The 55,286-nt window shown below is 63.6% G+C and carries 61 protein-coding genes and 3 pseudogenes (2 of these 64 only partly in view); 43 read left to right on the top strand and 21 right to left on the bottom strand.

Annotation, left to right across the window (positions count from 1 at the left end; genetic code table 11):
- The 4 genes from NO360_RS09750 to NO360_RS09765 form a co-directional block, all read left to right on the top strand.
- On the top strand, positions 1-172 hold the 3' portion of the coding sequence (locus NO360_RS09750; RefSeq protein WP_256307615.1) for a universal stress protein. Its footprint begins 344 nt before the window's first position; only the last 172 of its 516 coding nucleotides appear in the window; its start codon lies off the left edge, out of view; it ends in the stop codon at positions 170-172.
- Between the two features lie 36 nt (positions 173-208).
- On the top strand, positions 209-1,021 hold the full coding sequence (locus NO360_RS09755; protein ID WP_256307616.1) for an IclR family transcriptional regulator: 813 nt from the start codon (positions 209-211) through the stop codon (positions 1,019-1,021).
- 267 nt (positions 1,022-1,288) lie between these two features.
- Positions 1,289-2,104: an ABC transporter ATP-binding protein gene (locus NO360_RS09760; RefSeq protein ID WP_256307617.1), complete on the top strand. Its 816-nt coding sequence runs from the start codon at positions 1,289-1,291 to the stop codon at positions 2,102-2,104.
- Positions 2,101-2,946 (top strand): ABC transporter permease, encoded by an 846-nt coding sequence (locus tag NO360_RS09765; protein WP_256307618.1) that lies wholly within the window; start codon positions 2,101-2,103, stop codon positions 2,944-2,946. Before NO360_RS09760 ends, NO360_RS09765 begins: the two co-directional genes overlap by 4 nt.
- A 113-nt stretch (positions 2,947-3,059) precedes the next feature.
- Here NO360_RS09765 and gcvH read toward each other — a convergent pair whose 3' ends face one another.
- Positions 3,060-3,443 (bottom strand): glycine cleavage system protein GcvH, encoded by a 384-nt coding sequence (gene gcvH / locus NO360_RS09770; RefSeq protein WP_256307619.1) that lies wholly within the window; start codon positions 3,441-3,443, stop codon positions 3,060-3,062.
- 137 nt (positions 3,444-3,580) lie between these two features.
- Positions 3,581-4,777, bottom strand: coding sequence for an OsmC family protein (locus tag NO360_RS09775; protein WP_256307620.1), 1,197 nt, complete (start codon positions 4,775-4,777; stop codon positions 3,581-3,583).
- Between the two features lie 607 nt (positions 4,778-5,384).
- Between NO360_RS09775 and NO360_RS09780 the strand changes: the two genes are divergently transcribed.
- The 9 genes from NO360_RS09780 to NO360_RS09820 all read left to right on the top strand — a co-directional run bounded on the left by NO360_RS09780 (position 5,385) and on the right by NO360_RS09820 (position 13,949).
- Positions 5,385-6,503 carry an ABC transporter substrate-binding protein gene (locus tag NO360_RS09780; protein WP_256307621.1) on the top strand — a complete coding sequence of 373 codons (1,119 nt, stop codon included), beginning with the start codon at positions 5,385-5,387 and terminating at the stop codon, positions 6,501-6,503.
- Between the two features lie 269 nt (positions 6,504-6,772).
- Complete coding sequence (gene trxA / locus NO360_RS09785; RefSeq protein WP_256307622.1) at positions 6,773-7,117, top strand: thioredoxin; 345 nt, start codon at positions 6,773-6,775, stop codon at positions 7,115-7,117.
- 178 nt (positions 7,118-7,295) lie between these two features.
- Positions 7,296-8,180 carry a hypothetical protein gene (locus NO360_RS09790; RefSeq protein ID WP_256307623.1) on the top strand — a complete coding sequence of 295 codons (885 nt, stop codon included), beginning with the start codon at positions 7,296-7,298 and terminating at the stop codon, positions 8,178-8,180.
- A gap of 109 nt (positions 8,181-8,289) precedes the next feature.
- On the top strand, positions 8,290-8,664 hold the full coding sequence (locus NO360_RS09795) for a cupin domain-containing protein (protein WP_256307624.1): 375 nt from the start codon (positions 8,290-8,292) through the stop codon (positions 8,662-8,664).
- A gap of 247 nt (positions 8,665-8,911) precedes the next feature.
- Positions 8,912-9,217, top strand: coding sequence for a putative quinol monooxygenase (locus tag NO360_RS09800; RefSeq protein WP_256307625.1), 306 nt, complete (start codon positions 8,912-8,914; stop codon positions 9,215-9,217).
- 63 nt (positions 9,218-9,280) lie between these two features.
- The gene (locus NO360_RS09805; protein WP_256307626.1) at positions 9,281-10,492 is read left to right on the top strand and encodes an MFS transporter; all 1,212 of its coding nucleotides are present in this window, start codon (positions 9,281-9,283) and stop codon (positions 10,490-10,492) included.
- A gap of 330 nt (positions 10,493-10,822) precedes the next feature.
- Positions 10,823-12,886 carry a glycoside hydrolase family 15 protein gene (locus tag NO360_RS09810; RefSeq protein ID WP_256307627.1) on the top strand — a complete coding sequence of 688 codons (2,064 nt, stop codon included), beginning with the start codon at positions 10,823-10,825 and terminating at the stop codon, positions 12,884-12,886.
- Positions 12,887-12,969: 83 nt separating this feature from the next.
- Complete coding sequence (locus tag NO360_RS09815; RefSeq protein WP_103991847.1) at positions 12,970-13,209, top strand: glutathione S-transferase N-terminal domain-containing protein; 240 nt, start codon at positions 12,970-12,972, stop codon at positions 13,207-13,209.
- A complete protein-coding gene (locus tag NO360_RS09820; RefSeq protein WP_256307628.1) occupies positions 13,206-13,949 on the top strand; it encodes a DUF63 family protein in 744 nt (247 codons plus the stop codon). Before NO360_RS09815 ends, NO360_RS09820 begins: the two co-directional genes overlap by 4 nt.
- Positions 13,950-14,068: 119 nt before the next feature.
- Here NO360_RS09820 and NO360_RS09825 read toward each other — a convergent pair whose 3' ends face one another.
- Positions 14,069-15,148, bottom strand: a complete 1,080-nt coding sequence (locus NO360_RS09825) for a two-component system sensor histidine kinase NtrB (protein ID WP_256307629.1) — start codon at positions 15,146-15,148, stop codon at positions 14,069-14,071.
- Positions 15,149-15,476: 328 nt separating this feature from the next.
- Between NO360_RS09825 and NO360_RS09830 the strand changes: the two genes are divergently transcribed.
- The 10 genes from NO360_RS09830 (at position 15,477) to NO360_RS09875 (ending at position 25,978) form a co-directional block, all read left to right on the top strand.
- A complete protein-coding gene (locus tag NO360_RS09830; protein WP_256307630.1) occupies positions 15,477-17,465 on the top strand; it encodes a thiamine pyrophosphate-binding protein in 1,989 nt (662 codons plus the stop codon).
- Between the two features lie 279 nt (positions 17,466-17,744).
- Entirely contained in the window at positions 17,745-19,394 is a 1,650-nt protein-coding gene (locus NO360_RS09835) for a glutamate synthase-related protein (RefSeq protein ID WP_256307631.1), read from the top strand.
- A 94-nt stretch (positions 19,395-19,488) separates the two neighbouring features.
- Positions 19,489-19,761 carry a hypothetical protein gene (locus NO360_RS09840; RefSeq protein WP_256307632.1) on the top strand — a complete coding sequence of 91 codons (273 nt, stop codon included), beginning with the start codon at positions 19,489-19,491 and terminating at the stop codon, positions 19,759-19,761.
- A 119-nt stretch (positions 19,762-19,880) separates the two neighbouring features.
- Complete coding sequence (locus NO360_RS09845) at positions 19,881-20,309, top strand: hypothetical protein (RefSeq protein WP_256307633.1); 429 nt, start codon at positions 19,881-19,883, stop codon at positions 20,307-20,309.
- 19 nt (positions 20,310-20,328) lie between these two features.
- A complete protein-coding gene (locus NO360_RS09850; RefSeq protein ID WP_256307634.1) occupies positions 20,329-21,282 on the top strand; it encodes a DUF3179 domain-containing protein in 954 nt (317 codons plus the stop codon).
- A gap of 125 nt (positions 21,283-21,407) precedes the next feature.
- Positions 21,408-21,902, top strand: a complete 495-nt coding sequence (locus tag NO360_RS09855; RefSeq protein WP_256307635.1) for a hypothetical protein — start codon at positions 21,408-21,410, stop codon at positions 21,900-21,902.
- A gap of 111 nt (positions 21,903-22,013) precedes the next feature.
- Entirely contained in the window at positions 22,014-23,033 is a 1,020-nt protein-coding gene (locus NO360_RS09860; protein ID WP_256307637.1) for an NAD(P)/FAD-dependent oxidoreductase, read from the top strand.
- Positions 23,034-23,143: 110 nt separating this feature from the next.
- The gene (locus NO360_RS09865) at positions 23,144-24,580 is read left to right on the top strand and encodes a dihydrolipoyl dehydrogenase (protein ID WP_256307638.1); all 1,437 of its coding nucleotides are present in this window, start codon (positions 23,144-23,146) and stop codon (positions 24,578-24,580) included.
- A 79-nt stretch (positions 24,581-24,659) separates the two neighbouring features.
- Positions 24,660-25,016: a hypothetical protein gene (locus NO360_RS09870; protein WP_256307639.1), complete on the top strand. Its 357-nt coding sequence runs from the start codon at positions 24,660-24,662 to the stop codon at positions 25,014-25,016.
- Between the two features lie 179 nt (positions 25,017-25,195).
- Positions 25,196-25,978: a sulfite exporter TauE/SafE family protein gene (locus NO360_RS09875; protein WP_256307640.1), complete on the top strand. Its 783-nt coding sequence runs from the start codon at positions 25,196-25,198 to the stop codon at positions 25,976-25,978.
- A 69-nt stretch (positions 25,979-26,047) separates the two neighbouring features.
- Here the strand turns inward: NO360_RS09875 and NO360_RS09880 are convergent, their stop codons facing one another.
- A complete protein-coding gene (locus NO360_RS09880; protein WP_256307641.1) occupies positions 26,048-26,371 on the bottom strand; it encodes an ASCH domain-containing protein in 324 nt (107 codons plus the stop codon).
- Between the two features lie 102 nt (positions 26,372-26,473).
- Between NO360_RS09880 and NO360_RS09885 the strand changes: the two genes are divergently transcribed.
- Positions 26,474-27,277, top strand: coding sequence for a DUF7847 domain-containing protein (locus tag NO360_RS09885; protein ID WP_256307642.1), 804 nt, complete (start codon positions 26,474-26,476; stop codon positions 27,275-27,277).
- Between the two features lie 90 nt (positions 27,278-27,367).
- Here NO360_RS09885 and NO360_RS09890 read toward each other — a convergent pair whose 3' ends face one another.
- From NO360_RS09890 to NO360_RS09900, 3 genes are all read right to left on the bottom strand, one after another.
- Entirely contained in the window at positions 27,368-28,012 is a 645-nt protein-coding gene (locus tag NO360_RS09890; protein ID WP_256308515.1) for a helix-turn-helix domain-containing protein, read from the bottom strand.
- A gap of 147 nt (positions 28,013-28,159) precedes the next feature.
- Positions 28,160-29,053: an alpha/beta fold hydrolase gene (locus NO360_RS09895; RefSeq protein WP_256307643.1), complete on the bottom strand. Its 894-nt coding sequence runs from the start codon at positions 29,051-29,053 to the stop codon at positions 28,160-28,162.
- Positions 29,054-29,162: 109 nt separating this feature from the next.
- Complete coding sequence (locus NO360_RS09900; protein ID WP_256307644.1) at positions 29,163-29,837, bottom strand: AIM24 family protein; 675 nt, start codon at positions 29,835-29,837, stop codon at positions 29,163-29,165.
- Between the two features lie 315 nt (positions 29,838-30,152).
- Here NO360_RS09900 and NO360_RS09905 point away from each other — a divergent pair, with 315 nt between their 5' ends.
- Positions 30,153-30,863, top strand: coding sequence for a hypothetical protein (locus NO360_RS09905; protein ID WP_256307645.1), 711 nt, complete (start codon positions 30,153-30,155; stop codon positions 30,861-30,863).
- Positions 30,864-30,929: 66 nt separating this feature from the next.
- On the opposite strand, the gene NO360_RS09910 is transcribed toward NO360_RS09905, so the two are convergent.
- The 4 genes from NO360_RS09910 to NO360_RS09925 form a co-directional block, all read right to left on the bottom strand.
- Positions 30,930-31,766, bottom strand: a complete 837-nt coding sequence (locus NO360_RS09910; protein WP_256307646.1) for a DUF7847 domain-containing protein — start codon at positions 31,764-31,766, stop codon at positions 30,930-30,932.
- A gap of 68 nt (positions 31,767-31,834) precedes the next feature.
- Positions 31,835-32,287 carry an ArsR/SmtB family transcription factor gene (locus NO360_RS09915; protein ID WP_256307647.1) on the bottom strand — a complete coding sequence of 151 codons (453 nt, stop codon included), beginning with the start codon at positions 32,285-32,287 and terminating at the stop codon, positions 31,835-31,837.
- A gap of 76 nt (positions 32,288-32,363) precedes the next feature.
- On the bottom strand, positions 32,364-33,179 hold the full coding sequence (locus NO360_RS09920) for a DUF7847 domain-containing protein (protein WP_256307648.1): 816 nt from the start codon (positions 33,177-33,179) through the stop codon (positions 32,364-32,366).
- 133 nt (positions 33,180-33,312) lie between these two features.
- On the bottom strand, positions 33,313-34,269 hold the full coding sequence (locus NO360_RS09925; RefSeq protein WP_305149198.1) for a M48 family metalloprotease: 957 nt from the start codon (positions 34,267-34,269) through the stop codon (positions 33,313-33,315).
- 233 nt (positions 34,270-34,502) lie between these two features.
- Here NO360_RS09925 and NO360_RS09930 point away from each other — a divergent pair, with 233 nt between their 5' ends.
- Positions 34,503-35,000, top strand: a complete 498-nt coding sequence (locus NO360_RS09930; protein WP_256307651.1) for a CopD family protein — start codon at positions 34,503-34,505, stop codon at positions 34,998-35,000.
- Positions 34,993-35,475 (top strand): DUF7965 family protein, encoded by a 483-nt coding sequence (locus NO360_RS09935; protein ID WP_256307652.1) that lies wholly within the window; start codon positions 34,993-34,995, stop codon positions 35,473-35,475. Before NO360_RS09930 ends, NO360_RS09935 begins: the two co-directional genes overlap by 8 nt.
- Before the next feature lie 349 nt (positions 35,476-35,824).
- On the opposite strand, the gene NO360_RS09940 is transcribed toward NO360_RS09935, so the two are convergent.
- The 4 genes from NO360_RS09940 to NO360_RS09955 all read right to left on the bottom strand — a co-directional run bounded on the left by NO360_RS09940 (position 35,825) and on the right by NO360_RS09955 (position 37,575).
- Positions 35,825-36,421: an LURP-one-related/scramblase family protein gene (locus NO360_RS09940; protein ID WP_256307653.1), complete on the bottom strand. Its 597-nt coding sequence runs from the start codon at positions 36,419-36,421 to the stop codon at positions 35,825-35,827.
- Between the two features lie 179 nt (positions 36,422-36,600).
- A complete protein-coding gene (locus NO360_RS09945; protein WP_256307654.1) occupies positions 36,601-36,903 on the bottom strand; it encodes a DUF7521 family protein in 303 nt (100 codons plus the stop codon).
- Positions 36,900-37,229, bottom strand: coding sequence for a hypothetical protein (locus NO360_RS09950; RefSeq protein WP_256307655.1), 330 nt, complete (start codon positions 37,227-37,229; stop codon positions 36,900-36,902). The genes NO360_RS09945 and NO360_RS09950 overlap by 4 nt, the downstream gene beginning before the upstream one ends.
- 1 nt (position 37,230) lies before the next feature.
- Positions 37,231-37,575: an ArsR/SmtB family transcription factor gene (locus NO360_RS09955; protein WP_256307656.1), complete on the bottom strand. Its 345-nt coding sequence runs from the start codon at positions 37,573-37,575 to the stop codon at positions 37,231-37,233.
- Positions 37,576-37,737: 162 nt separating this feature from the next.
- Between NO360_RS09955 and NO360_RS09960 the strand changes: the two genes are divergently transcribed.
- The gene (locus NO360_RS09960) at positions 37,738-38,664 is read left to right on the top strand and encodes a CPBP family intramembrane glutamic endopeptidase (protein ID WP_256307657.1); all 927 of its coding nucleotides are present in this window, start codon (positions 37,738-37,740) and stop codon (positions 38,662-38,664) included.
- A gap of 335 nt (positions 38,665-38,999) precedes the next feature.
- Here the strand turns inward: NO360_RS09960 and NO360_RS09965 are convergent, their stop codons facing one another.
- The 3 genes from NO360_RS09965 to NO360_RS09975 form a co-directional block, all read right to left on the bottom strand.
- Complete coding sequence (locus NO360_RS09965) at positions 39,000-39,620, bottom strand: class I SAM-dependent methyltransferase (RefSeq protein WP_256307658.1); 621 nt, start codon at positions 39,618-39,620, stop codon at positions 39,000-39,002.
- A gap of 115 nt (positions 39,621-39,735) precedes the next feature.
- Positions 39,736-40,047, bottom strand: coding sequence for a DUF7562 family protein (locus tag NO360_RS09970; RefSeq protein ID WP_256307659.1), 312 nt, complete (start codon positions 40,045-40,047; stop codon positions 39,736-39,738).
- The gene (locus tag NO360_RS09975) at positions 40,044-41,687 is read right to left on the bottom strand and encodes an NADH-quinone oxidoreductase subunit D (protein WP_256307660.1); all 1,644 of its coding nucleotides are present in this window, start codon (positions 41,685-41,687) and stop codon (positions 40,044-40,046) included. Before NO360_RS09975 ends, NO360_RS09970 begins: the two co-directional genes overlap by 4 nt.
- A 163-nt stretch (positions 41,688-41,850) precedes the next feature.
- Here NO360_RS09975 and NO360_RS09980 point away from each other — a divergent pair, with 163 nt between their 5' ends.
- The 11 genes from NO360_RS09980 (at position 41,851) to NO360_RS10030 (ending at position 51,916) form a co-directional block, all read left to right on the top strand.
- Complete coding sequence (locus NO360_RS09980) at positions 41,851-42,507, top strand: helix-turn-helix domain-containing protein (RefSeq protein ID WP_256307661.1); 657 nt, start codon at positions 41,851-41,853, stop codon at positions 42,505-42,507.
- A 243-nt stretch (positions 42,508-42,750) separates the two neighbouring features.
- A complete protein-coding gene (locus tag NO360_RS09985) occupies positions 42,751-43,644 on the top strand; it encodes an alpha/beta fold hydrolase (RefSeq protein ID WP_256307662.1) in 894 nt (297 codons plus the stop codon).
- Positions 43,645-43,803: 159 nt separating this feature from the next.
- Positions 43,804-44,001 (top strand): PRC-barrel domain-containing protein, encoded by a 198-nt coding sequence (locus tag NO360_RS09990; RefSeq protein ID WP_256307663.1) that lies wholly within the window; start codon positions 43,804-43,806, stop codon positions 43,999-44,001.
- A 102-nt stretch (positions 44,002-44,103) separates the two neighbouring features.
- Complete coding sequence (locus NO360_RS09995) at positions 44,104-45,012, top strand: winged helix-turn-helix domain-containing protein (RefSeq protein ID WP_256307665.1); 909 nt, start codon at positions 44,104-44,106, stop codon at positions 45,010-45,012.
- 213 nt (positions 45,013-45,225) lie between these two features.
- Entirely contained in the window at positions 45,226-45,927 is a 702-nt protein-coding gene (locus tag NO360_RS10000; protein ID WP_256307666.1) for a class I SAM-dependent methyltransferase, read from the top strand.
- Between the two features lie 111 nt (positions 45,928-46,038).
- Positions 46,039-47,703, top strand: coding sequence for a serine hydrolase domain-containing protein (locus NO360_RS10005; RefSeq protein WP_256307667.1), 1,665 nt, complete (start codon positions 46,039-46,041; stop codon positions 47,701-47,703).
- On the top strand, positions 47,700-48,107 hold the full coding sequence (locus tag NO360_RS10010) for a hypothetical protein (RefSeq protein WP_256307668.1): 408 nt from the start codon (positions 47,700-47,702) through the stop codon (positions 48,105-48,107). Before NO360_RS10005 ends, NO360_RS10010 begins: the two co-directional genes overlap by 4 nt.
- Before the next feature lie 96 nt (positions 48,108-48,203).
- On the top strand, positions 48,204-48,890 hold the full coding sequence (locus NO360_RS10015) for a helix-turn-helix domain-containing protein (protein ID WP_256307669.1): 687 nt from the start codon (positions 48,204-48,206) through the stop codon (positions 48,888-48,890).
- 98 nt (positions 48,891-48,988) lie between these two features.
- Positions 48,989-50,047, top strand: coding sequence for an ABC transporter ATP-binding protein (locus NO360_RS10020; RefSeq protein WP_305149165.1), 1,059 nt, complete (start codon positions 48,989-48,991; stop codon positions 50,045-50,047).
- On the top strand, positions 50,044-50,961 hold the full coding sequence (locus tag NO360_RS10025) for an ABC transporter permease (RefSeq protein ID WP_256307671.1): 918 nt from the start codon (positions 50,044-50,046) through the stop codon (positions 50,959-50,961). The genes NO360_RS10020 and NO360_RS10025 overlap by 4 nt, the downstream gene beginning before the upstream one ends.
- Positions 50,962-51,109: 148 nt before the next feature.
- The gene (locus NO360_RS10030) at positions 51,110-51,916 is read left to right on the top strand and encodes an alpha/beta fold hydrolase (protein WP_256307672.1); all 807 of its coding nucleotides are present in this window, start codon (positions 51,110-51,112) and stop codon (positions 51,914-51,916) included.
- 35 nt (positions 51,917-51,951) lie between these two features.
- Here NO360_RS10030 and NO360_RS19080 read toward each other — a convergent pair whose 3' ends face one another.
- The gene (locus NO360_RS19080) at positions 51,952-52,107 is read right to left on the bottom strand and encodes a helix-turn-helix domain-containing protein (RefSeq protein ID WP_425601428.1); all 156 of its coding nucleotides are present in this window, start codon (positions 52,105-52,107) and stop codon (positions 51,952-51,954) included.
- On the opposite strand from NO360_RS19080, the pseudogene NO360_RS10040 reads away from it, so the two are divergent.
- A pseudogene (locus NO360_RS10040) lies at positions 52,094-52,228 on the top strand (ADP-ribosylglycohydrolase family protein); the annotation flags it as partial. The gene NO360_RS19080 and the pseudogene NO360_RS10040 overlap by 14 nt on opposite strands.
- The gene (locus NO360_RS10045; RefSeq protein WP_256307674.1) at positions 52,228-52,653 is read left to right on the top strand and encodes a hypothetical protein; all 426 of its coding nucleotides are present in this window, start codon (positions 52,228-52,230) and stop codon (positions 52,651-52,653) included. The pseudogene NO360_RS10040 and the gene NO360_RS10045, both read left to right, overlap by 1 nt.
- A gap of 63 nt (positions 52,654-52,716) precedes the next feature.
- Here the strand turns inward: NO360_RS10045 and NO360_RS10050 are convergent, their stop codons facing one another.
- Both NO360_RS10050 and NO360_RS10055 read right to left on the bottom strand, forming a co-directional pair.
- Complete coding sequence (locus NO360_RS10050; RefSeq protein ID WP_256307675.1) at positions 52,717-53,514, bottom strand: hypothetical protein; 798 nt, start codon at positions 53,512-53,514, stop codon at positions 52,717-52,719.
- Between the two features lie 129 nt (positions 53,515-53,643).
- Positions 53,644-53,958: pseudogene (locus tag NO360_RS10055) on the bottom strand (BlaI/MecI/CopY family transcriptional regulator); the annotation flags it as partial.
- Here NO360_RS10055 and NO360_RS18955 point away from each other — a divergent pair.
- Together NO360_RS18955 and NO360_RS10065 are read left to right on the top strand one after the other, a co-directional pair.
- Positions 53,957-54,598, top strand: a pseudogene (locus NO360_RS18955) (3'-5' exonuclease); the annotation flags it as partial. The pseudogenes NO360_RS10055 and NO360_RS18955 overlap by 2 nt on opposite strands.
- A 344-nt stretch (positions 54,599-54,942) precedes the next feature.
- Positions 54,943-55,286, top strand: partial view of a CBS domain-containing protein gene (locus NO360_RS10065; RefSeq protein ID WP_256307677.1) — the start only. 862 nt of this gene lie beyond the right edge of the window; only the first 344 of its 1,206 coding nucleotides appear in the window; it begins with the start codon at positions 54,943-54,945; its stop codon lies beyond the right edge, outside the window.

Below are 55,286 nucleotides of genomic sequence, written 5' to 3' on the forward strand. Positions count from 1 at the left end.
CGATCTGGCCGAAGAGCACCAACCGCGGTATCTCGTGATCGGCGGGCGGCGACGCACGCCCGTCGGAAAGGCGGTGTTCGGAAGTAGCACGCAGTCGTTCCTGCTCAACGCTTCGCTGCCGGTCGTGACGGTACTCCCGGAAGAGGATCGAAATCCGAACCGGGATGCCTGACAAACGCTTTTTAGGACGTGAGTGCTCTGTCGACCTATGACGGAGCAAACCGGTCCCCGACAGGTTCAGTCGGTTTCCCGGGCCTGCGAGATTCTGGCCTATCTCAAGGAGAACGGGGCGTGTCACCTGACTCGTATCGCCGAGGACCTCGATCAGACGCCGGGGACGGTGCACACGTATCTCTCGACACTCCGCACCGCCGGGTTCGTTCAGAAGGAGCAACAAAAGTACAACCTCGGCCTCGCGTTCGTCCCGTACAGCAAACGGATCAAAGGCCAAACTCCTCTCTACAAAGCCGGGAAAAACGAAACCGATCGGCTCGCCCACAAGTACGACGCCGTCTCGCATCTGACGAAGGAGTTCGACGGGCAGATCGTCACGCTCCACGAGATCTCCGGGGAGGAGGCAGTCGGAAAGAAGCTTCACACGGAAAAACAGGAACGGCCTTGGTTCCGTATTCACTGCACGGCGGCCGGGAAAGCGATCCTCGCTCATCTGCCTGAAGAGCGGGTCAACTCCATCCTGACGCAACGAGACCTCCCCGCGTACACGTCCCACACGATCACGGACCCCGAGGAACTTCTCGAAGATCTTCAAGCGATCAGAGACCGCGGGTACTCTGTCAACGACCAGGAGTCGATGTACGGGAACCGAGGTTTTGCGGCCCCGATACTGCTCGATTCCGGAACCCTCGTCGGAGCGATCAGTATCTCAGGACCCGCCAACAGCTGGAAGGACGAACTGTTCACAGACGAACTCCCCGAGGCCGTTATGCGCTCGGCTAACAACATCGAGATCAACCTCTCGACCGAGTCCAGAAACCGTACCGGCGGGCAGTTCACCGGCTGAAATCCGGAGCATATCCGACGTCCTCACACGACTGACGACCTTGTGATCTCGGCGAATCCAGACGAAGCGTGGTAAACCATCCGTAACCCCGTATTTTATTTATTATACTGTTGTGGGACTCAGTATGTCGTGCGTCAACAGCTATCTATCGGCGGTGGTCCCGTCAGGCGACCCCTCGCCTCGATACAGGTGCCACCACCGGTGTCGGGTCCCAGACGGTATCGAAGAGGTACGACCGCGGTTCCCGCGTAGGGCGTCCATCCGAGTATGAGCACGAGACAAGCCCCAGACACCGAAACGGCGATTTCGGCGAAGAGTCTCGGAAAGGTGTACCGAGGCGAGCATCAGAGCGTCACAGCGCTCAAAGAGCTATCATTTTCGGTGTCAAGGGGAGAGTTTTTTAGCGTCGTCGGACCGTCCGGGTGCGGGAAATCGACGCTGCTCAGGATCATCGCCCGTCTCATCGACGCGACGACCGGGGACTTCGAGGTCAACAGTCGAGAGGGGAGCCGTCCGGAGAACTCGGTCGTGTTCCAAGAACACGCGCTTTTTCCGTGGCGGACCGTCCAGAAGAACGTCGAGTTCGGTCTGGAAATGCGGGGGGTCCCGAAGCAGGAACGGAGTTCCACCGCGCGGGACTACCTCAGGAAAGTCGGCCTCGAGGGGTTCGAGGACCTGTATCCACACCAGCTATCCGGTGGAATGCAACAGCGCGTCAACATCTCTCGTGCCTTCGCGAACGACCCGGAGGTACTGCTTATGGACGAACCGCTCGGTGCCCTCGACGCCCAGACGCGACACGTCCTCCAGGAGGAGCTGCTTCGAATCTGGAACGAAGAGGACAAGACGATCATTTACATCACGCACAGCCTGGAGGAGGCGATTCTGATGAGCGACCGGATCGGGCTTATGACGTCGCGGCCGGGGACGTTGAAGGACGTCTACGAAGTGGATATCCCCCGCCCCCGGACCAACAAGACCCGGAACCGGAGCGATTTCAACGAACTGTATTCGGAACTCTGGGACAGCCTCGAAGACGAAGTACAGGCCAGTATGGAACTCAGGCGGGCAGAATCACAATGAGCGTCGAACACGAAACCGACGACGAGCAGCTCGACAGCAGCGTAGACGCTCGGGGGTCGTCGATCCTCTCGCGACTCCCCCTCACCGAAGAACAGTTGATTTCACTGGGTTCGCCAGTGATGTTCGTGATCCTCTGGGAAGCGACCGTCCAATTCGGATTCCTGCCCGAGGCGTGGTTTCCGGCACCGTCTTCGATCTTCGGCACGCTAATCGAACTGATTCGGAACGGCACACTCGTGGAGAATACGGCCATTACGCTTCGACGACTCCTCGGCGCGTTCCTGCTCGCGGCGGTTCCCGGAATCGTCCTGGGTCTCATAATGGGATTGAACGCGACCTTCAGAGCGATTATGGACCCGCTCGTGTCGATGCTGTATCCGATTCCGAAAATCGCGCTACTACCGCTTATCATCATCATCTTCGGATTCGGCGACCGGAGTATCATCGTCACGGCCAGCATCACCTCGTTCTTCATCATTCTACTCAACACGATGGCGGGCGTGCTCGAAATCGACGACGTGTTGCTCGAAGCGGCGGAGAATTTCCACGCGAGGGGGTTCCAGAAGTTCTACAAAGTGGTCCTCCCGGGCGCGATGCCGCTGATATTCACCGGGCTTCGGCTGGGGTTGGGCCTGGCACTCATCGTGACGATCGCAGCCGAGTTCATCGCCAGCGAATCGGGGCTGGGATACTTCATCCTCAACTCCTGGCAGATCCTCCGCGTCGAGTATATGTTCGCCGGGTTCATCGTCATCGGGGTGATCGGCTCCCTTCTGACGTTGGGGGTCGAGAAACTGGGCGACCACCTGATGCCGTGGCGTGAGACGGATACGATCAGATAACCCTACCGCCGTTCCCAGTAGTCGGGCGATACTGAAAACACCCGGCTCTCGCGCTGCCGTTTCGGGCTGGGACAAACGACAGTCGTCGCCGCAGCGGCAGCTCTCGTACCGCGTCAGTACGTCCGGTCGGCGTACTCTTCGGCGGAGAGCACCCGCTCGTCGGTCGACGCTTCCCCGACATCGAGTTCGATCATCCACCCGTCACCGTACGGGTCGGTGTTGACGAGTTCGGGCTTCGATTCGAGAGTGTCGTTGACGGCCGTGACCGTTCCGGCCACCGGGACGTACAGTTCCGAGAGCGCCTTGATACTCTCTATCACGCCGAACTGCTCGTTCTGCTCGAACGTCGATCCGATCTCGGGAAGTTCGACGAAGACGACGTCACCGAGTTCGTCCTGCGCGAAATCGGTAATCCCGATACGGGCCGTTCCCTCGTCTATTCGCGCCCACTCGTGGGTCTCCAAGTACTGGAGGCTCTCTGGAGTCTCGAACGACATTGCGTTTCCCCGTATGCGTAACTGTATTATAAATCCGTAGGGACACGCTCGTTGCGCCGCTTCAGACTGATTACCCTCACTTTTTACTGCCGAGCGCCACTCGCCGATCGCCGTCCGCTTCAGTCAAGAGGCGAAGCTCAGAGCTGTTCGATGCCGTACTCCTGCGTCAGGTCCGTCCGACAGACCGAGTGTAAAAAACACGTCTGTTCCGACATATCCAGCGTTTCTCGGACGACGTCCTCGTGTTCGTCGGCGTCGATGAAGACCTGGGTCTCGATCGGCTTCGCCGCACCCGATTCCGTAGTCTCCGGATCGCTGGAGCTGAGGTGGCTGTCCTGACAGATCCGGTAGTCGGAGAGGTCTGCGTTCATCGCTTCGGCGTACCGACCGATCTGCGTCATAAAGCAGAAGCCGAGTCCCGCAGCGAGGTAGGTAGTCGCGGGAGGTGCTCGCGTTGGGCCCCCGTGTTCGTCCGGTTCGTCCGACGCGAATTCGAAGACGGTTCCCCGGGGACTGAACAGTTCCTGGCGGACCTCTTTGATCCCGTCACTACGCTTAGTGCAGGTGACACGGACGTGTATGATCCGGTCCTGCTCGTCGGCGAAGCCGGCCGCGTCCTTCTCCGTGTACCGCTCGCTCCCCTCCGGGAGGGGTTCCGTCATCCGACCCGTGTGGCGGATGATCGGTGCCTCCTGTTCGTGATGTGGCCGCTCCAACTTCGCGAACGTCGCTTTGGGGTCGTCATCCGGAGAGCCGTCCAGTTCGGCGACGCCGTCCGGTTCGATCTCTCGCCCGTTGTGCGACAGCGAGAACACACTGTCCCTCTCGCCCGTCAGGAGGCCGTGCGCCGGCGTCGACGTGATCGCCGCCTCGACCAGTTCGCGGACCGTCCCCTCGTCCGCGTCGGCCTGGAGCGAGACATCCAGCGACGGTTTGAGAGCGTTTCCGGTCATCGTCCCGCGGAGCAACGAGCCTTGGAGTCCATAGCGGTTGTCCAACACCAGTTCGACGTCGTCGATGTCGATCCCCCGCTCATCGGCGAGAGCGTGGAGTCGGTGCATATACGAACTAACCATCCCGGTGGCAAAGTGAGCCAACGGGGGCGGTGCCACGTCCGCCCCTCCGAGATACGGGCCCTCGTCGCTGGCGAGACGCCAGACGGTACTCGTTCGACTGTTGGAGACGATCGCCTCCTTTTGCATCTCGGAGAGACTCTGTACGTACGTCCGTTGGGATTCTGCGAGTTCGAGGGGCGGTGGAGAAAGTTCGACCGCGTCGGAGGATTCGACCTCGAAACAGGGGGGCGTGTCCATCGCTGCGAGTGGTGACGTCATAGCTGGTGAGCCTCTGCGTGTCGGCAACACGTTCCCTTCAAAAATACTTTTTCCTTGGTCTTATATACCTGAACTGCCGCGACCGCCGCGGTCCGGAACGACGGACATCGAGGTCGACGGTTCCGCGTGGAACCGCGCGACTGAGGGCGTTCCCGGCGATTTTCAGGCGGAGACACTCCGGCGAGCAGTTCAGCACTGCAGGGTGGTCGTCGGGAATCGTCTCTTCGACGAGACGGCGTACGTCGCTAGTTTGTATTTAACAAAAAATTGGGTAGAGACGCGAACGTACTAACAGACGTACAAATGTGAGGACTGAGCGTTGCCGTGCGTACGCGCCGATTGCGAACGATGGCCTCTGCTCTATTCCACGTGAAAACGCGGCGCTCCTACCCGAGTGGCGGGCCCAGAGAGACGACAGACGGTTGTCGTGCGGCCGCGACACTCGTCCACTAGTTCGACAGCGATCAAAAACGTCTGGTTTGTAAATAACAAAATGTGATCCAGCGGTCGGAGGCTTCGAGAGCAGGACTCGAGGAACGAGACCGCCGACTTCGCCCACGGGCACACAAGTTTTATATATCATAGATTAACATTAGGATACAGTACTATGAGCAGCGATAGTCACAGTGAAACCATCCGGCGGCGTCGCTTTCTCAAACTCGGGGTCGCCGTCTCGACCCCACTGTTGGCGGGATGTGCAGGGGGGGCCGACGATTCCGGGACCGAGACTGCGACCGACACCGAATCGAGCGGAGACGAGGGCGGCGGTGGGACGACGAGCGGCGGAACGACGACGATGCAACAGGCCACGGAGGTGACGATCGGATACATCCCGTCGATGGCCCACGCGCCGTTGCAGAAACCGAGCTACGCCGGTGGATTCGAGGAAGCCGGGATCGAACCGACATACCAAGCGGTCGCGGGGAGTTCGAGACTGTTCAGTTTCCTCGCTGCGGGGGACCTGGACGTCGCCGGTGCGGCTGTCGGGGCCGCCGCGCACAATTCCCTCAACCGAGATCTTCCGGTCGAGGTCGTCGCACCGCTACACTCGTATCCACCCGACCCCGAGGCCGCCGGACCGGATCCGCTGCTGGTGAGCGCGGCGTCGGGTATCACGGAGATCAGCGAACTCAAGGGCGAAACGATTGGCGTGAACACGCAGGGCTCGGCGATCCAGTGGGCCAACCATGCGGCACTCCAGACGGCGGGGCTCTCGATAGAGGACGTCAATCAGCGGACGATGCCGTTCCCCGATATGATCCCGGCGATGCAGAACGGATCGATCGTCGGCGGCGTGATCCCCGAACCGCTCGCGACCGTCGCGAGCCAACGTATCGAAGTGAATCGACTCGCGGGGAACATCTTGCCGGGGGCGCTCCTCACCGCGACAAGTTACAACACGGACTGGGCGGAATCGAACCCAGAGGCCGCCGACGCGTTTATGACTGAATACCTGCGGGGCGCTCGCGCCATTCAGGGACGCTGGACCGCCGAAGAGAACCTCCAAATGATCGCCGATTACATGGACGTTCCGACAGACCTGATCGAGTCCGCCGGGAAGCCGTACATCGATCCGAATCTGGAAATCGATCGGGAGTCACTCGCAGACATCGAATCGTTCCTGATGGACCGAGGCCAACTCGACTACGACGCTCCGCTGGAGTACGAGCAGAAGGTCAACGATAGCTATCGGCAGCACGCGCTGGAAACACTCGGCGAAGTCTGAGTACGATGCCCGATCCGGAAAAACTATATAGATTTTGTATCCTCAGAACCGATCGTATAATCGTGTTTTAGCGGCTAAAAAGGATAAATCAGGGTCCTTGGTGCTCTCAATCTCGTTTTAGAACCTAACTATATATTATCTGGTCCGTAAGAACAGTACGCGAAATCGACGACGGATCCGCCGACCTTACGGACCGAAGTGACGCGAACGTTACCCGGTTACCGAGCGGTTCGCTAACGATTAACAGGGTAGAACCGCTACTATCGATGATGGAGACGAATTCTACGCGGTCGGCGGAGCAGTCGGCGGCAGCGGCCGAGGAGATCACAGAGGAAGAGGCCTTCGACCGACTGATCCGCGAAGAACGGCAGGTCCTCGTGGACTTCTACGCGGACTGGTGCGGTCCCTGTCAGTTGATGGCCGAAACGGTGGAGGAACTCGCAGCGGAGTGCGACGCGGCGGTCGTCAAAATCGACACCGAGACGCTTCCGCAGGTGGCCCATCAGTACGGCGTGCAGTCGATACCGACGTTTCTCGTTCTCGACGACGGCGACGTCGTAGACCGACTGGTGGGGGTGCAGAACAAGGAGGCCTTGGCGCGACTCGTCGAATGACTGTCGAGAGGTGCACCCACGTCGAGGGCGGCGCTCGGACGAGAGTGGCTGGGCCTTCGGACAGAACCCACTGAGGAGGTGACCGCTCGCTCACTTGAGGATTTTAGCGGTTGCAGCGACATCGTACGAACACGATGTCGAAAGTCCCAGCCGCTAGATCGGGTGACCCGCCAGAGAGATGAGCCCGGAGACGCCCTCTGGCCGGCTCCATAGCGTCCTCGAACTCGGAGCGAACCTTCGGGGCGCGTTCGCCGACCTGCTCTCACAGGAGTTTTCCTACTCGACGGGGCACGCCGCCGCGATCCTGAGCGGGTGCCTGTTCGCGCCGTCGCTTCTGACCTTCTGGTTCGTCAACGGGCTCCTCGATTTCTCGACCGCCGTCGCTATCGGTGCAGTGGCCACCCCGGCCGGACTGCAGGTGCGATTGCTCGCGTACGTTCTCCTCGTACCGACGTTCCTGATCGCGAGGGCCGTCGTCCACCTGCTTCACCCGGTTCACCGGGCGCAAGTCCTGGACGGGTCGTGCCCGAACACGCAACTTCTCAGCCTCGACTGGGTCAGTATGGGCATCCTCGCGACGGGGCTTCCCCTGGCGCTACAGAACTTCGGACCCTGGATCGGGATGAACGCGGTGTTCGTGTTCGGCGTGTTCGTCCTTCCGCGTGCGCTTCCCGACCGTAGAGCGGAAGGCGTCAAGCTCGTCGCCCTCGTCCTCGGTGGACTCGTCTTCCTGTACGCGAACTACGGTGCGACACTGACCGGGGTGCCGCACCCGTCGACGATCCTCGGCCCGGTCGCGACGTTTTCGCTCGGGGACGCCACGACGGAGCGGCTGTTCCGGTTCGCCAACAGCGTCGTCTTCGGTCCCTTGGTGATCGGACTGTTCGGGATCGCGATGAACCACCTCCTGACGAGACCGGAACTCGCCGAGATCCCGGTCGTTCGGCACACCCTGCCACGGCGTGATCCCGACGCGGTCGTCCTGACGAGTGCGGTGTTCGGGACCGCGTTCTACCTCGTCGTCGTCGCGGTCGTGACCGGGACTCTGGTGGTGGTTCCGTAGCTGTCGCGATCGGTCGACTCCGAGTACTCGCCGATCCGCCGCCCTGTCGTCGGTCGGTCACACGGACCCGCCTCCGGGTTTTATTGCGTTCCCAGTAGACGAGGCACCGATGGCTGACCAGTACGAGATGATCGAGGTCGAGGCGGCTGAACTGGAGCTCTCGGAGAAGTCCGGGACGCGGAATATCGACCTGGGTGAGGCCCTAGGGTGCGAGAAGATGCGACCCAGAATGTGGTTCGTCGAGCCGGGACACGACCGCAAGCGGTATCATTCCCACGAGGAGCAAGAGGAGTTCTACTACGTGCTCTCGGGACCGGGCCGAATGCGGATCGCCGGCGAGACGCACACGATACCGGAGGGGACTGCGGTTAGGATCTCGCCGGAAACGCCTCGAAAGACGTTCAACGACACCGACCGCGAACACGTCTGGTTGGTCGTCGGGGCCCCCGCCGTCGAGGACCCGGGAATCGTCCACGAGGAGTGAGCCTCTCGTCGATCGACGGTCGGCGGGTCTTGCTGCGCGGTGTGGGGTCGACGGGGAACCGCGACCCTTCTCCGAGTCGTGCGCTCGGCGCCGACGTCCGCGAACGGCGACTCGATGCTCGAATCGGATCCGGACGGTCTCGAGTGCGGAGAGTCGTGAGATACGATACCATAGTACTATCGCACTCGGGCGTTCGTCACGCATCGCTGGGGCGCGTATATACCAATCGCGACCGTATCGCGTAGGTATGATCGTTCTTGATGCGGTCTTTCCGATCGATCCCCAGAAACGCGAGGAAGCGATAGAGCTGTTCGGAGCGGTCGCCGAAGCGTCACGGGCCGAAGACGGGGTACTCGAGTACCGCGTCGCGGCGGGCATCGACGACGAGAACCGGTTCCAGTTCTTCGAGCGCTACGAGGACGACGCGGCCTTCGCCGCTCACGGAGAGTCCGAACACGTCGAGCGGCTCGGAGCGGAGCTTCCGGACCTGCTGGCGGGCGAACCCGAGGTCACTCGATTCGACGTCGACTCGGCGTCGGCTGTCGAACTGTAACTCGGCTACCCGGCGGTTACCGACAGTTTTTGTCACTCCTCGCCATCGGGGAGGACACCCAGAATGGAGTCGCGGAAACGTCGGGTGCTGGCGGTGATCGCAGCGGCCGAACTACTGGCGATGTCGCTCTGGTTCAGCGCGACGGCCGCCGCTCCCGAGTTGGCCGGCGAGTGGGGGCTGACGGCCGCCGAGACGGCCTGGCTCACGATCGCCGTGCAGTTGGGATTCGTCGCGGGTGCGCTCGTCTCGTCGGTTCTGACGTTGTCTGACGTGGTGCCGCCTCGGTACCTCTTCGCGGGTTCGGCCGTCGGCGGTGCGGCCTGCACGGCGGCGATCGCGGGATTCGTCGACACGGCGATGCCGGCCATCGTACTGCGGTTCCTGACGGGGGTGACGCTCGCCGGCGTCTACCCCCCGGGAATGAAGATACTGACCGGCTGGTTCAGAGACGGACGTGGGTTCGCGATCGGCGTGTTAGTGGGGGCACTGACCGTCGGATCGGCGCTCCCGCACCTCCTCCGGGCGCTCGGCGGCGTCGGCAGTCCGAGAGTCGTCCTGTACGGCGCTGCCCTGTTGGCGACAGTGGGTGGATTGTTGGCGCTGTTGGTGGAACCGGGACCGTATCAGGCACCGACCGCACCGTTCGATCCCGGTGCGATCGGCCGGATGCTGCGGGACCGCGGAACGATGCTCGCGAACGGGGGGTACTTCGGGCATATGTGGGAGCTCTATGCGGTCTGGACGTGGATCCCCGCGTATCTCGTCGCGAGCATCGCCGCCAACGGCGGGAGCGGTGCGTCCTCCGGAGTGGCGTCACTGTTGGCGTTCAGTGCCATCGCAGTCGGCGGCGTCGGTGCCGTGTCCGCGGGGGTGGCCGCCGATCGGTTCGGACGAACGACCGTGACCATCGTGAGTATGGGTATCAGCGGCGTCGCCTGCGTCGCCGCGGGGCTGCTGTTCGGCTCCTCGCTGTATCTCCTTGCCCCGTTCGTGCTGATCTGGGGGGTCGCCATCGTCGCCGACTCGGCGCAGTTCTCCGCGGCGGTGTCGGAACTGGCGGAGGAGTCCTACGTCGGGACGGCGCTCACGCTGCAGACCGCGATCGGGTTTCTGCTCACCACGATATCCATCCAACTGATCCCGGTAGTCGTCGACGCCGTCGGCTGGCGGTGGGCGTTCGCTCCCCTGGCGATCGGCCCCGCGATCGGGACGCTCTCGATGCTCCGCCTCAGGGGCCTTCCCGACGCCTCGAAGTTAGCAGGCGGCCGCAAGTGACTGCTGTCCCAACGAGCTTCGGACTGACGGGTCGCTCGTCGGGACCGACGGTCCGGTCAGTCGGGCGTCATCGGTACGGGATTCGAGAGGCGGGGCGCGGCTTGTCGCCCGTCTCGGGAGGTCCGATGCGACGGAGGTTGGACTCAGGTGCTGGGCGACCCGTCCGGCACACGGAACCCCGACCGGAACCCTGACGCCACGGCGCGGCCCGGTCGCCGATCGGAGGTGAGGTGTTCGACGGGCCCATTGGGGTGCCGCTATCGCCCCGAAGGTGCGAGACGGTCACACGCACCCGGCACCTTCATTATGTCACTGAATGATAATTCTTGGATGGTCGAACCCGAAGCCGATTTCACCGTCCCCAGCGACAAAGACGCGATCACGAGCACGCCGGCGGGACAGAGCCAGCACGTTCTCGTGACGGCGAACCGCTACGCGGACAACCCCCGGTACCCGTATCGCGGCGCTATCGTCGAGGAGACCTCGGCGTTTCGGTCCGACGTCGAGCTGTTCTACGACCTTCATTCGATGGTCTGGGACGCCGACCTCCGGGAGACGCACGACATCCGCAACGACGCGGTCGAAAGCAGCCTCGAATGGGCGTCGGCGGCCGTCCCCGAACTGCGGCTCCGCAACGAGTTCGAGTTCGGCGACGGGACGAGCGGGAGCCTCGAACAGCACATCGTCGCGAGTTCGAACCAGTGTTCGCTGCTCGTTCGCAACCGCGCGAGCTTCGACTCCGCCCACGAACGCACGCTCTTCACCGTGTTCAATCTCGGTATCAAGGGCCACAGTCACGAGGACCCGAACGCGGTACAGGCCGCCCACGTCGTCCACGCCGAGGACTGCGACGTTCTGACCGCGACCGACGGTAACCGCCACGTGGCGTTCGCACAGGCGTACGACGGGTCGCGGCGGTTCGACGGGCACCGAGTCGGACACAGCGGCCGTCAGTCCGGCCCCGAGCGCAGCGCCTGGGCGGACATCTACGGGGAGAACGACGGTTGGATCGACGAGACGGAGAGCGGAAGCGGAAACCTCGACGCCGGGTTCGGCCTGTTCGTCGACGACGAGGAGTCCGTCGAGTGGCTGACGGCGGTCGGCTTCGCGACCGAAAGCGAGGAGAAGGCGATAGAACACGCCCGCAACGCGTTGGATGCGGGGTACGAGTCCGAACGCGAGGCGTTCGATCGCGCGTGGCGGGACTGGCACCGGAATGTGCGAGGGGAGCCGACCGGCGAGGCGGTCGTCGACGACCTGTACGAGCGCTCGCTGACCAGTCTGAAGTGCGCCGAGGACCACTGCGAAGCGATGATCGCGGGCGCGTTCAAGCCGACCGATATGACGTACAAGTTCATCTGGCCCCGCGATCAAGTCATCATCGTGCAGGCGCTGGCCGCCGCCGGGGCGTTCGACGAGGCTCGACAGGCTCTGGAGTGGCTCGACCGCGTCCAGATCACCGACGGAGACGAGGAGACGCACGACGACCGCGGCATCGACCGCCGCGGGACGTGGTGGCAGAACTACTACACGACAGGCGAACCGCACTGGCGGGCCCTCCAGTTGGACCAGGTCGGGGGACCGATCTACGCCCACTGGCTCCTCTGGCGGGAGACGGGCGACGACGACGCGCTCGAAGAACACTACGAGATGAGCGAGCGGGCGGCGACGTTCCTCCTGGAGTGGGACAACGGCGACGGGTTCCCCCGGAAGCACCAGGACCCCTGGGAGGAGGTGTGGGGCCACTCGACGGAGGGGAGCGCCTCGGCGATCGCCGGACTCCGCTGTATGGCCGAGATGGCCGAGGAGACCGGCGACGAGGAGTTCGCGGCCGAGTGCCGGGAGTGCGCCGCCGACTGGGCGGACAACTTCGAAACCTACTGCTTCCGGACGAACACGCCGTACGGCGACCACTACGTCACCGCGGCCGATCCCGAGTACGGCGAGCCCGCGCCGGACCAGCGACCGGACGCCGCGGCGTTTATGGCCTACTGGCCGTGGAACGTCCTCGACGCCGATGACGAGGGGCTCGTCTCGACCGTCGAACTCGCCGACGACCCGGCCTGGCGGGCGGACGACACCCCCTGCGTCGGGCGATACCCCGGAGACGTGTACACGCCCAGCGGGACAGCGGAGGACGGCGGATGGCCGCTCTGCGAGGCGTACGTCGACGTCGTCCGGTGGCAGTCCGGCGTCGATCCGGACGCGGTGGCCGACTACGTCACAGAGCACGCCGGCGAGTGGACGACCTCGGCGGGGCTCCTCCCCGAGCGGGTCGACGCCGACGGCACCGTGAGCTGGAACTCGAACCTCCAGTGGAGTCAGGCGATGTACGTCCTGCTCGTCGAGAGCCACCTGCGCGGGGAGCCGTACGGACTCGCCCCGGGAGAGTGACCGTCGGTGCGTAGCGGCGAGTGGCGGTTACCGCGGCGTTAGCGGGAATTCAATACGACGGAGGTACTTCACACGACCAGAGAATGCTCGAACTATACCGGCTTCGGGGGTGTCCGTACTGCGAGAAAGTCGAACGGAAGCTCGACGAGCTCGGACTCGATTACGAGCGACACGACGTGCCCTCGTTCCGGTTCCTCCGATCGGAGGTGAAGGAAGTGAGCGGGCAGTCGGGGGTGCCGGTTCTCGTCGACACGGAGAACGGCGTCGACGGGATGGCAGAGAGCGACGACATCGTGGCGTATCTCGAACGCACCTACGGGTGATTCCAGCCGCGGTCCGGCAGTCGCTGCGACGCTGGGAGATCGGAGTGACGCCCGCGATGGTCGCCTCGACGTTCCCCTGGTTCGGCGTCGTCGGGGCGGCGTACGCGACCCAGCAGGCGGTCGCCCTGCCGAGGCTTCTCGACCTGCTGTTTCGGTCGCCGGCGGCGTATCTCACAGTCGGTTCCGTCGTGGTACTTCTGTGGTTCACCGTCGAGCGAGTTCGACCGGGGGCACAGGCCCCCGTCACGATCGTGGGCGGGGTCGCGCTCCTCGCGATCGGTGCGCTCGCCCTCGCGCTCGACCTGTTCTCTCGCGGCAGCGAGGTCCTGCTGTGGAACGGCGTCGCGGTCGCATTCGCGCTCGGAGCGACCGCAGTCGTGTGGGGGATCTACCGGTGGAGAGACTCGGACGCCGTCTGGGTGGGACTCGGGAGCGGCGTCCTCTTCGCACACGTGCTCGACGCGGCCACGACCGGCGTCGGATTGGCGGCACTCGGGACCGTCGAACGGAATCCGATCGCCGCGTCGATCATCGCGATCGGTGACACGGCGGCGCTCGCCCACTCGGGGATCGCCGTGTTCCTCGTCGTAAAAATCGCCGTGGCCCTCGCGGCGGTCTCGATACTCGCTGGATCGGCCGAGTCCGGGCGCGAAGAGGCCGCGATACTCGTCGTCGCCGGCGGCGTCGGGTTGGCTCCCGCCGTTCACAACCTCGTCCTGTTTTCGCTCACCGTGTCGTGACCTGCGACGTCGTTGCCTCCGACGACTCTCTGACCGGATCGGACACCGATCGACGCCGATCGATCGTGCGCATACGGTCAGACAGAAGTCCGTGGCTACAATAGTTCTCTCCGGCAGTGTCAGGTGGTTTCCGACGACACCGTCAGGCCGGTGAACTCGAATCGCGTCCCGCCGTCGTCGCTGTCGGTGACGGCGACGTCCCACCCGTGGCCGTCGGCGATCTGTTCGACGATCGCCAGTCCGAACCCGGTACCGCTCTCCTCGGAGGTGTATCCCCACTCGAACAGTCGCTCGGTCTGCTCGGTCCCGATACCCGGACCGTCGTCGGCGACGTAGAATCCGACCGCGTCCGGCGATTCGATGGGTTCGACGGTGAGATTCACGCCGGACTCGCAGTGCTGGACCGCGTTCCGAAAGAGGTTCTCCAGCAACTCCTGCAGGCGGGACGGGTCCGCCGAGAAGGTGAGCGTCGTCTCACAGTGAAGCGTCGCCTCCCCGGCCGAGACGGACCGCCACGCGCGACGGCTCACGTCCTCCAGCGCGACCGGCTCCTGTGCGCCGACAGCGTCGCCCTCCCGCACCAACGCCAGTAGTTCGTCGACGAGTTCGTCCATCCGATCGACGGCGTCCTGCGCCGCCTCGAAGTGCTTCGGATCACCCGTTTCGCGTGCGAGGTCGAGGTGGCCGTCGACGACAGAGATCGGGTTCCGGAGGTCGTGTGAGAGCACCTGCGCGAACTGTTCGAGTCTGTCGATCTTCTCTTCGAGTTGCCGCCGGTGTTCCACTCGCTCGGAGACGTCCCGAAGGATGGCGACCATCCGCGTCGGCGACCCCCCGTCGTCGAGCACCGCGCCCGAGATCTCGGTGGGGACCCGCTCGCCGTCCCTGGTGAGACACGACAGGTCGTCCGTCCACCCCGACCCGGACTCTCTGACCTCCGAGATGAACTGGTCACGGACGCGGTCGATGTCGTCCGGATGGATGGCCGCGGGATCCATCCCCAGAAGCGTCTCCTCGGCGTATCCCAGCAACTCACACGACGCGGGATTGACTTCCACGATCTCCTCGGCGGCGAAATCGACGATCATAATCGCATCGTTACTGTGCCGGAAGAGCTTCCGGTATCGCTCCCCGAGAGCGGTGTTCGACCGATCGGCGGAGGGCGTTGCCGACCCGGAGCGATCGTTATCTCGTGGCATTTTGGGGTCCGTTTCCGTGGATCATCGGCAGTCTGGGATGCGCGACTTCACCGGCTAATTAGATATACTTTGTTGCCCGGAGAGACGGAGACGGGGTCGGAATCGGCTTCGGCGGTCTGGGGGGAGGTGACGCCGGTTGCCGATCCCATCGGGATGTGGTCCCTGACGCATATAATTTCGCGGCAACCACGGGGTAACGAAGTGACCGGGACGTAACCGTGGTGCCGGGGGAGTCGGGGTGTCGATCCGGCACGCGGGTAACACCGCTCACGGGGTAACCAAGCGGTTACCGCACAATTAGGTGCGTCGGCACGAATCGAGCGGGCATATGGGTTCAGAGACCTCGGAGAACGGATCGGACGCGACCGTCAGCTGGTACAAGGCGCTCTCCCCTGACGAGCTGCCGGAAGGCCGAGTGAAAGCGGTCAGCTGCGGCGGGGAGACCGTCGCGGTGACCCACTACGACGGCGAGTACGCCGCGCTCGACAACGACTGCCCGCACCAGGGGGGCCCGCTGGGAGAGGGATCGATCGAGGCCGGGTGTCTCCGCTGTCCCTGGCACGGCTGGGACTTCGACCCGCTCACGGGGGAGACGCCCGGCCCGCACGACGACCGCGTCGGGACGTACCCGGTCGAGGAGCGGGAGGACGGCATCTACGTCGGATTCCCGCAAGAAGACCCCCACGAGCGAACGGTTTCGGACGTGATCGCCGAGACGCTCGTCAACTGGGGCGTCAGACACGTCTGGGGCATCGTCGGGCACTCGAACCTCGGCCTCGCCGACGCGCTGCGTCGAGAGGCCGACCGGGGGACCCTCTCGTACTACGGCGTCCGTCACGAGGGGGCGGGAGCGTTCGCCGCGTCCGCCTACGGGAAACTCACCGGTCGCCCCGCCGCCTGTTTCTCCATCGCCGGCCCCGGCGCGACGAATATGCTCACGGGGCTGTGGGACGCGAACGTCGACCGATCGCCGACGATCGCGCTCACCGGCCAGGTGGACTCGCAGGTGCTCGGTACCGGGAACTTCCAGGAAGTCGACCTCGAGGCCGCCTACGGCGACGTGGCCGAGTTCGAGGCGACCGTCCTGCCGGACAGCCGACACGCCGAACTCGCGACGCGGGCGGCGAAGACGGCGATCCTCGAACGGGGCGTCTCCCACCTGATCTTCCCCGACGAGATCCAGACGCAACCGGCGGCGGGCGTCGACGCCGGCGACCCAGAGGGGCGGATCACCGACCGGGACATCAGTCCCCCCGAAGACGCCCTCTCGGACGCGGTCGAACTGCTGGAGACCGCAGAGCGGCCGGTCATCGTCGTGGGGCACGGGGCCCGCTTCGAGATGGACGGGATCGTCGAACTCGCCGAGCGGTTCGACTGTCCGATACTGACGACGTTCAAGGCGAAGGGCCAGGTTCCAGATTCCCACCCCCTCGCCGCCGGGGTCCTCGGGCGGAGCGGGACGCCGATCGCGAGTCACTTCATGAACGAGTCGGACCTATTGGCGGTCTTCGGCGCGAGCTTCTCGAATCACACCGGCATCGCGGAGTACAAGCCGATCATCCACGTCGACTACGACGCGATGACGCTCGGGAAGTTTCACAGCGTCGACGTCCCGGTGTGGGGCGAGATCGGCGTCACCGTCGGTGAGCTCCGGGAGCGACTCGGCGACGACCTCGCCGCCGAGAGCCAGCGCGAGGAACTCGCAGAGCGGTGGGAAATCTGGCGCGAGGAGAAGGCGACGCGCCGGGGGGAACCGCCCGAGAGAGGCGTCAACTACGCCACCGTTTTCGACGCGATGAGTCGGGTCGTCCCCGACGACGCCATCATCCCCGTCGACGTGGGGAACAACACCTACGCGTTCGGTCGGTACTTCGAACCGGCGGGGCAGGCGGTGTTGATGTCCGGTTACCTCGGCTCGATCGGGTTCGCGTTCCCGGCGGCGCTGGGCGCGTGGGCGGCGACGCGAGAACCCGAGTCGCGCTTCTCCGGTCGGCCCGTGGTCTCCGTCTCCAGCGACGGCGGGTTCGGCCAGTACCTGAGCGAGTTCACGACGGCGGTGAAGTACGAGATGGACCTCACGCACGTCTTGCTCAACGACGACGAACTCGGGAAGATCAGCAAGGAGCAGCGCACGGGCGGGTGGGACGTCTGGCAGACCGACCTCGTCAACCCGGACTTCGCGGCCTTCGCGGAGAACTGCGGCGGTCACGGTGTCCGCGTCAAGAACGAAGACGACCTCGAAGCCGCGCTGGAAGAGGCGATCGCGTACGACGGCCCGGCGCTCGTCGAGATCCTCACCGACTCGGACCCAGTGTGAGGGTCGCTCACGGCACCGTCTCCCGGTGTTGCAAAGGGATTACACGGCCGCCGCGTTACTTTATGAGTCCGGCGCGGTTGGTCTCGCGTGACCGGGACGCCGCCGACTCGGGACGCGGTCGCCGCACCCGTTCGTACTGCGGCGGCATTCCGGTGCGATCCGACGCTGACGCAGGACAATTATGACACGCGATCCATCCGATACCGATCAGGACCGACTGCGGGCGAACCGACGAGCAGTAGCCGACCAGCGCTGGCGGGCGCCAACGCGGAGGGGACGATGAGCCGGCCGGCCGCAGACGATCCCCGACGCGTCGCGACGTGGAGCGAGCTGGCCGACCGGGAACCGACACACGCGCGGGTCGAGGGCGTCGACCTCGTCGTCATCCGGTACGACGGGGAGGTCTCGGTCCTCTACGGTCGGTGTCTCCACCGCGGGGTGTTGCTCGGCGACGGCCGCGTCGACGGGCACAACCTCATCTGCGGCGTTCACGGGTGGGACTACCGCGTCGACACGGGCATCAGCGAGTACGACAACTCGGAGGTTCTCGCGAAGTTCACCGCGTGGGTCGACGAGGACGAGGACGTCGTGTTCGTCGACGGGAGCGAGGTCGCCGAGTGGGCCGAGGACAACCCGCAGCCATACGACGAGCCCGAAGCGGCCGACAGCGCGGCGAACCCCGAGTTCTACGGCGATCCCGACGAAGACGCGGATCCCCACACCCACTACATCCAGAAGCTCGCCCAGCGGGGCGCGGAGGGAATCGGTGAGCACGGGAGCGTCTCGGCGATGGGCGTCCCACGATCCGAACTGCCCAGCTGGGACGACCTGCAGATACTGACGGCGCAGCTCGCCCGCACCCCGCTCGACGACGAGGCGCCCGTCGACACGGAACTGGTGATCGGACCGAGCGCCGAGAACCCGCTGGAACTCGACATCCCGATCTTCGTCAGCGATATGAGCTTCGGTGCGCTCAGCGAGGAGGCCAAGATCGCAATCTCGAAGGGGGCCGAACGGGCGGGGACCGGCGTCTGCTCCGGCGAGGGTGGGATGCTTCCCGAGGAGCAGGCGGCCAACTCGCGGTACTTCTACGAGTACGCGACCGGGAAGTTCGGCTGGGACCTCGACCTCGTCGAACGTGTGCAGGCGTTCCACTTCAAGGCCGGCCAGGGGGCGAAGACCGGGACCGGCGGCCACCTCCCGGGCGAGAAGGTGCAGGGTCGTATCGCGGAGGTCCGCGACCTCGAACCCGGGACGGACGCGGTGAGTCCCTCGCGGTTCGACGACCTGCGAACGCCCGAAGACTTCGCCGCGATGGCCGACCGCGTCCGCGAGGTCGGCGGCGGGATCCCCGTCGGGTTCAAGCTCTCCGCCCAGCACGTCGAGGACGACATCGACTTCGCGCTCGACGCCGGCGCGGACTACGTCATCCTGGACGGACGGGGCGGCGGGACCGGTGCGGCGCCGGACGTGTTCAAGAACAACATCTCCGTGCCGACGATGGCAGCGCTGGCTCGCGCCCGGCGGCACCTCGACGCGCGCGGTCGCTCCGACGTGACGCTCATCGCGACGGGCGGCCTCCGCACGGAGTCGGATTTCATCAAGGCGATGGCGCTCGGCGCCGACGGCGTCGCAGTCGCCAACTCCGCGATGCAGGCGATCGGCTGTCTCGGGATGCGGGCCTGCGACTCGAACAACTGCCCAGTCGGGATCGCGACCCAGCGGGAGGACCTCCGGAACCGGGTCGTGATCGATTCCGCCGCCGAGGGCCTGCAGAACTTCTTCGAGGCGACGGTTTCGTTGATGAAGGTGATGGCCAGAGCCTGCGGACACGACAGCCTCTCGGGATTCGAGCGCCGCGATCTGACGACCTGGAAGGAGGAGATCGCCGATCTGACCGGCGTCGAGTACGCGGGGGTCGGCCGATGACAGGCCGGCGGACGCCGTATAAAACTGTCGCTCACGTGTACGGCCGGAGGCGGCGCGCGGTAGCGACATTATCGTTCGACACGTTTCGTGAGCTATGGAGACGAGCGCGACAGCCCCGGACCCGACACCGGAACGGGCGGACGTCATCCCCGATTCCTATGCCGTCCACGTGGGCGCAGAGCGCATCGACGTCTGGCAGTACCGGATCACCATCTCCGATCCGGACGGGGCGTGGCACTTCGTCGAGACGCTCGACCGGGAGAAGGACCCGAAACTCTCGATGGACCAGGCGTCGCCGATGCCGCCGACCGCGGCGGGATACTGGATATACAGCCGAACCTACGACTGCGAACTGGACTGTGAGTAGCGGCATCGACCGCGGCCCGGCGAGCGTCGAGCGCGTCTCGACATCGGACGAGCCGGAACCCGCGCTCGGTTCCGCGCCGTTGGGATGGGTCTTTAGGCCCGGGGGGCGTGCGTAGCGGTATGATATCAAATACCAGACTCTACGGCGCGGCGATCGCCTTCGCCTCCGGCCTGTACTCGCTGTGGAGCGCGTCGATGGCGACGCAGATGACGACGAGCGGGTGGCTGATGGGCCTCCTCGGCGTCGTCGTGCTCGTCCACGGCGCGATCCTGCTCACCGGCTACGCGGCCAGCCTCGGCGACGCCAGCGGTCCGCTGATGATCGTCTACTCGCTCGTGATGCTCCTCAATCAGGCTCTCCTCGGGACCGGGATGATGAACGGCGGCGCGATGGGCGGGAGCCAGATGGGGATGAACGGCGGGATGGGCGGCAGCCCGATGACCGCCGGGATGGGGTGGGACGCCGGGATGGTCGCTCTCGCCGCGCTGATGCTGGTGAGCGGCGTGATAATGACCCGGGACGGGAGTGCCAGTACCGATGGGATGTGAGCCGTCGTCACTCTAACGTATGAACGTCAGATCCGTCCTCCCGAGAGACGCGATTCCGAGTATCGACGACCCGACGTTCGGCCGGGGTTACGTCGGCGAGGACGACGACGAGGTCATCGTCGTCGACGACGCGTCGCCGGCGCGCGCGTACCCGGTCCGGATCCTCAGTTACCACGAGATCGTCAACGACGCCGTCGGCGGGCGACCGATCGCCGTGACTTGGTGTCCGATCTGCTGGAGCGCGGCGGTCTACGACCGGACCGTCGACGGCCGGACGCTGACGTTCGGGACGTCGGGAAAGCTCGCCGACGACGCCCTGGTGATGTACGACCGGGAGACGGGCACGGAGTGGCAGCAGACGACCGGAAGGGCGATCGCCGGCGAACTGGAGGGAGAACGGCTACGAACGCTCGCGGCGCCGATCACGACCTGGGAGCGCTTCGCGGCGGAGTACCCCGACGGCGTGGTCCTCCAGCCGGTCCGCGGGGGCGAGGCGGAGCCCGGCCGATCCGCCCGGGACGCCTACGACATACGCTCGTACGATATGGGACCGTACGAGCGCTACGCCCGGAGCGACGAGTTCGGCCTCTACGGGATGCGCGGCGAGGGCCGAAAGCGGACTTGGGACCGAAAGGACGTGGACGCGAAAACGGTCGTTCTCGGCGTCGAACGCGACGACGAGGCGGTAGGCTATCCGATCGATCATCTCGAAGCCGTCGGGGGCGTCGTCACAGATTCGGTGGGCGGTCTCGACGTGGTGGTGTTCGCCGCGGACGGACGCGGCGGGGTCTTCGAGGATCCGGGATTCGCCTTCGAGACCTCCCCGGGGACGGTCCGCGGCGACGGTGCGACGTGGGACCCGACCACGGGGCGGAGCTCCGACGGGCGGTGGCTGGACCGGGTCCCCGCGCGGCGGCTGTTCGCGTTCGCCTGGCAGGACGCACACGGCCCGGATTCGTTCGCCGGAACCTGAGTCTGCCGTCCGGACGGAACCGCCGAGCGAGTAGCCGTCCGTCGGTCATAGGCCCGTCTCGACTGTGTGCGCGCGCTACAACAGCCGCGTACGTTCAAATACCGGAACAGAGACCACACAACGTAATGGGCGCGACAGACGGTTCGACACCGGCGATGGTATCGGGATCCGATTCGACGAGGTGGCTGTCCTACGGCGGCGCGGTATTCACCGCGCTCGTCGCGGGCATCCACCTGTTCCATCCCGATCACGGGATACTCGGGCTGGCGAGCGCGCTGACCGCGAACCCGGCCGCGCTCGCGTTCGACCCCCGTCCCGTGGCGTTCGTGCTCTCGGCGACGGGGCTGTTCGTCGGACTCTCGCTGAGCCGGAACGCGCCGAACCGCCGACCCTACTACGCCGCCGGCGTCCTGCTCGCCGCGACGTACTTCCTCGGATACTTCGCCTGGCACTTCACCGGTCACGGCGGGTTCCTCCCCGGCCGCGAGCCGCTGTTTCACGGTCTCTCACCCGTCGAGAACGTCGTGGTCCACATCACTGGTGACGCCTGGGCCGCGGCCTCGAAACTGGCCGAGGCGGGGATGATCGCAACGCTGAGCCTGCTGTACCGACGGGGGTGACCGGTAGCGACGCCCGACTGGCCTTGTCCGCCCGTTCGCGATCGGATCGAGTGTGAAGCGTACTTGCCAACCGGAGACACGCTTTTTTATATTGCCGCTGACTGACAGCGTATGACGGAGGACCTCCCTACCGAGGAGTACGAAGTCGTCGTCGTCGGCGGTGGGCCGGCCGGACAGACCGCGGCGCTCTACAGCACCCGTCTCGGACACCAGACGGCGCTGGTCGACCGCGGCGGCGGACGCGCCGCGATGATGCAAGAGGTGCACAACCTCATCGGGGTTCGAGAGGAGACGAGCGGGAACGAGTTCCTCGGCGTCGGGAAGGAACAGCTCGAGGAGTACGGCTGTGACCTCCACCGAGATATGCTCACCTCCTGTCACCGGACCGAGGACGACGCGGTCGAGCTGTGCGGAAACAGTGCAAACTACCGGGCGCAGTACGTCGTGCTCGCGACGGGGTTCAACGACGTGCGGCCGGAGCCGCCGCTCCCCCGGACCGGCCGCGGTCTCCACTACTGTCTGCACTGCGACGCCCATATGTTCGTCGACGAGTCGGTGTACGTGATGGGCCACTCCGAGAGTGCGGCCCACGTCGCCGCGATTATGCTGAACTTCACCGACGAGGTCGACCTGCTCACCCGCGGGGACGACCCCGAGTGGAGCGACGAGACGGATCAGATGTTGAGAAACCACCCCATCGACGTGATTCACGAGGACGTTTCCGGCGTGCAGAACGGCGAGGACGGCTGGCTGAAGGCCCTGGAGTTCGAGGACGGGTCGGTCCGCGAGTACAAGGGCGGGTTCGCGATGTACGGCGCGGAGTACAACAACGGCCTCGCGCGAGAACTCGGCTGCGACCGCAACGACGACGGCACCGTCGCCGTCGACGACCACGGACAGACCTCCGTCGAGGAGGTGTACGCGGTCGGCGACCTGACGCCCGGGCACAACCAGGTCCCGATCGCCCTGGCGGACGGCGCGAAGGCCGGCATCTCGATCCACTTCGGGCTCCGGGACTTCCCCCGGGACCCGGACGTCGTCGAGGAGGCGGGGCCGGTCCGCTCCGAGGAGGTCCCAGGAATACCCGACGACTTGCTCGAACAGGCGGTCGACTTCCACACTTACGACTGAGACGGCCGACCGGAGAACCGCACTCCCGACGCCACGGCGGTTGGATCTCTGAACCGGATTACCGTCGGGTAGCTTCCACATTCATTACCCGGCGCGCCGAGTGTGACCGTATGCAGGAGTTCGACTTTCTGGTCATCGGTTCTGGTTCTGGACTCGACGTGGCGAACGTCGCGGCCAATCAGGGACAGTCCGTCGCCGTCGTCGAGAAGGGACCGCTCGGCGGAACGTGTCTCAACCGGGGCTGCATCCCCTCGAAGCACCTGCTGTACCACGCGGACGTCCTCGAGACGATCGAGCGCGCCGACGAGTTCCACATCGACGCGACCGTCGACGGCGTCGGCTTCGCCGACATCGTCCGCGAGGTGAACGAGGAGGTCGAGGCCGACTCCGAGTCCATCCGCAGCGGCCTTCGCTCGTCGTCGCAGCACGAACTGTTCGAGGGCGAGGGGCGGTTCGTCGACGACCGGACCGTCGAGGTGTCGGGCGGGGAAGACGACGGGGCGCGCCTCCGCGCGGACACCGTCCTGATCGCCGCCGGCACCCGTCCGTCGGTCCCGCCCATTGACGGCATCGACGACGTGGAGTTCCTGACCAGTACCGAGGCCCTGCAACTGGAGACGCCGCCCGAGCACCTGGTGATCGTCGGCGGCGGGTACATCGCGGCCGAACTCGGGCACTTCTTCGGGACGTTCGGGAGCGAGGTGACGGTCGTCGGTCGCCGCCCGAACCTCCTGCCCGAGGCCGACGCGGAGGTCGCCGAGGCGTTCACCGAACGCTACGCCGATCGCTTCACCGTTCACACGGGCCACGCCGCCACCGCTGTCTCGGAAGATGACGGATACGTGACCGTCGAGGCGCGGCCGTACCAGTACGGCGACGACGGCGGCATCGTCGAAGACGCGGATCCCGTGATGGTGACCGGCGACGAACTGCTCGTCGCCGCGGGGCGGGTGCCCAACACCGACACGCTGAACCTCGACGCGGCCTGCGTCGAGACGGACGCGCGGGGGTTCGTCGAGACCGACGAGTACCTGCGAACGACCGCCGAGGGCGTGTGGGCGCTCGGCGACATCGTCGGCGAGTACCTGCTCAAACACAGCGCCAACCACGAGGCGCGGGCCGTCGCGCGAAACGTCTTCGGCAACGAGCCGGAACCGGTCGATTACAGCGCGATGCCGTTCGCCGTCTTCGCGTCGCCGGAAGTCGCGGGCGTCGGTGCCTCGGAGAGCGACCTCCGCGCCGCCGAGCGCGAGTACGCGACGAACACCTACCGCTACGGGGACACCGCCCGCGGCGACGCGATGAAGGCCGAGGGGTTCGTGAAGGTGCTGATCGACCTGGAGGGCGAGATTCTGGGCTGTCACGTCATCGGTCCGGAGGCGTCCTCGCTGATCCAGGAGGTCGTCGTCGCGATGAAATCCGGATCGGGGACCGTCCGGGACGTCCGCGAGGCCGTCCACGTCCACCCGGCGTTACCGGAGGTCGTCCAGCGGGCGTTCTCCGGGCAGTTCACCCGCGGTGGCGGCGGACACCGACACGACCACTGATTTCCGGTTACGCGCGTGTAACTCCGTTACCGGTTCGTTCGCGTGAGCTTTTGATGCACCCGAGAGTAGCAGAGAGCGGATGACGAAAGCAGCGATCATAATTCTGGCAGGCACGGAGGGACACGCAAACGTCGGTCGAGTCGTGAACGGACTCGAGACCGCGAAGGAGTTCGCCGAGACCGAGGGCGACGAGGTCGAACTCATCTTCGACGGCGCGGGGACCCAGTGGATCCCGGAGCTCGAAGACGAGGACAGCGATTACCACGGACTCTATCGGGCCGTCCGCGAGAACGCCTCGGTATGTGACTTCTGCTCCGGCGCATTCGGCGTCGCGGACGCCGTCGCCGACGCCGGCGTCGTGACGCTCGACGACCACGACGGCCACCCGAGCATCCGCTCGCTGGTCGACGACGATTACGAGATCATCACGTTCTGAAACGGACGGGTGTCGCTACGTGCCGGCGATCGCTCCCTCGGTATTTCGATCGTCGGTGAGAGAGGACAGCCGTCCGGGTACGGCGCGAACCGGTTGCGCCGTCGACAACGGAACCACTATTTTCGAACGGCGCGAACGCGAGGGCAGGTCGATCGACGAATGGAGGACACCGACGACAGATGGTAACGCTCACGTGGACGCTGGTCGCGGCGGTGACGCTCGTCGTCGTCGTCGCCGGAGCCACGAACGGCCTGGCCGGGTTCGGGTTCGCCGTCGTCGGCACGATGGCGCTCGCGACCGTGATCGATCCGGCGACGTCCGTCGTGTTCATGATCGTCCCGATCCTCGCGGTCAACGTCTCGCTGGTGCGCGACCTCTCCCCGCGGGAGCTACGGACCTGCAGTCGCCGCTTCTGGCCGCTGATCGCTGCCGCGCTGGTCGGAACCGTCGTCGGGATGGCCGTCCTCGAGAGCCTGCCCGAGGCACCGCTCCGCGTCGGCCTCGGGATCCTCTCGCTGGGGTTCGTGCTCGTCGCCCAACAGCGGGTCCCGCTCCCGGCGTGGTTGACCCTCAGCGACAGCGAGGTCGGGCAGACGCCGCTGGCGATGGCCGTCGTCGGCGGCGTCTCGGGCCTCCTGTTCGGCGGCACCAACGTCGGCGTGCAACTGATCGCGTACCTCCGGAGCTTCGATCTCTCGCACGGCCTGTTCGTCGGCGTCGTCGCGCTGGTGTTCCTCGGACTGAACGGGATTCGGGTCGCTATCGCGGCCGCCTTCGGACTCTACCCGAGCGCGGCCGTCGCCGGCGCCTCCCTCCTCGCGGTCGTTCCCGCCGTCGCGGGCGTCGCAGTCGGCAAGCGCCTCCGATCGGCGGTCGGCGAGCGCCCCCGACGGGCCCTCGTGCTCGGACTGCTGACCCTCGTGGGCGTTCGTCTCGTCACTGGGGGACTCGGCATCGCGTGAGAAACCGGCCGAGCGGCGGGCGTCGCGCGCCGCCGTTCACCGACGGACTGGAGACCCCCGGCGCAGTGGTCACTCGCTCCGTGCGAACCGGTAGGTCAGCACCTCGTCGCTGTCGTCCCACTCGAAGTCGCCCGGGTGGACTCGCTTCATTCGCTCCTTGTACGCCGCGAGCGACTCCGATCCCTCGCGCCGCGCGTCGGCGTCGGTGAACTCGCCGAGCGTCCGCCGCTCGACGCTCGTCACCTCGAACGCCTCGCCGTCGATCTCGAAGGTGTCGCCCTCGCTCGCGTACCGGTTGCTCGCCCCGCGGGTCAACTGGGTGATCTCTCCGTCGCGGACGGACTGCTGGACGCGGTCGTTGGGCAGGATGTCGTCGGCGTCGATCTCCGCCATACCCCCCCTTACACTGCCACCGTCAAAATCCCATCGCGTCTGTTCCTCCCTCCGAAGCCGACGGGACCAAGGTTTACCGTTCCTGGCGGCGAGTCGATACGTATGGCCGCCCTGAAGTCCCTCCGTCCAGCCGCCGGTGCACTGGCACGAAACCCGATACTCGCCGCCGTGGTCGCCGTCTTCGGACTGATTCAGCTGCCGCAACTGGCGCTCCAGACCGCACAGCCGCTACTGGCGGCGCTCGTGTCGCTCGCGCTGACCGGCGTGTTGATCGTGGTTGCACCGTTTTTCCAGGGCGGTATCATCGGGATGGCCGACGAGGCGCTATCGGGCACCACGGGCCTCGACACGCTCGTCACCGAGGGGACGTCCAACTACGTCAGCCTCCTCGTCGCGTATCTGGCCGTACTCGCGGTGAACTTCACCGTCGGACTCGTGGCGTTCTTCGCGGCGATTTTCGGGGGCGCGGGCCTCCTTGCGGCTGGGGGCGCGCCTCGGACGGTAGGGGTGGGGGTGTTCGCGATCGTCGGCGGACTCTTCGTGCTCGCGTACTTCCTCGTCGCGTTCTTCATCCAGTTTTACGCCCACGCGATCGTCCTGCGGGACGCGGGGATCGTCGCGGGCTTCACGCGGAGCGTCGGCCTCGTCCGTCGGAACCTCCTGCAGGTTCTCGCGTACTCGCTGCTGCTGCTCGTCGGCAGCGTCGTCTTCGGCGGCATCGGCGGCGTCGCCTCGCTGCTGGTGTCCTCGCAACCGACACCGTTCCCGCTGCCGGAGCCCTCGCTGCCGCTGTTGATCGGAGCCGGCGCGGTCTACGTGGTCGCGATCGCGATTCTGGGCGGGTTCTACGCCACCTATTCGGTCGCCTTCTACCGCGCTCTCGAAGACGCGAGTCCGACGGCGTAGCGGGGCCGCCTCGGTCAATCGACCCGCCTCGTTCCGCCGCTCTGCCCCAGACGGTCAGTCCATCGCGGTTCGTCGTCCGCCCACGACCCGTCAGTCCGTCTGCGCGTACTCTCGAATCACCGCGGCCTCGGCCTTCCGCACCAGTTCGCCGGCCGTGCTCGTCGAGCAGTCGAGGGACGCGGCGACGTCCGCGATAGTGCCCTCGCGGGGGACCTCGTAGTACCCCGCTTCGACCGCCGTCTCCAGCGCCGTCTGCTGCCTATCGGTGAGTCCGGACGGCGATTCCGCCCGCTCGAACCGGCGGACTCGCTCGATGTCGACGTCGGCGAGATCGGACAGCGCTTCGTGGAATGCACTGAGCGCCGCCGCCTCCCCGACCGCCTCGAACCGCACCGAGCCCGCCTCCAGGAAGACGACCGGCGGAACGAAGATCACGCGGGCGTCCGAGATCGCGCCCAGGAGCGCCGGCGCGAACTCGTAGTCGTCCTGCCGGAGGAACGCGTACGTCCCCTCGACGTCCTCGACGAAGGCGCTCACCCCGAGCGAGTCGATTGCGCGGACGGCGTCCGCCGTCGCGTCCGGGCTGCCGTCGAACCAGAACAGCGTCGTCGCGTCGGCCGTGGGACTCCACTGCAGCAACTCGGCGCGGGTGATCGGTCCGGCGTCGACGAGCCGCCGGTGCAGCGGGTGCAGGAGGTCCTCGGGGTACCTGGCCGAGAACTGAACGCGTTTCATTCCGTCGTCGAACGGTGTTCGGGCGGTCGGCATATCACTTCCTGTCTCCGATCGCAGACCCCGAATCGACGCCGACCCACCGGCGTGCGTCCCGCGAGTCGTCGCCTCGGACCGCTCGCGACGCTGGACGGCCCCGAATAGCTCTCCTCATTGGTGCTCCGCCAGAATCTCGGGGACCGAGCGGAGCAGCGTCCGCAGGTGATCGGCGTCGTCGAACACCCGCAGTTCCGCGGCCGGGAGGCTCGACGCGAAGCGCCGAACGCCCGAGATCGGAACGTTGGTGTCCCGTTCGCCGTGCCACAGCCTCACGTCCGCGCCGATCTCTCCCAGGTCTACGCCCCAGTCGGATCCGGCGTGTCCGAACTCGGTCACCACGCCGCTGCGGTGGTGGGCGACCGCTTCGAGGAAGTCCTCGCGGACCATTTCGGCCGCTCGCTCGGGAACTGTCGCCGCCGTGTCTCCCGTAGTGTACTGGGCCAGGACGAACGACGGGTCGCGGCGTCGCGCGAGCCACGCCTGCGCGCGGAACGCTCCGCGGAGGAGCGCAGGCGTCGTCGTCGCCATCCCGCGGAGGAGGCGCTGTACCGCGGGCGTCTCGTCGACGAACTCGGGCGGGGGAGCCCCGGCGACGACGTCGACCCGCTCGATCCGGTCCGGACGCGTTGCTGCGGCGGCGAACGCGTACGGTGCGCCGCCCGAGAACGCGACGAGGCCCGCCGTGTCGACGCCGACGTCGTCGAGCACCGGGGCGACGAAGCGTTCGGCGTCCCGGACCGATCGCTCCGGCCACGGCGACGACCGGCCGTACCCGGGGCGGTCGGGCGCGAGGATCCGAATCCCGTGCTCCCGTGCGGCCGCCTCGAACAGTTCCCCAAGTCGGCGGGACCCCGGCGTTCCGTGGAGAAACACCACCGGGGTGCCGCCCGCCGGTCCGTACGCCGCGTACGTGAGTCGGCGGTCCGCCGCCAGCGACACGGTCGTCGTTCGCTCTCGGTCTCGCGGGGCTTCCCCGCGGGACGATCGGGGGGCTTGCGTCATCATACGTCGGAGTAGGTCCACTGTTCCCGTGGATGTGGTGCCGTATTGATCCGGCGGTTTTTACGTCTCTTCGGTCCGTCGGCCGCTCGCGCTGCGATTCCGTTCGGCTCGGCTACTGATTCTGACTCTGCGTGACCGACCCCTCTTCGTGGGGCTGGACGACGACGAACCCCTCGGATCCCGTGAACTCCATCTGGATAGACTCGCCGGAGGTCTGCCCGATCTCGAACTTCTTGTTCATCTCGAACGACGGCGAGAGGTCGGCGCTCCAGGCGACGGTGGCGTCCGGGTCGGTGAAGACGGGCGGCGTCATCACGATCGGATCGCCGTGCGTCGTGATCGCGAGTTCTCCGGGGCCGGTGAGGTAGACGTTGGTCAGACCGCCGGCGGCCATCCCCGAGAGGCTGCTGACGGTGTTGATCTCGTACTCGATGCTCGACTCGAACGCGAGGACGTCGTTTCCGTTGACCGATATCGATTCGCCCTCGTCGAGTTCGAGCACCTGGATCTTCTTGCCCTTCTCGGCCACGTAGAGGTGCCCGTTGCCCTCCGCTCTCATAATCGGCGTTCCCTCGCCGCTCACCGCCTCCTTGACGAATCCGGTGATGCCGCCCTCTGCGGACGACTTGCCCGTGAAGGTTATCTCGCCGGTGTACGCGATCATCGAACCGGCCTTCACCATCACCGTCCCGTCGAGCGGGACGTCGAGCAGCCGGTTGTTCTCCTTCTGGAATCCATCGCTCCCTTCGACAGGAGCGTTCGCTTCAGTGAACTCTTGCAGATCCATAGCGACAGCGACGAACTCTCTCGGCGGAGGTCATAGGTCTCTTGGAGAATGAAACCAAATTTTGTGTGAACAGGTCGCAAAAAGCACCGCTCGGCCCGTTCGAGTCCCAGGGGGAGCGCGGAGAGACGTCGGACGCGGGTCGAACGGCCGGCGTCGGCGGCCGGCCACCCAGTGATTTATTTCAGGGCGGACAATAGCCGGCGATATGCCCTCCACGCATCCACGTGAACTGACCGTCCGCCGTGCGATGGCGAGTGAACGAATCAATCCCTCCGGGTCCAGGGGGTCGGAAGCCCGCTACGCCGAGCGTTGACGATGACGATGTACGACCGAACCCCCGCCGAGGAGTGTGTCGTCGTCGATCGCTGGGACGGCGGCCTCGGGTGGGTGTCGCATCCGGAAGAGACGGGTGTACGAGCGAGTCACGCGTTCGTCGACGAGGACGACGGTGTCTGGGTCGTGGATCCGCTCGAAGCGCCCGGCGTCGATGACGTGCTCGACTCGCTGGGGACGGTGACCGGCGTCGTCGTGCTCTCGAACTACCACGCTCGCGATGCGGAGGCGTTCGCGACGCGGTACGACGTTCCCATCTACCTCCCGTCGTGGCTCTCTCGGGCCGCAGACCGAATCGAGCGTCCGGTGAGAACGGTCACAGACACGATCGGATCCTCGGGCTTCGCGGTCCGCCGCTATGCGCCGTTCCCCGGGTGGAGCGAAGCGATCGCGTACCGCGAGGCGGACGGGACGCTGTACGTCCCGGACGCACTCGGCACGGCCCCGCTCTACACCGTCGGCGACGAACGACTCGGAACGTATCTCTTGTGTCGTCTCACCCCTCCGCGTGACGCGTTTGACGGGGTGACTCCCCGACGGATCCTCGTGGGACACGGCACCGGCGTGTTCGAGGACGCCGCGAGTGCACTCGCGGAGGCGCTCGACGGAGCGCGACGGGGCTTCCCGAAGGCACTCTGGCAGAATGGGTGGGGACAGCTCCGAGCGCTCACCGAGGCGCTCGGTGCGGCGTAACCCTTCCTCCCGGTGCTCCTACTCCTTCGAGTACTCAGGCCTCGACGACACACTGTCCGTACGCATTCAAACGTCGACGACACCCTGTACGTACAGATGGGCGTACGCACTGGCCCACAGGAGCGAGAGGAACTCGCCCAGACTCGCAGAGAGGGCCTCGAATAGTGGACCGACCGTAACGAGTCCGCCGTCCGGGGAAGCGCCGACCACGAAGACGCTGAGGGCGCTTCCCAGCGCGAGCAGGACGATCAGGAGGAGCTTCGCCCGGTAGTTCGTCGTGATCCGCCAGCTGATCCGGAGTGATTCGATCGGTCCGTACCGGCCGACGACGCACGCTTCCGGCGCGAACCAGAACCTGAAGAGGAGAAACAGGAACGGGACGGCGAAACTGATACCGCCGACCGCGGCGACGAGCGGAAACCCGAAGGTCTCGATCGGTGCCCCGCCCGTGATGGCGAGCAGCGCGAAAAGCGGCAGCGACAACACGAACGGGACCGTCAGCATCGCGAGCAGGATCAAAACCCCCATCCCGATGAACGCGGGGACGCGGGCAAGGCTTCTGCGGAGCCCGCCCCGAACGGTGACCGGCGTGCCCGTCAGTTCGCCCGCGGCGATCGTCGCCACGTAGGCGCGAAGCAGGACCACGAACGCGAACGTCGTCACTGCTTCGAGCCCGCCCACGGCGGGCGTCGGAAGCCCGTGGATGCCGTTCGCTTCGAGAAGTCGTCTCGCGAGGACGACGACGACTCCGAGTGCGACGACCGAGGGGTGGGATCGGAACAGTCGAACGGACCACAGGAGTGCGTCGAGGACGGTTCGACGCGTGGTGACCGTCTCGATGTCCCGGCATTCGAGACAGCCGCATCCATCGGTGTCCGCTCGCGCTCTGATCGTCGGTGGCACGTGCTCCCGGGTTCGAGCGCGGGCCGTAGAATCGTTTCGGGTGTGCGACTCGCGATACCGGCTCATCCTCACTCGCCGGTGAACAGACGCGAGATCGATTCGCCGATCGCGAGCAGTATCGAGGGCGGGCCGAGCAGCGACGCGAACGACTTGAACGCTCGTTTGAGAGTTGGTCGATCGTTCTCGGTGCCGAGGAAGAGCAGCGTCGGGTCGTCGGCGACGACGTAGACGTTCATCTCCCGTCCCTTCTCCGAGTAACACGTGTCCGTCACTTCGATCAGTCCGGCCGCTTCGAGATTGCGGAGGTGGTAGTGGCTGTTCTGGAGGCTCTGATCGAGGTGATCGGCGATCCTGGCTGGCGTCGCCGGCGTCTCGTTGAGCAGCCGGAAGATCTCGTAGGCGGTCTCCGAGGAGAGCGCCTCGATAGCGTCGCGCGTGGTGTCGTCGTCGAGCGTGAGTACGGCGGGCTCGCCGGACCGTTCGACCGAGGCGTCCGTCTGCGTCGGGAGGAGTCGTGCCATAGTTGTGGGGGGTGGACTTCTGAGTTCATTCGTCTCTACTGGGAAATCGGTGAAGTGGTTTGGGGTGCGACCGCGCTTACGCTGCGTCGCGGTCGGTCGGCTCGTTTCGGATCAATCGCACGTAGAACGCGGTGTAGACGGTGTAGAAGTACGCGAATCCGACCGCGGAGAGGACCGCCCCGATGGGGAGCAGCACCTGCACCGGGATCCCGACGTCGACCGGCAACACCGTCGTCGCATCGGCGTCGGTCAACAGCAGTTCGACCAGATACTCGGGGACGAGAAAGAGGTTCAAAAGCAGCACCCAGACGACCGAGAAGCCGACGACGCCCTTCAGATTCGATCGGACGAGGTGAACGCTCCGCCGAAAGGCCTCCGTCACGCCCGTGTCCTCGATCACGATCGCCGTGTCGTAGAACTGGAGGAACATAATCACCCCGAGCAGGAGCGCCAGCCAGACGAGGGAGACGGCGACGGCGGCGGCGAAGGCGGCCCTTTCGTCGATCGCGCCGAGCGCCAGGGCGCCCCCGAACCCGGTGATGAACCCGAACATACTCAGCACGAGAAACGCCGCGACCACGAGGAGCACGAACAGGATCGTCGCGAAGAGCAGACGGCGGTAGTATCTCCGTCCGGCAGATACGAAGTGAGTGAGCGACGCGTCACTGCCTTCCAGGGCGGCGCGAGCCATCCCGATGAACCCGCCGAGGAGAAACGGGAACAGAAGTACCCACGCCAGCGACGCACCGACTTCGAGGGGCGGTGATTCGACGAACTCGCCGACGCGTTGTAACTGGGAGCCGCCGGCTAACAACAACCCGGCGACGAACAGGATCGGGTTCGAACGGAGGGCGTTCGATCCGTCTCTGAATGCGGGGAGGACTGCGACCATACAGGGACGTGAGCGCTGACCGTCTTAGGTCACGCGTAGTCTCAAAACGAGATTGTATCCTTTGGCGCGATCGACTCCGCGGTTTTTTCGGTCGTTTCCGCTCACTGCTCGAACCGGGCACGAACTCTCGGCGTCACGCCGACGTCTCTTGCTCGTACTCGGCGGCGGAGAGCGTCTCGATCCGTTCCTCGGTCGGCGGGTGCGTCCGAAAGAGCCAGCGTTCGAGTCGGTGGAGTCGCGTTCGGAGCCACCAGTAGGAGGGCTCCGTCTCGCCCTCCGGGCCGAGCATCACCTTTTCGAGCTCCGCCGGTTCGAGCGGCAGGATCGACAGCGACGACACCCCAGAAGCGTCCCGCAAGTCCCGGGTCGGAGTGTCGGCGATGTCCTCGTCCAACCGCTTGAGAGCGCTGGCCAGGGCCGCGGGAGAGCCGGTCACCGTCGCCGCCGTGCGGTCCGCGGCGCGCTCTCTGACTCGCGAGAGCCGAGCCGTGATGGCTCGTCCCACCGTCCCGACGACCGTCGAGACGGCGGCGAGCGGGACGATGACGATAGCGGCCCATCCCGGGTCGTCGACAGCGGCGACTCGGGATCGCAGTCCCTCGGCGAGAACGACGGGGAGCGACACGGCCGTCATCACCATCGCGTCGCGGTTCTTGACGTGTGCGAGTTCGTGAGCGACGACGGCTTCCAGTTCCTCGGTCCCCTGGAGTGCGTCGAGCGTCCCGCGGGACAGTACGAGGTGCACGTTCCCCGGCCGGAATCCGACGGCGAGTGCCTCCGGGGCGCGCCGGTCGGAGATCGCGATCGTTGGCACCGGAACGTCGAGTTGCGCCGCTACTCTGGTGGCGGTTTCGTACAACGTCGGCGCGTCCGCACTGTCGACGCGGCGGGCGTCCGCGACGCGTTCGATCGAATCGAGCTGTTTGTACTCGAAGAGCCCGATAGCTAGGAGCGTCAGCGCGGCGATCCCAGTGGCGACGTACTCGGGTGACCCCGCACCGAAAGCCGCGAGGACGCCGTAGAACACGCCCCAGACACCGATAAGAAACCCGACGGTGAGGAGTGCTAACCCGAGGACGGCGGCAATCATTCCGAGGTACAGCGGGAGCGATCTGGAGGGCACACCCCGGAGAACCGACCGCACGTTGAAAAATTTTGAGTGAATCGCCCTGGTCGTGGGTAGTCACCTGATCGCCAACCGGTGAACCGCTTCTGGGGCTTTCGAGGCCTTCATCATCCTCGTGTCGACAGTCTCCGGCTACTCAAAGAGCGGCTTTCCAGAACGGCGGTGTCTTTTAGCTCTCGGGCGCGATGGGGGATCCGATGTCCCTGTCGCAAGTTGTCCCCCTTACGATTCGGACCCTCCACGTCCTGGCGATGGTCCTCGCCGTCGGCGGCACGGCCGCCGGCTGGTACGGCTTCCGTGACGAACCGATCGGCGACCTGGCGCTTGCCAGACGGTACGAGTGGGTCTTCTGGGCCGCGCTCGGCGTCCTGGTTCTGACTGGCGTCGGAAATCTCGGATCGCTCGGAGTTCCCGGGCCGGCGACGGATTGGGGCAGGACGCTCACGGTGAAACTCTCGCTCGTCGTCGCGGTGCTGTGCGTCTCGGCCGTCCGGACACTGAGTCTCGTTCACGCCGGAGAGCGGACGGACGTCGCGGACAGCACGGACGCTACCGACCCCGCGGACACCACCGATCCCACGGACGCCCCAGCGCCCCCGGCGGCCCTCCACCGACACCTCGGTCGTCTCTATGGGGTAACCGCCGTGCTCCTCGTCGTGATCGTCGCCCTCGCCGAGGTGCTGGCTCATGGGTGAGCGAACGCCGACGCTCACGACGTGGACGCTGGCGACGTTCGACACCTCGCTGTTCGTCCTCGTCGGTGTCATCGCGGCGCACGCGAGCGGAGTCCTGGGCGAACTCCTCTCCGGACTGAACACCGTCGTCGGGGTGGCTGCGTTCCTGTACGTGTGGCTTCTCTTCGTCGCCGCCGTCCGATGGGTGCTGGCCGATGCGGCGGTACTCCGGGCGTCGGCCCGAACCCTCGCACTCCGCAGCGTCGCCGCGGGCGGCGTCGCCGGCACCGTCTTTCTCCTGACCGTGTTGCTGGTCACCGTCGTTCCGTCGGCCCTCCTCGGGTCGATACAACCGATTTCGGTACTCCTGATACTGCTCATCGGGACCGCGCTTTCCGCGGTCGTCGGAGCGATCGTCGGACTCTCGGCCGGAGCTCTCAACGTCGCCGCGTCCCGCCTCGCGAGGTTCGCGCTGCCGGCGGGAGCGCGACCGTGACGCGCTCGGTCAGATTCCTCGTTTGCGCGTCCTGAGAGTGCCCCGGCTCGGAACCGGCGGCGTCTCTCCGTCCGGTCCGCTCACGGATTCCGACCCAGTCCGCGGTGGATGGGCGCAAACTGAGCCATCGAAAGACGCCGGTTCGTCTCCTCTCAGACTACGAAGCCGCAGGATGAGTGTTCGCCCTCGGGTGGTTCAAAACAGATCGAGGATTTCGAGAACCACGTCGACGATCCTGTCCAACGTGCCGCGCTCCTCGCTGTCCGCGTCCGAGGACGCGGTATCGGTGTCGTCTGTCATCTCCGCAATTCAACGAGGACCCGCGTCGCTGCGGTTTTGGACCGCCATCTCACTGGTTTTCGAGGGCGTCGAGGATGCACGCGGCGGCGATCACCGCTTCCTTCGGGACGTTGCTGGCGTCGTCGATGCTGACCGTGTACGTGTCCCGCAGGGAGAACTGCCCCTCGATGTCGCCGACGTGGTTGCCGTCGGCGTCGAATATCTCGTATTTGTTCGGGACGAGGTTCGCGACGGAGATGAGGTGCCGGAGCGCCGAGAGGAGCTTGTTCTTCGATCGAATAGTCGCCAGCGACTCGCCGGTATCCGGGTCTCGAACCGTCCAATTTTCCACGAATAGCGAGAGGTCTTCGTCGAGGACGACGATCTCCTCACCGGTGCCGGCGTCCGTGATGGCGTAGTTCCCGGCGATGTCCATAATGCCGCCTGCCTTCACGGAGAACGCGTCCTCGCCGTCGCCGGTGACGAACGGGAACTCCTCTTTCATCTTGAACAGTTTTTGCTTCCCTCGCAGGACGACGTTGCCGGCGCTGTCCCGGACGACGTACTTGTTCCGGATGGCGGACTGTTTGACCTCGTATCGGTCGTCGTCGAGATCGACCGTCGAGATGTCATAGGCTCTGGACTCGAACGCGGAGGGCTCTGACATAGTGACTGATGGCCCACGTTCGGAGAAAAGCTTTCCGCCGAGACTACGACGTCGCGACACGGCTCTCGAACGGAACCTGGAGAGACGGACTCGATCCGGAACCGAACCGGACGGGCGCTGCCGAATCGGCACGGTAGGAACACCCCGTCGAACTGCCCGCCGGTAGCGGTTACAGAGATTCACTCCGAGAGCAGCGCGAACAACACGGCACACAGCCCGGCAACAGTTACCACTCCCCGTGCGAACAGGACGATGCCCGCCCCGACGCCGAAGCCGCTGACCACGGTGACAGTGAGAAAGACGCCGGTAGTCAACAGCCCCACCCCGATGGCGAGCGAGCGCATCTGCGGCGCATCGTTGCGCTCGAACCCTCGATACGCCAGTATCGCGACGAAGAGTCCGACGACGGCCGTCAGTGCGCGCGTTGCCAACGCGATGCTGTCGGGAGAGACCGCCCCGACGAGGGGACCGGCAGGAGTCACTGCGAACCACCGCCGTAAACGGCCCAGAGTACGGCTCCCAACCCCGAGAGTTCGCACCCGCTCACGAGGAGCGACCGACCGACGGCACCGACAGCGGTGATCGTCGGCAGGCCGATCCGCAAGAGTTCGGGCACGGTCGTGAGCAGGGTCAGACCCACCGCCAGGTACAACATCCCCGGGCGGCCCGGTCCGCGACGGTATCCGCGAACCAGCACCAGCGCGATCGTCACCGATAGCGCGATCGAGAGCAGTGCGAGGACGACGACACCGAGTCCTAGCAGCGGATCGGACGACGAGGAACGAAGCTGGAGCAAGACGTGCAGCATCTCAGGACAACCCCTCGAACAGGTCGGTGAATCGGTCGGCCGGGTGTTCCGACGTCTCGGTGATGGCGACGTCGTACGAACCGTCGTCGAACGTGACGGTCACCTCGCCGACGGTCGCCACGTAGCGCTTGTAGTGGTGACCCTCCGGGTCGATCTCTTGCTGTTCGGCGACGAGGTCAGCCGCCGCTAGTCTATCGAGACGGCGGTACGCCGTCGGATCGGACATATCACACGCCGCACAGAGTTCGGAGACTGACATCGGTTCGGTGGTGAGTTCGGCGAGGATGGCCCGCGCGTACTCGTCGTCGAGCAGCGCAAGGATCTCGTCGTCGCCGTCCTCGTCCATATCTGAGACGTGTGACCGAGGGTGAAAAAAGGATCTTGCGGCTTCCGGCCCGGAAGCCGGTCCTGGGATGCTACGGCGACATCGCTGCTCCGTCGGAGTATGTCCCCGTCGCAGACGACTGATCGGACGATTTGGGAGCGCTTACGATGGGCGTGGAAACGGATGACGTGGCCGGTCTGGAACGACACCCACAACCGCCTCCGTGCACCGTTGCGAGCGCTGCTCCCGCTCGTTGGAACGTTTCTCGCTCTCGGGATCTTCCAGACGGCTGTCAGAGCGCGGTTCGAGCATCCAGTCCGAGAACTACTCGAACTGGTCGGACTCGCCGGAATCCTCGTCGCCGGGATCGTCGTCAGCGCGCGAGCGGTCGACCGGCGACCGATCACAGAATACGGTCTGTCAGCCGATCGAGGGTGGTGGCGTTCGCTCGCCGTCGGCGGAATCGTCGGGACGGTCGTCAACGCTGGCGCACTCGCCGTGTCCCTTCGTGCCGGCTGGGTTTCTATCGTCGGATACGCACACGCACCGGGCGTCCTCCCGTTCGTCCCGGCCACGCTCGTGGCGTTCGCGCTCGTCTCCGTCGCCGCCGCGTGGGAGGAGTTCGTCTTCCGGGCGACGATGCTGAAAAACCTCGCAGAAGGGGGCGAGCGGTTCCTCGAACGGTGGTCGACGGTTCTCCTCGCCCTCCTCCTCAGTTCACTCGTCTTCGCAGCTCTCCACGGTGGAAAAGTCGAGCACCTCAGTCAGTACGGTTACTATCTGTTGGCCGGAGTGGTGCTCGGTGGGGTGTACGTCCTCACCGGCGAACTCGCGGTCCCGATCGGGTTTCATACGTTCTACAACTACACGATGGGGTTGTTCGGGCTCGGCGTCTCACAGAGCGGCCCCGAACTCGTCGTCCTCGATCTCGTCGGTCCGGACCGGTGGGTCGGCGAGGAGGGGCTCGTCCACGTGGTCTTTGCGGCCGTCGGTGGCCTGTTGCTCCTATCGTATATTCGCTGGCGAGAGGGGAACCTCAGCCTGCACCACGGAGTGACTCGCTGGACGCCGCTCGGCGAGTCTGCGGCGAGCAGTGACGAGGACGAATAGTACGGGATCCGTCGACGCCGGACGAGAGCATCGGGCACACGGGAGTCGTCCCACGGGTCCGAGAAAGCCGCCGATCCGATCCCAATCGGGAGGAGACACGGCGAGCTGATGGTACACGAAGCTACATACGCGATCGACGGTCCGAACGCTCCCTGCCGCGGTGCTCCTGCCGATCGTTGGCCTCGCGACTATCAGGCCCGGGAGGGAGGCTCTGTTGAAGTCCGTAGAAAATGACGCTTTCTGGTCAGAGGTCGGCCAATACAGAAGAAGGCGTTCGTATCAGCTCTCGGTATTTGGGTCACGAGCGTAGTAGACGAGAGCCATCGAGATGCCCATCATCCATCACCGCCGTCCGGGTCGATCTCGAAGGTGGTGATCATCCCGAATAATCCAGTGGTGGTGTCTTGGACGGTGAGGCCCGCCTCGGCGACGACGTCACGTGGCCGTTGATCCCAGCGACAGCCGGTCTGGGCGTAGTGAGCATCGGTCCGCCACTCCTGATAGCTTGCGATCGGTCTCACGTCACTTCGACCGTGTTCGACTAAGCGGATCGTCCCCTCAGGCTTACATACACGACTCATCTCACGGAGCGCGGCGACTGGATCGGGGAATGTACACGTTGACAGCGACGAAATCACTGCGTCGAAACTGTCATCGGCAAAATCGAGATTCTGCGCATCCATCTGTAACAGCGTGCCATCGGTGTCAAGTTCTGTAAGCCGGTCTTCGGCACGTGCTAACATTTCCGGACTGATGTCTATCCCGACGAGTTCAACGGTTTCTGGAAGATACCGGAAGTTCGTTCCCGTCCCACAAGCGACGTCTAGGATTTTCCCGTCAACATCTCCGAACCGTGTGCGGCGGTAGCGGCCAGTGACGAGGTGAGCCAGCCAGTCGAATCGGTGAATCCAGTCAGCGTACTCGGCATACGAGTCCTTGATTTCCGCGAGCGACATCGGTCGGTTCGAAACCGGGTCGGTCTCGGTTCGAGAGCGATGCCGGTGGGAGCTCATCTGAGTCGTATTGTCAGGTGGTGTCATTTTTTGAGAGGTTGCGTAGGCGTTCGTTCTGTTATGATTCGTTCCGGGATTGATCCGCGTCGTCGGCTATGAGTTCGCAGAACTGTCTGAGGAACGTCCGTCGGTCGGTCCGGCCAGCACCGGCCGCGACGAGTGTCGCTTCCAGTCCGTCGCGGTTCTGATGACAGCACTCTCTATGGCAGGGTTTACAGAGGTATTCGAACTCCTTGTCGTCACGGTTCCAGCGGTCGCCCTGTTTGTCGTATTCTCGTGCAGCATCGCGGTCGATCGTCTCGCCGCAGGCGATACAGGTCACTTGCTGATCGGAGTCTCTCCGCCACGATGTGGAGGTCGGCACCGTCATCGATCGACCTCCCCCATAATCGTGTCGAGACTACCCAGTGTTGCGACGAGATCGGCGACGTACTCGTCTTCCGCCATCGCCGGCAGCGCCGATAGGTTCGAGAACGACGGTCCACGGATTTTGAACCGTGCGGGCGTGTCGGTTCCGTCTGCGCGGATGTAGATTCCGAGTTCGCCTTTCGCGCCCTCGACGGCCCTGTAACACTCCCCGGTCGGTTTCAACGTCCGCGGTACGTTGGCTTGGCAGGTCCGGTCCGCGTCCGGCCAGTCTGAGAGCAGATCGACGCACTGATCGACGATGGTTGCTGATTCTTCGATTTCTTGCAGTCGAACGAGCACGCGGGCGAAGTTGTCGCAGCCGTCACGGGTGATGACGTTCCATTCGAGACGGTCGTAGTGGCCGTACGGGTCGTCACGTCGGAGGTCGTAATCGATACCGGAGGCGCGAGCGACTGGCCCGGTGGCTCCATACTGCTTTGCGACTGCCGGTGGGAGCTCGCCGGTGTCGACACATCTGGCCTGGAAGACTTCGTTGCTCGTCAGGAGGTCGTGATACTCGGTGAGTTTCCGCGGCAACTCGTTGGTGAAGGCCCGGACGTTTTCGAGGAACTCCCCGCGCGGCTCGGGCAAGTCCCACGCGACGCCACCGACCCGGAAGAAGTTGAACATCATCCGCTGTCCGGTCAGGTCCTCCAGGAGATCCTGGACGACTTCCCGGTCCCGAAAACCGTACATAAAGGTGCCATTGAACTCGCCGCTGACGTCCAATGCGTACATCGCCGTGAATAACAGGTGCGAGAGAATTCGGGATAATTCGGCGCTCATCGTTCGGACGACTTGAGCGTACTCGGGGACGTCGATCCCGGCTAAGTCTTCGATGACGCGTGCGTAGGCCCACTCGTTCAGGAGACCCGCACCGCCCCAGTCCCAGCGGTCGGGGTACGGCATAATCTGATGGCGGTAGGTCCCCTGCTGGCACATCTGCTCCTCACACCGGTGGATGTACCCGATATCCGGCTCAACGTCGGCGATCGTCTCTCCGTTCAGTTCGACGTTTAAATGAAGGACACCGTGAGTCGATGGGTGGTGCGGTCCGATGTTGACGTGCATCGTGTCGGGGCCCTCACGATGATCTTCCTGTAGCGGGTTCGCGTGTTCGGACAACGGCACGATCTGGGGCCGTGTCTGATCGTAGTCCAGCGACAACGGATGTCCTTGCCACGTCTCCGGCAGCAGAATCCGCCGCAGGTCCGGGTGATCCTCGTACTCGATACCGACCAGGTCGTAGGCCTCACGTTCGTGCCACGCAGCAGTCCGGTAGACTGAGGCCGCTGAATCGCTCACGGGGTCGTCCTTCGCTGTCGGGACGACGACTGACAACTCGCGTGTCCGATCATCGTAGCTGGTGAGGTGATAGATCGTCTCGAAGCGGTCTTCGTACTCCTGGGCGGTCACACACGAACAGTGATCGAATCCCGCCACCGAGCGAAGCGTCGAGAGGACGCTCTGCACTCGGTCAGCGCGGATCACGACCGCAGGGGCGTTCTCGTGCGTTTCACGACCGACGATGACGTCGGTTAGGAGGGCGGAGACCGCCTCAGCCGGGGACTGCCGGGCGGGCGGGCGGTGATGCTGAGACATCGTCCTCGCGTACCAGTTCCGGATGTGGCCCGGTAGGCGCACTGCCTCACCGATGACGTAATATAAATACCAGTGGAATTTCGAAGCCGATTTGCTTCGTTGCGCGGCAGCGGTGAGCGGCTCCCCCGTAGTGATTTATTCCCCACGTGAGACAACTCGTCGTATGCGGTATCTCACGGTGGAGATCAAACCAAGTAACGGAGGTGCATTCCACCCGCTCGGGGACAAGCTCACGGAGGCACCGGGCATCGACCGAAGAGCGATTCATCACGTTGAACTGCTGGCCGACGGGACCGTGGTGCTACTGGCCGAAGCGAGTGGCAGTCAAGCGCAGTACGAACAGATTATGGACGAATCCCCGCACGTGATCGAGTATCTCGTCGCCGGGGACGACCGTTGGATGGCTGTGAGTCAATTTGACCCGACCGACGAAGTCCGAAAGGCGCTGGCGCTCCAGCAAGAGTCGTTTCTTGTGGTTGACACCCCGATTCGCTTCACTTCCGAGGACCATCTCAAGATCACGTACCTCGGGACAGACGATACCTTCAGAAAACTGTTCGACTACGCCGACGAACTGGATTCGATGGCGGTCGACATTCTCGAGATGGGCGAGTACAAGGCTGACGAGTCGTCCCTCAGTCGGTTGATCACCACTCGCCAAGAAGAAGTCCTTGAGGCAGCCGTAGAGTTAGGGTATTACACCGAACCACGTCAGGCGTCACTCGAAGAGGTCGGGGATGCCATCGGGATCTCTCCAGGAACAGTGGGTGAACACCTTCGAAAAGTCGAAGAACGCGTCTTCAGCGAGATTGTCCGCTAATGTGATTTCGGAGACGCGTTCGGTGGGTTTCGTGACCGAGTTCCGGAACCTAAACTTACCTTCTTACTGGGTGAGTCGTGGCACGAACCCCGAGCTGATGCGATCGGGCTCGTAGTCGGAGATAAAAATAGCCCCACTGCTACGGCAGTCTGCCTATTCAGATACATCGCGTATTCTCTGATACCAAACCCACGTTGACGCCTGAGTAGAGCGCCCGAACCGTTCGCCTTCCCAACAAAACTGATGTCAGCCACGACTCCGTCCACAGACACTGACGCATCGCTGCTTACAACCCCTACCATCGAGTCCGCCTACCGGGAGGTAAACGGCGTCCGACTCCACGTCGTAACAGCCGGTGAACCTGACGCACCCCTCGTCGTCTTGTTACATGGTCACCCGGATTTCTGGTACGGGTGGCGCGACCAGATCGGTTCGCTCGTCGAAGCCGGCTACCGTGTGGTGGTCCCGGATCAGCGGGGTTGTAATCTGAGCGAGGCGCCCGACGGAATCGATGCCTACCGGATGTCGAATCTCGTCGCCGATGTCCGTGAATTAATCCGCAGTGAGGGACGCGAATCGGCCCACGTAGTCGGGCACGATTTCGGCGCGTTCGTCGCTTGGAACGTCGCTCTCCGTGAGCCGACGGTCGTCGATCGGCTCGGGATCTGCAACGTTCCGCACCCGACGGTGTATCGAGAGACGCTCCGCTCCAGTCTCCGCCAGATCGCCCGGAGTTGGTACGTCTGGTTCTACCAGTTCCCGAAGCTCCCCGAGTGGCTGCTGCGCCGGAACGGGATGAACAATATGGTTGCGACGCTCGAAGTGTCCTCGAATGAAGGAACGTTCGACGACGAAGCGATCGCACGGTACCAGGCAGCGTGGCAACACACTGGTATCGAGCCACGAATCAACTGGTACCGTGGCTTCCGGCGATCAGAGCGACCCCCGCGCAACACCGTGGTCCAGCCAACGCTGATCTGCTGGGGCGAAGACGACGTCGGACTCGTCCCGTCGATGGCCGAACGGAGTCTCGACTACTGTGAAACCGGGCGCCTCAGGACGTTTCCTGACGCGTCACATTGGGTGCACCACGAGCGCGAGGCAGTCACCGACGAACTACTTGATCACCTGTCGTGACTGAGCCGTTGGTTGATCACAGTCACAAACAAATGAGGCCCCGCGACGGGGCTCAAAACTGAAGTCGTTGTTTCAGCTTAGTTGAATGTTAAGACTCCATTCTGACGAGAATTGTCTATGGGTTCGCTCTCTCTGGCCTCTCTTAGCGACTGTGACGGTATGACAACTGACGGGACGAAACTTGGAACGCCCGAAAACATCACACTGAAACCTACCACGGGTGAAATCGAATTTCTCTGCGTCGATCCGAGCGGCAAGGGGTCAGCCGAATTCCCACGAATGGAGAATGGCCAGGTGGTCGTCTCCATAGAGAGAGTCGAAACAGCACAAGAGTACCTCATCGTGAATGCCCCGTAGCTATCCTGGGACACGGTTTCGGACTGTTAATTCGCGGGTAAGTACCTGAAAGAAGGAGGGGTTTCAACAGTATGCCTGGAGTGGTGGGAACCATCTCAAATCATGACCGGACGTCGTTCGCCGACCGATATCTTTCGATTACTTGCCGACGATACTCGGGTCGATATTCTTCGCGCCGTCGCGGTTGCGCAGTACGATCTTGACCAGGTCGACTCGGGCGCTGCTGAGCTCGCGTTCTCTGAGATTTATGACCGTGTTGACGTGGAAAATAGCTCGAAGCTGTCGTACCACCTCGGGGAACTCGCTGGGACCTACCTGCGAAAAACCGACGACGGGTATTCGCTTTCGCACGCTGGTGAACGCATCGTTCGGTTTATTCTCGCTGAAAATTACGGTTCACCGGAGTCGTTCGGTCCGGAACCGATCGATGGGGTGTGTATCTTTTGTGGGGCGGAGGCGCTGGAAGCGAGTTTGTCGCATCAGTTTTTCCGAATCGACTGTACGGCGTGTGAGCAGCAAGTCGCTGGACAACCGATAACGCCCGCACAGGTCAGGACACGGGGAACCGACGCTCTCGTTCAGAGTGTCAAGCGACGAAGTGCGGAGGATGCCAGACTGATTCGACAACGGCTGTGTCCGGAGTGTGGCGCGCAACTCTCCGTGGAGGTGGTTGAGGTGCCTGCGAGTGCGTTGCCTGAGGCTGCTTCGTTTGTTGTGCGGAGTACCTGTGGCGCGTGTCTCCGGGAGTATAATAGCCCGTTGACGTATAGCGCCGTTTATCATCCGGCATCGATTGCGTTCCATTGGGAGCGCGGAGTTGACGTGACTGCCAGAGGGCTCTGGGAATTTCACGAATACGTATATGAGGGCCGGTGGACATCCGAACAGGTCGCGTCGGACCCCGACGAATACGAAGTCGTGTTGCGTCACGGGGAGGATGCAGTGAGACTCTATCTCGACTCGACTGCGACCGTGGTGCGGACGGAGCGCGTGCGACGCGAGAACGGTTGATTTCGGCGATAGTAACAGTTTCATTACAAAATCGGTGTTGAGTGGAATGCGGTGCTGATCAGATATTTTCCGATTAGTGGTGTAAATGGTCTAGAACCGTGGCTTTACGCTCAACTCAAGTTTTGAATCAAATCCGATAAATTATCAAATATCCAATGTTTTATGGACGTCAGCGGCTCGACCTACAGATGTAGTCACCGGAGGCTCACCCCCGTGCAATCGAAACCCATCCACGACCCGACAGGCCAGGCGAATCGAACACAGAGCGAGCAGACTGCGCGAGAACAGTCAGTACCAAACGGCTCGAAATCAGCCGACGAGATCGCCGACGCGTACGCAGACGTGGCTGACGAACTCGCTCGGTGGCGCCGACTCGACCAGTTGGTCGCTGGACGGTATCGTCGAGATCACTTCTGGCACGCGAGTGGGCGAATCCTTGATGTCGCCTGCGGGACCGGGCGGAATTTCCAGTACCTCCCGTCGGCAAGCGAGGTCGTCGGTATCGACATCAGCGATGAGATGCTCACCCACGCTCGTTCTGAACTCGACAGGCTCGATGTGGAAGGAACGGTTCAAACGATGGATGCCCAGGCGATCGACTTCCCTGACGACAGTTTCGACACCGTCGTCTCGTCGTTTTCCACGTGCACGTTCCCCGACCCGATGGCCGCGCTCCACGAAATGGAGCGCGTCTGCACATCCGACGGCGAGATACTACTACTCGAACACCGTCACAGCGACGCTGCGCCGCTCGCTCGGCTCCAGGATTGGCGGGCTGAATCCCAGTACGAGAAGAACGGTTGCCGACTAACCCACAACCCGCTAGAAACCGTCGAACAGGCCGGCCTCACCGTCGAGAGCACCTCAACATCGTGCTTCGGTCTCATCGCTACCATCGAGGCCTCACCGAGGTGATCACCGAATGAGCACGTTCTCGCACGTATTCGGGCTTCAATTGGGCATTCGCGTCACAGCACGTGGAAATCCCAACTAATGACACGATCACGACGTTCCACGGAAACCACTATGGGTGATCGAACGACGAGACGGTCGTTCCTCGCGTGTCTCGGTAGTCTCGGGCTCGTGGGCTTCGGAACTGCAGCCGGGCGGACGAGCGCCACGACCAACTCCCAGATTACAGAAAGACAGGAAAACGAGAGTCCCGTCCCGGATCCCGACGGGCTCGAAGCGTTCGTCGATGATGTGATGGCCGAACGGATCGGGGTGACGACTCCCGGAGCTACCGTGGCGATCGTCTCGGGAGGTTCTCCCGTGTTCACCAAGGGATACGGTGTTGCAGATACTGACGCCGGAGTCCCGGTTCGAGCTGACGACACAGCGTTTCGGGTCGGGTCGGTCGGGAAACTCGTGACGTACACCGCCGTTATGCAGGGTGTTGAACGAGGCGTGCTCGACCTTGACGCCGACATCACCACGTATCTCGACGACTCACCAGTTACTGTCCCGGCTACCTACGATGAGCCGGTGACCCTTCGGCATCTCGGCACACACACCGCTGGGTTCGAATCCACGCTCGATCCCGAGCTCGTCGCTGATCCAGATGCTCTCGACTCGCTGGAGACCGTCCTGGTCGATCAGCAACCCCCGCGTATCCGTCGACCTGGTGAACTCGTCGGGTATTCCAACTACGGCGCGGCACTCGCTGGTCACGTCGTAGCTGAGGCACACGACACGACGTTCACGGAATACGTCCAATCGGAAGTTTTCGATCCGCTCGGAATGTCCCACAGTACGTTCGCCCAGCCCGTCCCCGACAACCATCCGGGAAATCTCGCTGCACCGCACGTCCGCAACGATGCGTCGTTCACCGTGGCCGACGACGTCTACATCAATATGCGGCCCGCAGGGTCGCTGAGCGCGACCGCAACAGAGATGGCCGCATTTATGCAGGCACATCTCGGCAATGGGGCCGTCAGCGGCACGCGGATCCTCAACGCGGCGACTACCGAGCGGATGCATAGTCGCCATCACGTGCGCCATCCAGCAGTCACGAACTGGCGGTACGGCTTCCACGAGTACGGGAGCCCGGATGCGAACCTCCTCGCCCACTCGGGTGCGACGGTCAACTTCACGAGCCACTTGGCACTCGCACCAGATCACGAGACCGGGATCTTCGTGGCGTACAACAGCAATCCCAGCGGGCTTCCGGCGGCTGTCGTCGATGAAATCATCGCTGAGTATGATCTCCAACCCGCGCCACCCACTCCAACTCCCACCTCGAAACCAGGTAGGCGGGAGCGCGCTGAAACCGTCGCCGGCGAGTACAGTCTTTCGTCCCTCCCAGCGAGCGGTCCTCTGCAGGTCGCCGACCAACTCGCACACCTTTCTGTCGAATCTGCAGACGATAGCCGTCTCCGCACATCCACTCTCGACGGCGACACCCGGGAGTGGATCGAGACCGACCCGTACGTGTATCACGAGGTTGGTGGTCACGAGGTCCTCGCTTTCGAGGTTACAGACGGGGAAGTGGAGGGGCTGAATATGAGCGGCGAACCGACTGGCGTCTACCAACCGGTTCCGTTCCACGAACGACAGCTCGTCACTGGCGGTGTCCTCGGGACAACAGTATCTGGCTTCGGGCTATCGCTCGCTGGCAGGGTTGCATACGGCACCCTACAACAGTGGAAGCAGCGTCGGACTGGCAGTGAACCTGAGGTGGGTCCTGAATGACGGATCAACACGTCTCGCACCAACAGACAGACCAACTCCAGGAATCAGACGACGAGAGTCGGATCACGCGAGACGTCACGGGCGGGGTCACGAGGCTCCCGTGGCTCGCTCGGGCAGCAGCCGTCGGGCTGAGCGCTGTCTCTCTGGGGTTCGTCGTCCTGTTTAGTCTCATCGTTGGTACGGGCGGCAGTCTGACGCTCGTCACGCGACCGCTGGCGATGCAGATCGCACTCACGCTCCCGTATCTTGTGGTACTCCTCACGCTAGTGACTAACGTCGGTGCCGTACTCTCGTGGCGAAACGGCTACTGGTCACTGTCTGCACGCGTCCACCAGACGCTGTTGGCACTTCTCGGACTTGCATTTAGCTGGTTACTCTCTAATCTCGGCTTCTTCACTGTGTGAGTCGCCTCGGGGCCAAGCCCCGAGCCGATTGACCAGACAGATTTCCCCGTTCGTCTCTTTCGCCATTCACATAACGACCGATAAAATAGATAACATATGGGACTCGTTGCTGAGTTCGATATCCACTGTCAGGCGTTACCGCTCGCTGGCGTCGCGGAACGGGCGTCTGAAGCCACGCTGGTCTTAGAGATGCAGTACAATCATGGGAACCGGCCGCTATTTCTCGTCACTGTTCAGGACGGGTCGCAAGCGACCGTTGAGGCTGCCTTCACGGATGCATACGACGTTGGGGAGTGGACGCTCGTCGGACAGGCGGGCGATACCCGTCGATACCAGGTCCTCCCAGCGCTCAGTCTGGAAGAACAGCTCGGAGACCACCTCGACGATCTTGCGGGTCTCGAAGCGCTCGCAACGGCTGACGCGATTATCGAGCGGATTGACGTCGTCCCAGGCGGGTGGCGACAGACCGGTTGGTTCGCCGACCGAGACGCGTTCAACAAGTTCTCCTCGTTCTGGCAGCGGAATGCCGGGTTCCGCTTGCACCGTCTCACCCGAGACGGGGAGTCCGAACCGCCGGGTGATGGACTCACCGACCGTCAACACGAGGCACTCCGAACCGCGTACGAACTGGGGTATTTCGACATCCCGCGGAAAGCGTCCCTAGAGGATGTCGCCGCAGAACTTGGGATTTCGCCGTCGTCCGTCTCTGAGCGACTGCGGCGAGCCCAAACGCAGCTCATCGAGGAGACCGTGGCGACGACGTGGCCCCCACTCCCCAACTAACGGAGACCCAGCGCCCTCTCTGATCGGGAGAGGGACTTAAACGCCCGCACAGATTCGAGAATTCCCTACCCGGAGGCGGCTCGACGTTTTACTCGCCTATGGTATTGCAACAGGCGCAACGACAATCTGAGAACGAGGCGGGTACCGCTGTGCGGCACTCCGCGATCCGCGCTGACGATGTCCACGTCACGTATGACGATGGGACCGAAGCGGTCCGGGGCGTCTCCCTGGACGTCGAAGAAGGCGAATTCTTCGGCTTCCTCGGCCCCAACGGAGCTGGCAAAACAACCACGATCAAGACCCTCGTCACGTTGCTGCATCCAACGCAGGGATCAGTCCGGATCAACGGCTACGATACGAAGACCGATGCACGGGCTGTCCGCGAATCGATCGGCTATATGGCCCAAGAAACAAGCATCGACTTTGAGCTCACACCCTGTGAGAACCTCCGTATTGCCTGTCGAATGTATGGCGTGCCGAAAGATCAGCGCGACGAACGCATCGAAGAACTGCTCGACCTCGTCGATCTCCGAGACGTAGCGGACAAGCGAGCGGAAACGTTCTCGGGCGGAATGCAGAAACGGCTCGATACGGCGACCGTCCTCGTGCATCGTCCCCCGGTGGTTTTCCTCGACGAACCGACTACCGGGCTGGATCCCGAGGCACGGCTCCGTGTCTGGAACTACTTCGAGAAGATCAACGATCAGGGAACGACGGTGTTCCTCACGACACAGTATCTCGAAGAAGCGAACGAGTTGTGTGACCGCCTCGGCCTCCTCCAAGATGGACGGATTACCCACACCGGCACCCCGGACGCACTCAAATCAGCCGTAGGGACGGACACTGTCACACTCACCCTGAAGAACCCGTCCGATGGGACACGCCGTCGTGCCGTAAACGCGGTTCGTCGCCTCAAAGACCTCGATACGGCGACTATCGAACGAACTGCCGACGGCCTCACCATCGAAGCCGACAACGCTCGCTCAACCACGAGCGAACTGTTCACTGAACTAGCCGCAGCGGACGTCGAAGTCACTGATTTCGACATCCAATCACCGACGCTTGATGACGTCTTCCTCACACTGGCCGGTGAGGATGATAGTAGCGACACCAGCACGAAGGACGATACAGTGAGTGCTCGGGCGGTGGCGCGATGAGCAGCGTCCCTGCCGAACGGAACGCCACCGAGAGTGGCTCGGTGACGAGAGCCTCTGGGAACAACTCCGTGACTGACGCCTGGATCAGCTTCAAACGGTGGCTCGTCAAGACCTCCCGCAATCCGTACGTGACGTTCACGTCGTTGATCCAGCCGGTCATCTTCTTCGTCCTGATGGCGGAAGTACTCGGTGCCATCGCAGGAGGAACAATCGCCCAAACAGTACAGAGTGATATAACGTACGTGACGTACCTCACACCCGCAATAATCATTCAGTCAACACTGGCCGCGGCGGCTGTCTCCGGGATCGGGCTCGTTGACGATATGGAGACAGGAATGTTCGACAAGACGTTGATTTCCCCGATGAATCGAGCTGCGATGTTCGTCGGGAAAGCACTGTCTGAAGTGGTTCGCATCACTGCCCAGACGGGAATCATTCTCACTCTCGGGTACCTGCTGGTAGTTCTTAAGCCAGGGGCACCTGCCGCGCAGTATCTCCAGACAGGAGCGGTTGGTGTCCTCGGTATCGTCGTCGTGACCGTCATCTTCGGCGGCGTCTTTATGGCGTACTCGAATATTGTCGCGCTCGTTACTCGTGATCGAGAAGCGACAGTGATGATCGCCAATCTCCTGACCTTCCCGTTGCTGTTCATTTCGAGTGCGTTCCTTCCACTCGAGATCCTTCCTGGCTGGATTCAAAGCGTTGCAGTCGCCAATCCCATCACGTACGGTGTCGATGGCATCCGAGCACTGATGCTCGGACAGGACGTGATGTCGGTTTTCGAGGTAACGGCGTTCGCTGGGCTTTGGAACACGGTTCTCCCTGCTGTTGTCGTTCTTTTCGGATTCAACATTGCTCTTGGTGGTATTGCCGTCGGCCTCCTCAAGCGGGCTTCCAAGGCCGCGGTTCAGTAACCCCTTAGTTCTACTATTCGACGGGCCACGCCTACATCGCCCCTCTTCTAAGAGCACGCATCGGTCATCCTGCCACGGCCCTATTTAAAACGCCGGACGACTGAGAGTCACTCACTCTTCGGTTACACCCCAACGATACAACGCATCAATGCAGACTGTGATTTCCGCAGACGGGACCAGTATCGCATACGAACAGTACGGAGAAGGCCCGCCGCTCATTCTCCTTCACGGCGGGTCGTCTCCCGAGTACTGGAAGCCAATCGTTCCTCACTTCGCTGAGGACTACACGGTCGTTGTTCCCCACCGACGCGGCGTTGGGGAAAGCGGCGACTCTGAGGAGTATCGCCTCGAACGTGGTGTCGAAGACGTTCAAGCAGTTATCGATGCAGTCGAAGGAACGCCGGTCCTGTTCGGGCACTCGTTCGGTGGTCTGTTAGCGATCGAAACCGCTCGGAAAGCATCGGTCAAGAAGCTCATCGCGTATGAGCCGGCGGTTCTCGTCGACGACTATGGAGAACAAGCCGAACTCGCAGCGCGGATGCAGGAACGAATCGACGACGGCGATCGACGCGAGGCAATGAAGTTCTATATCCGAGAGGTGATGCACGGTGGCGAGATCGATGATCTCGATAGTTGGCTCGCTGAGTGGCCGCCGTGGCCCGAAATCGTCGCTTTGACCGAAAACATCGCGCGAATCAATCGCGCGATCGAGCAGTACCAACTTCCGGACGCACTTGAGATCGACGCGCCAGTCCTCTTACTGACCGGGACTGCGGGACCGCCTCATCTTCGAGATGGCATCCGTGCAGTGGACGCCGCCCTTTCGAGCAGTCAGTTCGTAGAATTCGATGACGTCGGTCACGGTGGTCCGACGGAAGCCCCTGATCGCATCATAGCGACGGTACACAGTTTCATCGACGACGAAGCGACGCCAATGCCGGAATCTGGCTTCTGATTGAGATCGCCTTTCGGTTCGCCAGAACGTAGTATTCACAGTACTACTGGATGATCTCCGTAGAGCGACACAAGTCGCGCTTCTGCCTTCCGCAGGTGGTCTGCGACGGTGCTTTCCGAGCAATCCATCTCGTCGGCGATCTCTCGGACGCTTGTCTGCCGCGGGATCTCATAATATACGATAGGCGCGATTGCGGGCGCAGTCGCCGGGGCACGGTTCGGCGCGCCACAACTCCCGGATCGATGGGTGAGTGCGATTGATGAGGTCGACGAACTCGAAACGCTGGCAACGCACCTCGTGGACCTAGCGTAATGTACGCCTTAGCGTTCGATCGGGACTGGACGGTCGACGTGAACCCCCATCCGCAGCGGGACGCAGTGCCGCTTTCGTGGTCCGGTACTGGGCGCACGAGATCGGCCACGAGGGCTGGGCGGTCGGGAATCAAGAACCTCGTTGACGAAGCAGCTATTCCAGGGACAGTGGGGTCGATTCGGCGTCGTGACGGGCATATTGATGCGCTCGGCGAGCAGAACGAGTACGGGTATTACGAGTGGTGGCCGGACCGTAAAGAACGGCTTCGGATTCTTCGAGAGTTGTTCCCCAATGCCGAGGGCCATCTCGTGGTTGATGATCTCGATTTAGGACACGTCGATGGCTGGGACCACTATTACGCGTGGGACTTCGTTGAGCACGTTCAGCACGGAGATCTCGCGCTGTCAGTCCCACCGAGCAGGTGAGGCGGCTCCAGCCGAGAGGTGAGCGCAACAGGCGCTGGTAGCAGTGGTCACCACAGGACGAACTCAGACACGAAGGAGTGTCAGCCGGGACTCGTTTTCCAGATTCTCCGTGGTAGCTGCGGTAAAGAGTTCCAGCCCACCTCTGGATTTGACTTGGGTCGTGATTTCGTCCCGTACTGCTTCAGCGTCTCTCAGTGTCAGATCGGTTCCAGCCTGAAGGAAGCTGACGCACTCCTCAGTGTGGGTACGGTCGTTGGTGTAGACCGGATTCTCAAGCGTATTGGTGACGAGGGTTTCTGCGAAGTCGTGTACCGACACCCCCGAGTCGACGTTTTTCTCCTGTCCCCGGAATCCTTGCATTAGCCCGGCAGTTTGTAGTTCCTGGTAGAGTTGTGGAGGTGGTGAGATCTGGATTTGTGCAGTCAGAATGGTTAACAAGTCTGTTGCCAGTTCTTGCACGAGTGTCTGGGCGCAGGGGACCGTGGCGTCAACAGCATCAATCTCGTGAGGTCTGGTGTCGTCTACAGGGACGGGAATGGCGATACTGGTGGTTTCTTCAGGTAGTGTGTCCCCGATTCTTTCTCCGAGGCGATGGCAGTCCGTGCTACCGGTAAGGATGACAAAGTCTGCTTCTGTCGCAGCAGTTGGGAAGTCTTCCAACTCTTGTACACCGTATGTGTGTGCCTCCGAGTATCTGCGATGTGGGTAGCGGGAGTCCCAGCCTTGTTGAGCGATTTGTGCACCGAGATCACCGTATCCGAGAAGGAGAGACAGGGGCTCTCCGAACTCGTCGACAGCTGTGTCAGTGTCGTGGGGCGGACCTGCTTGAGATTCCAGCATATCCGCAATCATATCATCCATATCCGGTGATTACGAGGTCATCTGTGATAGAACTCCGTCAGACCCTCGGTTCTATGGGCGGTGGAAAAAGCTGGTGTGGAGACCCGCTGGGACACCAGTTCAGGGACGCCTGCTCGAACGGCCAACAATTCACTGCATCGGCGACGCCGCTGCCGAACCGACGAGCGAGTACTCTCGATCCCGACTCGTCCCCTCCGCCTCGATGAGGTTGTACTGCTCCATCTTCGAGAGGTATGTGCGGATAGTCCGCTTCGTCCGTGGGCCATCGGCGTCCTCGGTATAGCCCTCGTGAATCTCGCTCGGCCCGACCGGGCCGTGCTCGCGAACGGTGTCGTACACGGCGCGCTGGTATGGCGTTAGTGAATCGAGACTTTTCTGCTTGATCTGGGCCTGAGCATCCTCCGCGGCGTCTAGGAGGATGTCGTCGGTGATGCACTCGTGGTTCTACGATACGCCTGAGATCCAGGCGCTCAGAACCTGCTTCGGGCACTTGGTGATCCACAGGACAACGTCTCGCTCTATGGGGTGCTTCGATCGCCGCTGTTCGGCTTCACCGATGACTGCCTCGCACCGGCTGTCGCAGAGACCGATTCAGTGTTGGACGCGTTCGCCGAGACGGACGATCCACAGCTCGCAGATGCCTTCGACCTCCTCACGACGTGGCGGACCCTTAGTGGCTGCGCGACGCCGTCTGAGGATGGCGTACTCCCGTGGAACCGTCTGTTGTCCCGAGTGATCGACGACACGGGGTATCTGGCGAGTGTGAGTGCTGACGAACACGGTCAGCAGGCCGTCGCGAACGTCGAGAAGTTCCGCGACCAGGTCCGCACTTGGAGCGAGAACGGTGTCCACACAGCTGCCGGGTTGCGCCATCGGATCGACCGCCAAGCTGAGATCGACCCCCGAGAAGGGGTAGGCTGACATTCCAGGAGATGTTGAGGGCGTTCGGATAACGACGATTCACGCAGCAAAGGGACTCGAGTTCCCGATCGTAACCGTCCCTGATCTCGGAAGTGACCTCAATTTCGGGCGGTCCGTCGACGACCACGGCTATGTCCGCCTCGTCGGGGGGACGACTGATGCCCTCCTACGAACCGTCGTGGAGGAAGACCTCGTGGATGAAGTGGTCGAACGGTTCGAACAAGCCCGCGAGTCTGCTTCTTCAGAATCGACTGAATAGCGTGCTATTCTGAAATAGAATACTATTCTACAATATCTTGATAGGTGTCTCAGAAGTGCCGGATCCTTCCTCAGTACGGTGGACTCAGTTGGAACCGCCGACTCACAGTAGTTGAGACTAATGGTCTCAATGCATACGGCCAACACAATATAATATATCGCATAACCATTATTTCACACTTCCCTCCCTCTACAGTCAGTGGTGGGACAGGCATAACCGGCCTGCGCCCCTCTCACTAGAGAGTTACTATGGATATTTCCGAAATCCTCTCACCGAAATTCACCGAGTTCGACATCGGAACCCCGCTCTCGAAGGTCGCTGGGGCATTCGAGAACCAGGAACTCGATGCTGTCGTCGTCACGGACGGCGACGAGTATCGCGGCGTCGTCAGTCGCCGTCAGTTGGCGTCCTCGTCCAACCAACCGTCTGCGAAGGTCGGTTCACAGGTACAGCACGTCCCGACGGTTGACCGCACCGAGGACGTCCGCGAGGTCGCGCGACTTATGATCGGGAGCGACGCCAAGACGCTCCCCGTCCTTGACGACGACCGTGTCATCGGTGTCGTGACCGGCGATGCCGTGCTCGAGGCAGT

This window comes from Halobellus litoreus (genome assembly GCF_024464595.1).
Taxonomy (GTDB): domain Archaea; phylum Halobacteriota; class Halobacteria; order Halobacteriales; family Haloferacaceae; genus Haloquadratum; species Haloquadratum litoreum.

Bases quoted from the DNA above. Each gene is read 5' to 3' on its own strand.
- NO360_RS09870 (WP_256307639.1), top strand. From the start codon at position 24,660: ATGACGAAAGCAGCGATCATAATTCTGGCAGGCACGGAGGGACACGCA.
- NO360_RS09960 (WP_256307657.1), top strand. From the start codon at position 37,738: ATGACGTGGCCGGTCTGGAACGACACCCACAACCGCCTCCGTGCACCG.
- NO360_RS09880 (WP_256307641.1), bottom strand. From the start codon at position 26,371: ATGGCGGAGATCGACGCCGACGACATCCTGCCCAACGACCGCGTCCAG.
- NO360_RS09830 (WP_256307630.1), top strand. From the start codon at position 15,477: ATGGGTTCAGAGACCTCGGAGAACGGATCGGACGCGACCGTCAGCTGG.
- NO360_RS09790 (WP_256307623.1), top strand. From the start codon at position 7,296: ATGAGCCCGGAGACGCCCTCTGGCCGGCTCCATAGCGTCCTCGAACTC.
- NO360_RS09865 (WP_256307638.1), top strand. From the start codon at position 23,144: ATGCAGGAGTTCGACTTTCTGGTCATCGGTTCTGGTTCTGGACTCGAC.
- NO360_RS09825 (WP_256307629.1), bottom strand. From the start codon at position 15,148: ATGCCACGAGATAACGATCGCTCCGGGTCGGCAACGCCCTCCGCCGAT.
- NO360_RS09965 (WP_256307658.1), bottom strand. From the start codon at position 39,620: ATGTCGCTCGCGGAAATCAAGGACTCGTATGCCGAGTACGCTGACTGG.
- NO360_RS09795 (WP_256307624.1), top strand. From the start codon at position 8,290: ATGGCTGACCAGTACGAGATGATCGAGGTCGAGGCGGCTGAACTGGAG.
- NO360_RS09800 (WP_256307625.1), top strand. From the start codon at position 8,912: ATGATCGTTCTTGATGCGGTCTTTCCGATCGATCCCCAGAAACGCGAG.
- NO360_RS09860 (WP_256307637.1), top strand. From the start codon at position 22,014: ATGACGGAGGACCTCCCTACCGAGGAGTACGAAGTCGTCGTCGTCGGC.
- NO360_RS10010 (WP_256307668.1), top strand. From the start codon at position 47,700: ATGACGGATCAACACGTCTCGCACCAACAGACAGACCAACTCCAGGAA.
- NO360_RS09985 (WP_256307662.1), top strand. From the start codon at position 42,751: ATGTCAGCCACGACTCCGTCCACAGACACTGACGCATCGCTGCTTACA.
- NO360_RS09970 (WP_256307659.1), bottom strand. From the start codon at position 40,047: ATGACGGTGCCGACCTCCACATCGTGGCGGAGAGACTCCGATCAGCAA.
- NO360_RS10050 (WP_256307675.1), bottom strand. From the start codon at position 53,514: ATGGATGATATGATTGCGGATATGCTGGAATCTCAAGCAGGTCCGCCC.
- gcvH (WP_256307619.1), bottom strand. From the start codon at position 3,443: ATGTCGTTCGAGACTCCAGAGAGCCTCCAGTACTTGGAGACCCACGAG.
- NO360_RS09755 (WP_256307616.1), top strand. From the start codon at position 209: ATGACGGAGCAAACCGGTCCCCGACAGGTTCAGTCGGTTTCCCGGGCC.
- NO360_RS09980 (WP_256307661.1), top strand. From the start codon at position 41,851: ATGCGGTATCTCACGGTGGAGATCAAACCAAGTAACGGAGGTGCATTC.
- NO360_RS10020 (WP_305149165.1), top strand. From the start codon at position 48,989: ATGGTATTGCAACAGGCGCAACGACAATCTGAGAACGAGGCGGGTACC.
- NO360_RS10015 (WP_256307669.1), top strand. From the start codon at position 48,204: ATGGGACTCGTTGCTGAGTTCGATATCCACTGTCAGGCGTTACCGCTC.
- NO360_RS09760 (WP_256307617.1), top strand. From the start codon at position 1,289: ATGAGCACGAGACAAGCCCCAGACACCGAAACGGCGATTTCGGCGAAG.
- NO360_RS09855 (WP_256307635.1), top strand. From the start codon at position 21,408: ATGGGCGCGACAGACGGTTCGACACCGGCGATGGTATCGGGATCCGAT.
- NO360_RS09935 (WP_256307652.1), top strand. From the start codon at position 34,993: ATGGGTGAGCGAACGCCGACGCTCACGACGTGGACGCTGGCGACGTTC.
- NO360_RS09810 (WP_256307627.1), top strand. From the start codon at position 10,823: ATGGTCGAACCCGAAGCCGATTTCACCGTCCCCAGCGACAAAGACGCG.
- NO360_RS09885 (WP_256307642.1), top strand. From the start codon at position 26,474: ATGGCCGCCCTGAAGTCCCTCCGTCCAGCCGCCGGTGCACTGGCACGA.
- NO360_RS09950 (WP_256307655.1), bottom strand. From the start codon at position 37,229: ATGCTGCACGTCTTGCTCCAGCTTCGTTCCTCGTCGTCCGATCCGCTG.
- NO360_RS09900 (WP_256307644.1), bottom strand. From the start codon at position 29,837: ATGGATCTGCAAGAGTTCACTGAAGCGAACGCTCCTGTCGAAGGGAGC.
- NO360_RS09845 (WP_256307633.1), top strand. From the start codon at position 19,881: ATGATATCAAATACCAGACTCTACGGCGCGGCGATCGCCTTCGCCTCC.
- NO360_RS09940 (WP_256307653.1), bottom strand. From the start codon at position 36,421: ATGTCAGAGCCCTCCGCGTTCGAGTCCAGAGCCTATGACATCTCGACG.
- NO360_RS10030 (WP_256307672.1), top strand. From the start codon at position 51,110: ATGCAGACTGTGATTTCCGCAGACGGGACCAGTATCGCATACGAACAG.
- NO360_RS09955 (WP_256307656.1), bottom strand. From the start codon at position 37,575: ATGGACGAGGACGGCGACGACGAGATCCTTGCGCTGCTCGACGACGAG.
- NO360_RS09975 (WP_256307660.1), bottom strand. From the start codon at position 41,687: ATGTCTCAGCATCACCGCCCGCCCGCCCGGCAGTCCCCGGCTGAGGCG.
- NO360_RS10045 (WP_256307674.1), top strand. From the start codon at position 52,228: ATGTACGCCTTAGCGTTCGATCGGGACTGGACGGTCGACGTGAACCCC.
- NO360_RS09780 (WP_256307621.1), top strand. From the start codon at position 5,385: ATGAGCAGCGATAGTCACAGTGAAACCATCCGGCGGCGTCGCTTTCTC.
- NO360_RS09905 (WP_256307645.1), top strand. From the start codon at position 30,153: ATGACGATGTACGACCGAACCCCCGCCGAGGAGTGTGTCGTCGTCGAT.
- NO360_RS09815 (WP_103991847.1), top strand. From the start codon at position 12,970: ATGCTCGAACTATACCGGCTTCGGGGGTGTCCGTACTGCGAGAAAGTC.
- NO360_RS09890 (WP_256308515.1), bottom strand. From the start codon at position 28,012: ATGAAACGCGTTCAGTTCTCGGCCAGGTACCCCGAGGACCTCCTGCAC.
- NO360_RS09805 (WP_256307626.1), top strand. From the start codon at position 9,281: ATGGAGTCGCGGAAACGTCGGGTGCTGGCGGTGATCGCAGCGGCCGAA.
- NO360_RS09835 (WP_256307631.1), top strand. From the start codon at position 17,745: ATGAGCCGGCCGGCCGCAGACGATCCCCGACGCGTCGCGACGTGGAGC.
- NO360_RS10005 (WP_256307667.1), top strand. From the start codon at position 46,039: ATGGGTGATCGAACGACGAGACGGTCGTTCCTCGCGTGTCTCGGTAGT.
- NO360_RS09915 (WP_256307647.1), bottom strand. From the start codon at position 32,287: ATGGCACGACTCCTCCCGACGCAGACGGACGCCTCGGTCGAACGGTCC.
- NO360_RS09925 (WP_305149198.1), bottom strand. From the start codon at position 34,269: ATGATTGCCGCCGTCCTCGGGTTAGCACTCCTCACCGTCGGGTTTCTT.
- trxA (WP_256307622.1), top strand. From the start codon at position 6,773: ATGGAGACGAATTCTACGCGGTCGGCGGAGCAGTCGGCGGCAGCGGCC.
- NO360_RS09920 (WP_256307648.1), bottom strand. From the start codon at position 33,179: ATGGTCGCAGTCCTCCCCGCATTCAGAGACGGATCGAACGCCCTCCGT.
- NO360_RS09875 (WP_256307640.1), top strand. From the start codon at position 25,196: ATGGTAACGCTCACGTGGACGCTGGTCGCGGCGGTGACGCTCGTCGTC.
- NO360_RS09895 (WP_256307643.1), bottom strand. From the start codon at position 29,053: ATGATGACGCAAGCCCCCCGATCGTCCCGCGGGGAAGCCCCGCGAGAC.
- NO360_RS09850 (WP_256307634.1), top strand. From the start codon at position 20,329: ATGAACGTCAGATCCGTCCTCCCGAGAGACGCGATTCCGAGTATCGAC.
- NO360_RS09930 (WP_256307651.1), top strand. From the start codon at position 34,503: ATGTCCCTGTCGCAAGTTGTCCCCCTTACGATTCGGACCCTCCACGTC.
- NO360_RS09765 (WP_256307618.1), top strand. From the start codon at position 2,101: ATGAGCGTCGAACACGAAACCGACGACGAGCAGCTCGACAGCAGCGTA.
- NO360_RS09840 (WP_256307632.1), top strand. From the start codon at position 19,489: ATGGAGACGAGCGCGACAGCCCCGGACCCGACACCGGAACGGGCGGAC.
- NO360_RS10025 (WP_256307671.1), top strand. From the start codon at position 50,044: ATGAGCAGCGTCCCTGCCGAACGGAACGCCACCGAGAGTGGCTCGGTG.
- NO360_RS09995 (WP_256307665.1), top strand. From the start codon at position 44,104: ATGACCGGACGTCGTTCGCCGACCGATATCTTTCGATTACTTGCCGAC.
- NO360_RS09775 (WP_256307620.1), bottom strand. From the start codon at position 4,777: ATGACGTCACCACTCGCAGCGATGGACACGCCCCCCTGTTTCGAGGTC.
- NO360_RS09990 (WP_256307663.1), top strand. From the start codon at position 43,804: ATGACAACTGACGGGACGAAACTTGGAACGCCCGAAAACATCACACTG.